Source organism: Streptococcus sp. HMSC065C01 (assembly GCF_001813525.1).
Taxonomy (GTDB): Bacteria; Bacillota; Bacilli; order Lactobacillales; family Streptococcaceae; genus Streptococcus; species Streptococcus parasanguinis_V.
The window spans coordinates 441-58,111 of sequence record NZ_KV812856.1 but is presented as its reverse complement, the minus strand read 5'-3'; the positions used below and the strand labels follow the sequence as shown (position 1 = coordinate 58,111).

The 57,671-nt window shown below is 43.5% G+C and carries 49 protein-coding genes, 1 tRNA gene and 1 pseudogene; 5 read left to right on the top strand and 46 right to left on the bottom strand.

Features of this window, described 5'->3' with window-relative positions; genetic code table 11:
* Positions 1–72: 72 nt before the first annotated feature.
* A complete protein-coding gene (gene pepA, locus HMPREF2918_RS04825) occupies positions 73–1,137 on the top strand; it encodes a glutamyl aminopeptidase (RefSeq protein WP_070594730.1) in 1,065 nt (354 codons plus the stop codon).
* Between the two features lie 244 nt (positions 1,138–1,381).
* Positions 1,382–2,866, top strand: coding sequence for a DUF1846 domain-containing protein (locus HMPREF2918_RS04820; protein WP_070448905.1), 1,485 nt, complete (start codon positions 1,382–1,384; stop codon positions 2,864–2,866).
* Between the two features lie 335 nt (positions 2,867–3,201).
* Here the strand turns inward: HMPREF2918_RS04820 and folK are convergent, their stop codons facing one another.
* From folK to pbp1b, 23 genes are all read right to left on the bottom strand, one after another.
* Positions 3,202–4,011, bottom strand: coding sequence for a 2-amino-4-hydroxy-6-hydroxymethyldihydropteridine diphosphokinase (folK, locus tag HMPREF2918_RS04815; RefSeq protein ID WP_049475011.1), 810 nt, complete (start codon positions 4,009–4,011; stop codon positions 3,202–3,204).
* Between the two features lie 25 nt (positions 4,012–4,036).
* Entirely contained in the window at positions 4,037–4,591 is a 555-nt protein-coding gene (folE, locus tag HMPREF2918_RS04810; RefSeq protein WP_003019101.1) for a GTP cyclohydrolase I FolE, read from the bottom strand.
* A gap of 8 nt (positions 4,592–4,599) precedes the next feature.
* A complete protein-coding gene (locus tag HMPREF2918_RS04805) occupies positions 4,600–5,910 on the bottom strand; it encodes a bifunctional folylpolyglutamate synthase/dihydrofolate synthase (RefSeq protein WP_070594729.1) in 1,311 nt (436 codons plus the stop codon).
* Positions 5,911–6,867 (bottom strand): dihydropteroate synthase, encoded by a 957-nt coding sequence (gene folP / locus HMPREF2918_RS04800; RefSeq protein WP_070594728.1) that lies wholly within the window; start codon positions 6,865–6,867, stop codon positions 5,911–5,913. It abuts the gene before it with no gap.
* Positions 6,868–7,028: 161 nt separating this feature from the next.
* Positions 7,029–7,760, bottom strand: coding sequence for a CPBP family intramembrane glutamic endopeptidase (locus HMPREF2918_RS04795; RefSeq protein ID WP_070594727.1), 732 nt, complete (start codon positions 7,758–7,760; stop codon positions 7,029–7,031).
* 72 nt (positions 7,761–7,832) lie between these two features.
* Positions 7,833–9,026 (bottom strand): acetate kinase, encoded by a 1,194-nt coding sequence (locus HMPREF2918_RS04790; protein ID WP_070594726.1) that lies wholly within the window; start codon positions 9,024–9,026, stop codon positions 7,833–7,835.
* 51 nt (positions 9,027–9,077) lie between these two features.
* The gene (locus tag HMPREF2918_RS04785; RefSeq protein WP_003019156.1) at positions 9,078–10,031 is read right to left on the bottom strand and encodes a class I SAM-dependent methyltransferase; all 954 of its coding nucleotides are present in this window, start codon (positions 10,029–10,031) and stop codon (positions 9,078–9,080) included.
* A gap of 30 nt (positions 10,032–10,061) precedes the next feature.
* Positions 10,062–10,529, bottom strand: a complete 468-nt coding sequence (gene comGG / locus HMPREF2918_RS04780) for a competence type IV pilus minor pilin ComGG (RefSeq protein WP_256263193.1) — start codon at positions 10,527–10,529, stop codon at positions 10,062–10,064.
* Positions 10,486–10,938 carry a competence type IV pilus minor pilin ComGF gene (comGF, locus tag HMPREF2918_RS04775; protein WP_070594724.1) on the bottom strand — a complete coding sequence of 151 codons (453 nt, stop codon included), beginning with the start codon at positions 10,936–10,938 and terminating at the stop codon, positions 10,486–10,488. Before comGF ends, comGG begins: the two co-directional genes overlap by 44 nt.
* Positions 10,928–11,215: a competence type IV pilus minor pilin ComGE gene (gene comGE / locus HMPREF2918_RS04770; protein ID WP_070594723.1), complete on the bottom strand. Its 288-nt coding sequence runs from the start codon at positions 11,213–11,215 to the stop codon at positions 10,928–10,930. Before comGE ends, comGF begins: the two co-directional genes overlap by 11 nt.
* Positions 11,181–11,585 carry a competence type IV pilus minor pilin ComGD gene (comGD, locus tag HMPREF2918_RS04765; protein ID WP_070594722.1) on the bottom strand — a complete coding sequence of 135 codons (405 nt, stop codon included), beginning with the start codon at positions 11,583–11,585 and terminating at the stop codon, positions 11,181–11,183. Before comGD ends, comGE begins: the two co-directional genes overlap by 35 nt.
* Entirely contained in the window at positions 11,575–11,892 is a 318-nt protein-coding gene (gene comGC / locus HMPREF2918_RS04760) for a competence type IV pilus major pilin ComGC (protein WP_070594721.1), read from the bottom strand. Before comGC ends, comGD begins: the two co-directional genes overlap by 11 nt.
* A complete protein-coding gene (comGB, locus tag HMPREF2918_RS04755) occupies positions 11,889–12,920 on the bottom strand; it encodes a competence type IV pilus assembly protein ComGB (protein ID WP_083307796.1) in 1,032 nt (343 codons plus the stop codon). Before comGB ends, comGC begins: the two co-directional genes overlap by 4 nt.
* Positions 12,853–13,794 (bottom strand): competence type IV pilus ATPase ComGA, encoded by a 942-nt coding sequence (gene comGA / locus HMPREF2918_RS04750; protein ID WP_070594720.1) that lies wholly within the window; start codon positions 13,792–13,794, stop codon positions 12,853–12,855. Before comGA ends, comGB begins: the two co-directional genes overlap by 68 nt.
* An 85-nt stretch (positions 13,795–13,879) precedes the next feature.
* Entirely contained in the window at positions 13,880–14,269 is a 390-nt protein-coding gene (locus HMPREF2918_RS04745; RefSeq protein ID WP_031572596.1) for a DUF1033 family protein, read from the bottom strand.
* A 223-nt stretch (positions 14,270–14,492) separates the two neighbouring features.
* Entirely contained in the window at positions 14,493–15,596 is a 1,104-nt protein-coding gene (locus HMPREF2918_RS04740; protein WP_045758997.1) for a family 8 glycosyl hydrolase, read from the bottom strand.
* Positions 15,597–15,604: 8 nt separating this feature from the next.
* Positions 15,605–16,915 (bottom strand): glycosyltransferase family 2 protein, encoded by a 1,311-nt coding sequence (locus tag HMPREF2918_RS04735; protein WP_045758996.1) that lies wholly within the window; start codon positions 16,913–16,915, stop codon positions 15,605–15,607.
* A complete protein-coding gene (locus HMPREF2918_RS11340; protein ID WP_003009749.1) occupies positions 16,908–17,048 on the bottom strand; it encodes a hypothetical protein in 141 nt (46 codons plus the stop codon). The genes HMPREF2918_RS04735 and HMPREF2918_RS11340 overlap by 8 nt, the downstream gene beginning before the upstream one ends.
* 9 nt (positions 17,049–17,057) lie before the next feature.
* Positions 17,058–17,846, bottom strand: a complete 789-nt coding sequence (locus HMPREF2918_RS04730) for a hypothetical protein (protein WP_045758995.1) — start codon at positions 17,844–17,846, stop codon at positions 17,058–17,060.
* Complete coding sequence (gene wecB, locus HMPREF2918_RS04725) at positions 17,847–19,001, bottom strand: non-hydrolyzing UDP-N-acetylglucosamine 2-epimerase (RefSeq protein WP_070594719.1); 1,155 nt, start codon at positions 18,999–19,001, stop codon at positions 17,847–17,849.
* A gap of 322 nt (positions 19,002–19,323) precedes the next feature.
* The gene (gene rpoC, locus HMPREF2918_RS04720) at positions 19,324–22,977 is read right to left on the bottom strand and encodes a DNA-directed RNA polymerase subunit beta' (protein ID WP_070594718.1); all 3,654 of its coding nucleotides are present in this window, start codon (positions 22,975–22,977) and stop codon (positions 19,324–19,326) included.
* A 163-nt stretch (positions 22,978–23,140) separates the two neighbouring features.
* Positions 23,141–26,710 carry a DNA-directed RNA polymerase subunit beta gene (gene rpoB, locus HMPREF2918_RS04715; protein ID WP_070594717.1) on the bottom strand — a complete coding sequence of 1,190 codons (3,570 nt, stop codon included), beginning with the start codon at positions 26,708–26,710 and terminating at the stop codon, positions 23,141–23,143.
* A gap of 351 nt (positions 26,711–27,061) precedes the next feature.
* A complete protein-coding gene (gene pbp1b, locus HMPREF2918_RS04710) occupies positions 27,062–29,518 on the bottom strand; it encodes a penicillin-binding protein PBP1B (protein WP_070594716.1) in 2,457 nt (818 codons plus the stop codon).
* Between the two features lie 182 nt (positions 29,519–29,700).
* Here pbp1b and tyrS point away from each other — a divergent pair, with 182 nt between their 5' ends.
* On the top strand, positions 29,701–30,957 hold the full coding sequence (gene tyrS / locus HMPREF2918_RS04705) for a tyrosine--tRNA ligase (RefSeq protein ID WP_003004779.1): 1,257 nt from the start codon (positions 29,701–29,703) through the stop codon (positions 30,955–30,957).
* Positions 30,958–31,019: 62 nt separating this feature from the next.
* Here the strand turns inward: tyrS and HMPREF2918_RS04700 are convergent, their stop codons facing one another.
* The 5 genes and pseudogenes from HMPREF2918_RS04700 to HMPREF2918_RS10780 form a co-directional block, all read right to left on the bottom strand.
* Positions 31,020–31,433 carry a DUF3021 domain-containing protein gene (locus tag HMPREF2918_RS04700; RefSeq protein ID WP_070448823.1) on the bottom strand — a complete coding sequence of 138 codons (414 nt, stop codon included), beginning with the start codon at positions 31,431–31,433 and terminating at the stop codon, positions 31,020–31,022.
* A gap of 9 nt (positions 31,434–31,442) precedes the next feature.
* On the bottom strand, positions 31,443–31,898 hold the full coding sequence (locus tag HMPREF2918_RS04695; protein ID WP_003013710.1) for a LytTR family DNA-binding domain-containing protein: 456 nt from the start codon (positions 31,896–31,898) through the stop codon (positions 31,443–31,445).
* Between the two features lie 18 nt (positions 31,899–31,916).
* On the bottom strand, positions 31,917–32,759 hold the full coding sequence (locus HMPREF2918_RS04690; protein ID WP_070594715.1) for an ABC transporter permease: 843 nt from the start codon (positions 32,757–32,759) through the stop codon (positions 31,917–31,919).
* A complete protein-coding gene (locus HMPREF2918_RS04685; protein ID WP_049492108.1) occupies positions 32,759–33,625 on the bottom strand; it encodes an ABC transporter ATP-binding protein in 867 nt (288 codons plus the stop codon). The genes HMPREF2918_RS04690 and HMPREF2918_RS04685 overlap by 1 nt, the downstream gene beginning before the upstream one ends.
* A gap of 124 nt (positions 33,626–33,749) precedes the next feature.
* A pseudogene (locus tag HMPREF2918_RS10780) lies at positions 33,750–33,836 on the bottom strand (winged helix-turn-helix transcriptional regulator); the annotation flags it as partial.
* Positions 33,837–33,894: 58 nt separating this feature from the next.
* Here HMPREF2918_RS10780 and HMPREF2918_RS04680 point away from each other — a divergent pair.
* Positions 33,895–34,749, top strand: a complete 855-nt coding sequence (locus HMPREF2918_RS04680) for a putative RNA methyltransferase (RefSeq protein ID WP_070594714.1) — start codon at positions 33,895–33,897, stop codon at positions 34,747–34,749.
* Between the two features lie 77 nt (positions 34,750–34,826).
* Here the strand turns inward: HMPREF2918_RS04680 and HMPREF2918_RS04675 are convergent, their stop codons facing one another.
* The 12 genes from HMPREF2918_RS04675 to HMPREF2918_RS04620 form a co-directional block, all read right to left on the bottom strand.
* Positions 34,827–35,390, bottom strand: a complete 564-nt coding sequence (locus HMPREF2918_RS04675; RefSeq protein ID WP_070594713.1) for an NAD(P)H-dependent oxidoreductase — start codon at positions 35,388–35,390, stop codon at positions 34,827–34,829.
* Positions 35,390–35,983, bottom strand: a complete 594-nt coding sequence (locus HMPREF2918_RS04670; protein WP_070594712.1) for a TetR/AcrR family transcriptional regulator — start codon at positions 35,981–35,983, stop codon at positions 35,390–35,392. Before HMPREF2918_RS04670 ends, HMPREF2918_RS04675 begins: the two co-directional genes overlap by 1 nt.
* Positions 35,984–36,179: 196 nt before the next feature.
* A complete protein-coding gene (locus HMPREF2918_RS04665; protein ID WP_070594711.1) occupies positions 36,180–37,484 on the bottom strand; it encodes a response regulator transcription factor in 1,305 nt (434 codons plus the stop codon).
* A 10-nt stretch (positions 37,485–37,494) separates the two neighbouring features.
* Complete coding sequence (locus tag HMPREF2918_RS04660) at positions 37,495–39,141, bottom strand: sensor histidine kinase (RefSeq protein ID WP_070594710.1); 1,647 nt, start codon at positions 39,139–39,141, stop codon at positions 37,495–37,497.
* Positions 39,142–39,143: 2 nt separating this feature from the next.
* Positions 39,144–39,755 (bottom strand): YesL family protein, encoded by a 612-nt coding sequence (locus tag HMPREF2918_RS04655; protein WP_023919676.1) that lies wholly within the window; start codon positions 39,753–39,755, stop codon positions 39,144–39,146.
* 404 nt (positions 39,756–40,159) lie between these two features.
* Positions 40,160–41,641 carry an ABC transporter substrate-binding protein gene (locus tag HMPREF2918_RS04650; RefSeq protein ID WP_070594709.1) on the bottom strand — a complete coding sequence of 494 codons (1,482 nt, stop codon included), beginning with the start codon at positions 41,639–41,641 and terminating at the stop codon, positions 40,160–40,162.
* A 79-nt stretch (positions 41,642–41,720) separates the two neighbouring features.
* Entirely contained in the window at positions 41,721–42,653 is a 933-nt protein-coding gene (locus HMPREF2918_RS04645) for a carbohydrate ABC transporter permease (protein WP_003004100.1), read from the bottom strand.
* A gap of 13 nt (positions 42,654–42,666) precedes the next feature.
* Entirely contained in the window at positions 42,667–43,596 is a 930-nt protein-coding gene (locus tag HMPREF2918_RS04640) for an ABC transporter permease (RefSeq protein WP_049492090.1), read from the bottom strand.
* A 225-nt stretch (positions 43,597–43,821) separates the two neighbouring features.
* Positions 43,822–45,702 (bottom strand): beta-N-acetylhexosaminidase, encoded by a 1,881-nt coding sequence (locus HMPREF2918_RS04635; RefSeq protein ID WP_070594708.1) that lies wholly within the window; start codon positions 45,700–45,702, stop codon positions 43,822–43,824.
* Complete coding sequence (locus HMPREF2918_RS04630) at positions 45,696–46,565, bottom strand: ROK family protein (RefSeq protein ID WP_070594707.1); 870 nt, start codon at positions 46,563–46,565, stop codon at positions 45,696–45,698. The genes HMPREF2918_RS04635 and HMPREF2918_RS04630 overlap by 7 nt, the downstream gene beginning before the upstream one ends.
* A gap of 90 nt (positions 46,566–46,655) precedes the next feature.
* Positions 46,656–49,301 carry an alpha-mannosidase gene (locus HMPREF2918_RS04625; RefSeq protein WP_070594706.1) on the bottom strand — a complete coding sequence of 882 codons (2,646 nt, stop codon included), beginning with the start codon at positions 49,299–49,301 and terminating at the stop codon, positions 46,656–46,658.
* Between the two features lie 241 nt (positions 49,302–49,542).
* Complete coding sequence (locus tag HMPREF2918_RS04620) at positions 49,543–50,823, bottom strand: glycoside hydrolase family 125 protein (RefSeq protein WP_070594705.1); 1,281 nt, start codon at positions 50,821–50,823, stop codon at positions 49,543–49,545.
* 215 nt (positions 50,824–51,038) lie between these two features.
* Between HMPREF2918_RS04620 and HMPREF2918_RS04615 the strand changes: the two genes are divergently transcribed.
* The gene (locus tag HMPREF2918_RS04615) at positions 51,039–53,114 is read left to right on the top strand and encodes a GH92 family glycosyl hydrolase (protein ID WP_070594808.1); all 2,076 of its coding nucleotides are present in this window, start codon (positions 51,039–51,041) and stop codon (positions 53,112–53,114) included.
* 186 nt (positions 53,115–53,300) lie between these two features.
* Here HMPREF2918_RS04615 and HMPREF2918_RS04610 read toward each other — a convergent pair whose 3' ends face one another.
* From HMPREF2918_RS04610 to HMPREF2918_RS04585, 6 genes are all read right to left on the bottom strand, one after another.
* Positions 53,301–53,858: a DUF6287 domain-containing protein gene (locus tag HMPREF2918_RS04610; protein WP_070594704.1), complete on the bottom strand. Its 558-nt coding sequence runs from the start codon at positions 53,856–53,858 to the stop codon at positions 53,301–53,303.
* A 138-nt stretch (positions 53,859–53,996) separates the two neighbouring features.
* Positions 53,997–55,502 carry a zinc ABC transporter substrate-binding protein AdcA gene (locus HMPREF2918_RS04605; protein ID WP_070594703.1) on the bottom strand — a complete coding sequence of 502 codons (1,506 nt, stop codon included), beginning with the start codon at positions 55,500–55,502 and terminating at the stop codon, positions 53,997–53,999.
* Positions 55,503–55,504: 2 nt separating this feature from the next.
* Positions 55,505–56,308, bottom strand: a complete 804-nt coding sequence (locus tag HMPREF2918_RS04600; RefSeq protein ID WP_003009676.1) for a metal ABC transporter permease — start codon at positions 56,306–56,308, stop codon at positions 55,505–55,507.
* The gene (locus HMPREF2918_RS04595) at positions 56,301–57,005 is read right to left on the bottom strand and encodes a metal ABC transporter ATP-binding protein (protein WP_049503809.1); all 705 of its coding nucleotides are present in this window, start codon (positions 57,003–57,005) and stop codon (positions 56,301–56,303) included. Before HMPREF2918_RS04595 ends, HMPREF2918_RS04600 begins: the two co-directional genes overlap by 8 nt.
* Before the next feature lies 1 nt (position 57,006).
* On the bottom strand, positions 57,007–57,444 hold the full coding sequence (locus HMPREF2918_RS04590) for a zinc-dependent MarR family transcriptional regulator (protein ID WP_003004547.1): 438 nt from the start codon (positions 57,442–57,444) through the stop codon (positions 57,007–57,009).
* 103 nt (positions 57,445–57,547) lie between these two features.
* Positions 57,548–57,631: transfer RNA gene (locus HMPREF2918_RS04585), tRNA-Leu, on the bottom strand.
* Positions 57,632–57,671: the final 40 nt, after the last annotated feature.

Sequence of the window (57,671 nt, the reverse complement as noted above, 5' to 3'; positions counted from 1 at the left end):
GATTGATTTCCATAATAACGCTACCATCCTTGTAGAAAAAGTGTTAAAATAGCATCAGAAAGAAGGTAACCTATGACTGATTTATTTTCTAAAATCAAAGAAGTAACTGAAATCCCTGCTATCTCAGGTCATGAAGCTCCTGTACGGGATTATTTGCGCCAACAATTGACCCCTCATGTGGACGAAATCGTGACAGATGGTCTCGGTGGGATCTTTGGGGTCAAACATTCAACAGCTGCCGATGCTCCTCGTATCTTAGTAGCTGCCCACATGGACGAAGTTGGTTTTATGATCAGCGAAATCAAAGCTGACGGAACTTTCCGTGTTGTCCCAATCGGAGGTTGGAATCCGATGGTCGTCAGCAGCCAACGCTTCAAACTCTTTACACGTGACGGACGTGAATACCCTGCTATTTCAGGATCTGTTCCTCCTCATTTGACACGTGGAACGGGTGGACCAACCGTACCAGCCATTAGCGACATCATCTTTGATGCAGGCTTTAGCTCTAAAGCCGAAGCTGAAAGTTATGGGGTTCGTCCTGGAGATACTTTGGTCCCAGATAGCTCTGCGATTCTCACTGCTAATGGTAAAAACGTCATCTCAAAAGCATGGGATAACCGCTACGGCGTCTTGATGGTCAGCGAATTGGCCAAGAGCCTTTCTGGACAAGCCTTAAACAACGAACTCTATGTAGGGGCCAACGTTCAAGAAGAAGTGGGACTGCGTGGAGCCCACACTTCAACCACTAAATTTGATCCTGAAATCTTCCTTGCTGTAGACTGTTCACCAGCGGCCGATGTCTTTGGAGACCAAGGAGCGATTGGGGAAGGAACACTGCTTCGCTTCTATGATCCAGGTCACATCATGCTACCAAATATGAAAGATTTCTTGCTCACTACTGCTGAAGAAGCAGGTATCAAATTCCAATACTATTGTGCCAAAGGTGGTACCGATGCAGGTGCAGCACACTTGAAGAACGGTGGAGTCCCATCAACCACTATTGGTGTCTGTGCACGTTACATCCACTCCCACCAAACCCTCTATGCCATGGATGATTTCTTGCAAGCACAAGCCTTCTTACAAGCATTGGTTAAGAAATTGGATCGCTCTACAGTTGATTTGATCAAATACTATTAAGCAACATCGATCACGAAGCCCCGTAAGGGGCTTTTTTAGGGGGAAAACAAGGTTCTCTTTGAAACTTTCCAGCGTGAGTCACCATTGAGCCCCTCGGCATCCACACTCCCTTAGGAAAGTATCTTAGAATATTTTATCTTCCATCTGTTTTCTGATATAATATGAAAGAATGAAATGGTAGGGAACGGAGCACTCATCCTTGGATTTGTGTGGCAGACCTTTCCCTTATATACAGGAGTTTTACATGAAAAAACAAGCTTTTAGTTCTGAAAAGTATTTGAACTTGCAACGTGACCACATTATTGAGCGGATCAATCAATTCGATGGCAAGCTCTACCTTGAATTTGGTGGTAAGATGTTAGAGGACTTCCACGCTGCTCGTGTCCTCCCTGGATACGAACCAGACAATAAGATCAAGTTGCTCCAAGAATTGCGCGACCAGGTGGAAATTGTCATTGCCATCAACGCCAACAACATTGAGCACTCAAAAGCCCGTGGGGACCTAGGAATTTCTTATGACCAAGAAGTACTGCGTTTGATCGACAAATTCAATGAATTGGGGATTTTTGTAGGCTCTGTCGTCATCACCCAATATGCTGGACAAGCTGCAGCAGATGCCTTTCGCAAACAACTGGACAAGAGCGGGATCGCCTCTTATCTCCACTATCCGATCAAGGGCTATCCGACCGATATGGACCACATCATCTCTCCTGAAGGGATGGGGAAAAATGACTACATCAAGACTAGCCGCAATTTGGTCGTTGTGACAGCTCCTGGACCTGGTTCTGGTAAGCTGGCAACTTGTATGTCCAATATGTACCATGACCAATTAAGTGGGATCAAATCAGGTTATGCTAAGTTTGAAACCTTCCCAGTATGGAATCTTCCTTTGCACCACCCAGTCAACTTGGCTTATGAAGCAGCAACTGCAGATCTGGACGATGTCAATATGATCGATCCCTTCCACCTCCAAACCTACGGAGAAACAACGGTCAATTACAACCGCGATATCGAAATCTTCCCTGTTTTGAAGCGCATGTTGGAACGCATCTTAGGAACCTCTCCATACGCTTCCCCAACAGATATGGGCGTCAACATGGTTGGCTTTGCCATTGTGGACAATGACGCTGCGATTGAAGCTTCCCAACAAGAAATCATCCGTCGCTATTACCAAACTATCTTGGATGTCAAAGCTGAACGCGTCGGTGAAGGAGCTGTCAAGAAGATTGAGCTCTTGATGAATGATTTGAGCATTACTCCAAATAATCGGAAAGTGACCGTTCTTGCTCGTCAGAAAGAAGAAGAAACAGGAGAGCCAGCCTTGGCACTTGAATTGCCAAACGGCGAGATGGTAACCGGAAAAACCTCCGATCTCTTTGGCCCAACCGCAGCCCTCTTGATCAATGCGATCAAGAAATTGGCGCATATTGATAAAGAAACCAAATTAATCGAGCCAGAATACGTCCAACCTATCCAAGGCTTGAAGATCAATCATTTGGGTAGCCGCAACCCTCGTCTTCACTCAAACGAGATCCTCATTGCCCTTGCTATTACAGCCATGACCAATGAAGACGCTAAGCTTGCTATGCAAGAATTAGGCAAGTTGAAAGGCAGTGAAGCCCACTCAACCGTGATGCTAACAGACGAAGACAAGAATGTCCTTCGCAAGCTCGGTATCAACGTCACCATGGACCCTGTCTACCAGTACGATCGTTTGTATCGTAAATAAACTAAGACAAACAAAAACAATCCCTGTTTTAGGAATTGTTCAGATTGAAGACAAAGTCTTCTTAAAAAACTTTCCTTAGGTGAGTACGGACGTCAGCGAACTTCTACGAAGTTCCATGACTAATTATTGAGCCTAAGGTCTCAATAATTCCGAGTGCCTGAAACGGTATTGTTTCAGGCACTTTTCTCACGGCGGAAAGTTTCATTAGATGACTGAATAACTATAACGAGTATAATTTTTAAAGAATTGATTAGATTCTATTAAAGATTCGTTTATCTACGCTCTCAACAATCCCTGCTCGAGGGATTGTTTTTTTATAATGCAAAGAAGAGAAACTATTTGACAGCCTCCCATAATTGGCGAATGGGCTTTCTTTGAACAGGGTCCACAAAATGAGGAGCAATTTCATTCAAAGATTCTAGGACAAAGGCACGTTCTGCCACATAAGGATGCGGCAAGATCAAGCTCGGACTGTAACAAATGGTGTCATCCATATAGAGCAGATCTAGATCGATCACACGTGGCCCCCACTTGATCTCACGGACACGCCCCATTTCCTGCTCAATAGCAAGTAAGGTCTCTAGTAAATCCTCTGGGGTCATCCAGGTTTCAACCTCTGCCACCTGATTCAAAAAGGTGTCCTGCTCCACTCCTCCCCAGGGTTCTGTTTCAATCCTTGTGGATGTCTGAAGAAGGCGAATGCCTCGATCCTTGAGTTTTTCTAGCGCCGTCTCTAGTTGCAGTTGTTTATCTCCCATATTGGTGCCAAGCCCAATAAAGGCCCGTTTTTTCTCCCGTTCGATTGTCACCGAACAAGTCTCGAGTGGCAAGGGAACAGGAGCCCAAGGTTTTTTCAACTCCAGACGAACTTTTTCTACGAAGGCATAGCTTTCGAAAATCTTTTGAACCAATTGAAAGGCCACCGTTTCAATCAGATCAATCTTTTCTGCCTGCATCCACTCGGTCAACTGTTCCGCCAAGATCCCGTAATGGATCGAAGCTTCCAAATCACCTGTGCGGGCAGCACGAGTCATCTCATAATCTACCCATAGGTCTAGGACAAAGCGTTGTCCTAATTCTTTTTCTGCTGGGAAAACACCGTGATAGGCGTATACCTCTAAGTCCTTGATCCGTAATTGATCCACTCTGTTCACCTCTTATAGCCAGCCATTAGTGGCCCATGAGTTTATAGGCTTCATTTTTTAAGTCTTTATCTGTCGCAAGCAGTCCACGCGCAGCAGTTGTCACTGTAGCGGTCCCAGGTTTACGGACACCACGCATGTTCATACACATATGCTCTGCTTCTACCCAGACAAGTGCTCCTTGTGCTCCAAGATATTCCATCAAGGCATCTGCGATTTCTACCGTCAAACGTTCCTGAATCTGTGGTTTTTTAGCGTAAACTTCGACCGTACGAGCCAGTTTGGAAAGCCCAGCCACACGGCCATTTGGAATGTAGGCAATGTGCACTTTTCCATAAAATGGTAAAAAGTGATGCTCACACATGGAATGGAAGAAGATATCCTTCTCGACCACCATATTGTTATCAATGATTTCAAATGATTTAGACAGGTGCTCTTCTGCTGTCTGCCCTAGTCCTGCAAATATTTCTTGGTACATCTTGGCAATGCGGGTCGGCGTTTCCTGAAGTCCCTCACGGTTCTCATCTTCACCGACTGCCTCGATGATCATTTTCACTGCTTCTTCAATTTTCTTTGTATCCATATCATCTCCTAGTTGGATTTTTCTGTTTTTAATAAATAAGGTCGTACCTGGCTAAGGAAGTAGAGCGACCCTGTTACAATGAGGAGCTCATCGCCTTCAGCTTGCCAGTTTTGTAGAAACTCTTGCCAGTTGACTTCCTCAAGCTGATGGTTTTTCGCAGCAGCTCTTATCTCTTCTTGAGAATAGGCTCTTGGATCTTCAAAGGTCGTGAGGATCAAGCGACTATTTTCTAGTTCCTGCCACTGAATGAGCATCTCTTCTAAGGCTTTGGTCCGGATGCAGGTAAAAAGAATGGTCTTTTTTTGACTTGGAAAAAGTTCCCGAAGACTTGCGATCAAAGGCGCAACGGCGTGGGGGTTATGGGCCCCATCTAGCAAGATCATGGGATTTTGTGAGACCACTTCCATTCGGCCAGGCCAGATGACCTGATGCAAGGCATCATCCACTAACTCTCTTGACAAGAGTTCACGCCCTTCTCTTTCAAAAAGTACATCACAGATACTGATCGCAAGAGCTGCATTTCTGGCCTGGTGATGACCCAAGAGCGCTACTTGATAGGAGGCTGTTTCTCTTTTGGAACTGTGATAAGAAAAGGATTGGCCCGATAGACAAGAGGCCGCTAGCTCAACTTGGTAATCTCTGTCATAGGCTGTTATCGGTACCTGCTTCTGAATCGCAATGCCTTCAATGACTTGGCTGGCTTCTGCTTCTAATTTCCCTAGAACCAGAGGAATTCCTGGCTTAATGATACCAGCCTTTTCACGGGCGATGGAAGCCAGATCTGGCCCAAGAAGGGCAACATGATCCAAGCCAATCGAAGTGATCGCGGTCAGAACAGGCTGACAGACATTGGTACTGTCTAGTCGTCCCCCCATACCGACTTCCATGATCACATAATCCAGCTCCTCGTGAGCAAAATAATCATAGGCAATCGCCGTCATCACTTCAAATTCCGTCAAACCTTGAAAGATGACCCTTGATTGTTCATCTTCCAGGAGCTGCTGGTAACTATCCAGGTAGGCCTGCAGGTCTTGATCCGCAATAGCTTCGCCATTAATGGTGATTTGGTCATTGTAATGGATCAGATAAGGAGAGGTAAAGACTCCAACCCGTAAACCTGCCAGCCTCAAGAGTTGGGATAAGGTAGCAATGGTAGAGCCTTTGCCATTGGTCCCCGCAACATGAATGACCCGACAGTCTAAGTGAGGATTTCCTCTCAAAGCCAAGAGAGCTTCCATGCGCTCCAAACCGAAATGTGGATCTTGGGAACGATAGGCTTCTAGCCAACGAAGATCCAACTGATGTTCTTTTGTCTTCATTTACTTGTATTGTTTTAAATTGGTATCTGCTGCCTCTTGGGCTTGGAAAATAGCTTGGCCCAGACTGGCTGCCATCTTGTGAAGGGGAATATCATGCACCCGCACTACTTCGACTCCTTGACTGGCTGCAATACTGGTCAAATGGCTCGAAGCCAGGTCCCGATTCCAAAAACCAGTCTCCGTTGCAGGATCTGTCTCAAATCCAGCTTCCTCAATAATATTGACCACAAAACGTTTGCGGGAGACCCCTAGAAAGATCGGATACCCCTTTTGGTGAATCGTCCCAAGTTCTTGTAATAAGAGTAAGTTCTCTCGCTTGGTCAAACCAAATCCGATCCCAGGATCCAGCATAATACGATCCGTCTGGACACCAGCTGCTTTCGCTACCGCAAGCGAGCGGTTAAAGAAGGTCCACATCAAGTCTTGAATCGGTTCTTGAGCCATCTGTTGAAGCTCTTGCTCTGAAAAGACTGGTTCAAAACCAAAACGTGGAAAGATAGTGGAACTTGGATGATGCGGTCTTGCCATCACTGGATTAAACATGAGAACCGCGCTCGCTTCATGCTCCGCAACCACAGCAGCCATCTTAGGATCTCCAAGAAAACCCGTAATATCGTTGACAATATCAGCTCCAGCTTCAAGCGCTGCGGCTGCCACCTGTGACTTCCAGGTATCTACTGAGATCAAGACATCACTTTCTTTCCGAATGGCTTTAATCACCGGAACCACGCGGTCAATCTCTTCTTGAATCTCCACATAATGACTACCAGGTCTGGGTCTGGTTGATTCTCCTCCTATATCCAGGAGTTGAGCTCCTTCTTGGATCAGTTTTCTCGCCTGCTGCAAGGCTGCATCCACACTCGTATACTTACCGCCATCAGAAAATGAATCCGGAGTGACATTTAAGATCCCACAAAGAAGGGTCCCTTGGCCACTCAGCCATTTATTATCAATCATTTTCGTCCTCCTTTGATTCCCTTCCTACAGCATGATTGCGAACAAAAGAGGCTAGAACAAATGTTCTAAACCTCTGAGTTCATTCTCCATACGAATTGCTTATTTTTCTGACCTTCTGTACGAAGGTTCTGCATCAAAACTCATTGGTACCTACCATTTTATCATAATTTATCATGGAAGAAAACTCTCGATACTGGCAATAAACAAAGGAGTATGACCACCGGATAATAATAAGCCAGCGCATTCAAGGTCATATGAAGGCAAATGCTATACTCGATCCGCTTATAGCGATAAGCCACCCAAGTTAAGATCAAGGACATGCCTCCGTAAGCTACCCACTCCCCTAGGGTACTCGGTCCATGCAAGTAAGTAAAAAAAAGAGCACCGGCTAGGTAACCGATCGGTTCTGCCCCTCGAAAGATCAAACGAGAGATAATGGCCCGACAGAGCAGCTCTTCTAGAATCGGAGCGACAAGGATCACGACCATCCCCATGGCAAGAAAAGGAGCATGAGATTGTAGTTCATTCAGAGCCGCTTGGTTTGCCGTCGTACCACCTGCCTCTTGTTTCAACAAGGGATAGGCGAGCAGGTTATTAGCCATCAACAAGAGAAGAAAAAGAAAATTTCTCCCCAGAGCTGGCCAGGTTATGACCCAAACATCTAAGTTCTCCAGAGGGCTCATCTTGATGACCCTATAAAAAACAAAGAGTACTGCCACTGTCGCCAAAAGAGTGAGGATAGTGACCCACCTTGCATCCATTCCTTCTTGAAGGGAATAAACCATAGTGATGAGGGGAAATTGTGAGAGAAAGAATAAGGGCACAAAAAGAAGGAGCCAGAGGGCATTCTTACATAATGGGTGCTTTCGAACAAAAGACTGTATATTTTTCAATGGACAACCTCTTTCTTGTATAAAATAAGAAGACTGGGGCTTTCGCCTCCAGCCTTCTCACTTTATTTCAGTTTACTGATTTTTGAAACGTTCAACGTCACGCGCAATCACCAACTCTTCATCAGTTGGAATCACCAATACCTTCACACGGGAATCATCTGTGGAAATATCTCCGACAACTCCAAAGACGTTCTTTTCAGGGTCGACCTTGCAGCCAAACCAGCTGATTCCATTGATAATAGAAGAACGAACGTTTACTGCATTTTCACCGATTCCTGCTGTAAAGATGATGGCATCTGCACCATTCAAGACTGCTAAGTATTGACCGATGTATTTTTGCAAACGATCGATAAAGATATCGTAAGCCAATTTGGCTTTTTCGTCTCCATTGTGCATCGCTGTATGAATATCCCGCATGTCGCTAGAAGATTCAGAAACACCCAGAAGACCTGATTCACGATTGAGGATGCGGCTGATATCTTCAGGCTTATTGAAATCCTCTGTATGCTCCATCAAGTAAGGAATAATCGCTGGATCGAGATCCCCTGTACGGGTTCCCATCATGACACCACCTAGAGGGGTGAAGCCCATTGAGGTATCGACAGAGATTCCCTTGTCAACCGCTGTAACAGATACACCATTTCCAACGTGGCAGGTGATCAATTTCAATTCTTCTAATGGTTTTCCAAGAAGTTTAGCAGCTTCACCAGCTACATACTGGTGACTGGTTCCATGAGCGCCGTATTTACGGACCTTATTTTCTGTGTAATATTTGGTTGGAAGAGGATAACGATAAGCTTTTTCCGGCATAGTTGTATGGAAAGAAGTATCAAATACCACAACACTGGTAATATTTGGACAAATCTCTCTAAAGGCACGAATTCCAGCTGCATTTGCAGGATTATGAAGAGGTGCTAACAAAGACAATTCTTCTACTTTTCGAAGGACTTCGTCATCTACCAAGGCAGAATCCTTGAAGTATTCTCCACCAGCAACGACGCGGTGGCCCACACCTGTAATCTCATCGTAGGATTTGATAATATCAAAGCGAATCAAATCATCCAACAAAATTTTTACAGCTTGTGTATGGTCCTGGATATCTAATACTTGTTTTTCAGAGCGTCCATCAAATTTAACAGTTGAAATAGAATCTTTCAAACCGATCCGTTCAATCAACCCTTTTGCAAGAACAGTTTCCTCTGGCATTTGGTACAATTGCCATTTCAAACTAGAGCTTCCTGCATTAATAGAAATTGTTTTCGACATATATTCACCTCATTAAGCGTTTTCACTTCCTCTATTATATCAGATCTTTGATCAAATTTCACTATCCTTTAACCAGTTTTGGAAACTTTCCATAAAGTGAACCACCTGGTCTTGATCCTGGAGATCGGTAAAAGGATAGACAAAGGGCTGAACAGACTCTTCTTCTTGTTTCCGTAGGACGAAAATCGTCTTCGCATAGGCTGGATTTGAAAAAAGAGATTCTGGCAAGGTCAGCATGGCAAGGAGTTGGGCCTTGTCTGTTAGCCAAGCTTTTAACAGATCACTCTGAGGACTCGTCAAGAGGTTGTTTGGAGCTAAAAAGATGGCTACTCCTTGAGGTTTCAGGTATTTCAGAGCCTGTTCCATCATGAGGTGATGGGCATAGGTATGGCCTTCGGAGCTCGCTACCTGATAGCGCTGTGCAATCGCATCATCTGGATAATAACCAATAGGAAGATCACTAACGATCAAGTCACTTTCTTTCAACACTTGTGGGCGAACCGCATCGCCTTGTGCAAAGACAACACTGGATTCCATCACATCTGCGATACTAGCAGATAGGTCAATCAAAAGATCATCTACTTCCAATCCTAAGTAATCAATCGTGAGACGGCTATTGTTGACAATGGTCTCAGCGAGATTTCCGGTTCCACTTCCCACTTCTAAGACATCCAGTTGGTCGCTTTTAGCCAACTGATCGATCAAAAATGTAATGATAAAACCAATCGCATCTGGTGTGAACTGGTGATTCGCTTGTAAAGGTTCTGTCTGAGCAGCTTTCATAAAAAGGAATTGGTAGGCTCTGCGCCATTCTTCCTTACTTAAACCTAGTTCTTTTAATTTTTTGCTATTGTTTTTAACAATGTCTAAATCCGTCTTGCCATCCAAATACATGGCATTTTGTTCAATCAAGGCGTCATAAAAGTTGGTCGACAATTCATTTTGAATACTTTGAGTGTTTTCTAATAGATAGGTATAAGCTTGTTCAATTTTTTCGAAATTCATGATTTCCTCCGCACCCTATCATACCAAAAATTAGTCTTTTTCGCTATTTTCTGATGGTTCCTTGATCTCGTTTGGCGTCTCTTCAGAAGGTGTTTCGCTCCCTGCCTTCGCCTTATCTTTCTGTGTCTTCTTCTTTTCTTTTTGGCTCTTCTTACTTTCTTTTTCTTCCCTTACTGGAAGGACAAACTCATAGCTTTCGCCATCCATCTCAGCTTGGGCATGAAGAAAACCAGTATCCTTCTTTAGCTGAACTGTTCCAGACTTTAAATGAATCTCCGATGTCTTCTCATCACTCTTTCTCTTTTCAAGAGCCATTTGCACCAAAGCATAAGCCCGAAGGCGCTCTTGACTCGTCTTTAAGATCCGTCTCTCCGCAACCTGACGGTGCAGGTAAAACTGAAGCAAGAGACTAAAAATCGCTGCCATCAAGAGAGCGTAAAGCAAGACACCAGCCTTAACTTTTTTCATTTTGTATCGCTGGTACCACATGGTAGACATACTCCCTTTCTAGACCTTCTTCAAAATCCAACCGCAGATGAAGCAAATCTCCCTCCTGCCAAATTTGGCTAGAGCGAACACCTGAAATCATAGGCTGATAGCCCCTGCCCTTATCATCTGTTTTTCGGATATCATCTCCTTTAGATTGGCCAATAGCAATTGGTTTTTGATCCTGAACCAAGTAGATATGATTGTCCGCTACTTTTTCAAAATGACTCCGGTCCAATTCCACCTGCAATTGTTGCTGAAAAAGTATCCATTCTTCCTGCTTTTGATGCGCCTGGTAGTCCAATTCAGCATGCAGAAGCTTGGTCAAGCCTTGAAAGACCAGCACTCCCCCACTAAGCACTAAGAGAGCGACCAAGGCTTCGAGCAGGGTAAAGGCCTTGACCTTTCCTTTATTCCACATGCAGCACCACCTTTCCTTGATGATAGACCGTGAGTTGATCGGCATCTTTTTCGACTTGAACCTGAATACCATTGGCCTCAAGATGATTTTGCCCTGTCTGAAGCGCCATTTGAGCGACAGATAAGACCTCTACCTCTTTGAAATCCACTAGTCGCTCCTTGCGCGAACGCCGGATCTCCCCTAACAATAAGGTCGTAATCATGGCAAATAAACCCAAGGCTACCAAAGATTCTATGAGAATACTAGCGGGAACGGATGCTTTTTTTAATTTTCCCATTTCCAAGCGACAGTTGATAAGTCACCACTCCTCTCTGTGTCTGAAAGTGAACATTGGCCAGGGATGAATTGCCACCTGCACGGTCTAAACGAATAGTTTTAGGATCTTGCAAAATAACAGAATCAGGAATCTCCACCGTCTGATAAGGCGTTCGAATCTTCCTTGCAGTCATTTCAACATCCAATTCCGTTTGCCTTGCCAGTGCTATCTTCTGGCTTTCTTGATAGAGGTGTTCAAACTCTGCAAAAAATACTTTTTCTTCCACCTGCTGAAAGCTCGTCTTGATCGATCCCGATAAGCCCAGATAGATAAAACTGACAATCATCAAGGTCAGAAGGGTCTCCACCAAAGTGAAGGCCTTAATCTGCAACCGCACGAATTTCTCCACTATTTTTCGCATAATAGGCACGGTAGGATTCTGCTTGTTTGTTGGTAATATTTCCATCAGCAATCAGTTTTGCTAGGGTGGCCTGGTCATTGGTATGATTGAGCTCGTACAATTCAGCCTGACTTTCGACCACCTTCACAACCGCTGCATTTCCTGTCTCTTTCACGGAGTCTTTTTGCTTGGTCAAATTCGGCACAAAGAGCAATAAGAGCACACTGATGATCAATAAGACCACCAACATTTCAATAAGTGTAAAGGCTTTAACCTTATAGGTTTTTAATTTTTTCATAAATGAACCTCCATATTTTGATAAATCGGCAGCAACATGGCTGCATAGAGTAACACAATCACAAGAGCCACAAAGACAAACACCAAGGGTTGTATCACATTCATGGCCTGGTGAACCCGACGAAAGAAATCTTCCCATGTTTTTTCAGCGTAGATCTCTAGTTCACTTCCGAGCTTTGATTTGACTTCACCATATTCAATCATAAGGGACAATTCTTTTTTGAAAAAAGGATACCCCCTGACCGTCTTTGAGAAGGACTGGCCACGATCTAAAGAAAGAGCTAAGTCCCTTCCAATTTCTTGAAAAAGCTGGGATTTTTGCTCCTGCATCATGGAAAAAATCTGAGATAACTCCAATCCTTGCCCAATCAGATTGCCCCATTCCCTGGCATAATAAGCTGTCAAATAAGCTTGAATCATGCCTTTCCCGAAAGGCAGATGAGACAAGTTTCTAAAAATTTTGATCTTGCCTGACTTTCGATAATGGAGAAAGCCGAGTAAGAAGAAGGCCACCAGTCCCGATCCTAAGGCCAAAAAGAGTTTGGGGAAGGAACTGATCAATTGCGTCCCAATATTTTGAGCATCCATTTGAGGGAGCAAATAATTGCGCAAGCCTAGCATAATCAGAACCAAAAATCCAAGCAAGATAAGAGGATAAGTGCTCACCTCGATCAGCTTTTTCTTGACCTTGCACATGTTTTCTAAGTAAGCACTGATTTTCTCCAAGCTCAATGCAAGATTGCCATGGAGCTCAGCAAGAGACAGCTGTGTCGTCACTGCATCTGAAAAACCGATCCCTGCCATCATCTCTGAAAAACTCCGGCCCCGCGAGAGATCCTCTCGCATCTTGGAAACCAAACGACTCTCCACTAGGTGAGAGCGATCTAGAAAATCGACAATCTCAGACAGATGAAAACCACTCGAATAAAGATTCAAAAACAATTCGATGATTTGCTTTTGTTTAGCGGTAGATAATTTTTTCGGCTTGCGCCTGAGCCAGCTGGATAGATCCTGATTGAGCCAAGAGATCCATTTGTTGGTTCCAGCGGCTGGCTGAGTGCTCTTGATAATTTTCCGTCGCAAAATCGACCACACCTCCTCCTGCAATTAATCGTTGGTAACAAATACCTTGTAAAACAATCTTGAGCTCTTCCTCACTCACTCCAAGTTCTAAGAGCCTCTCATAAACACCTCGAACGCTCTTGGCATGAATCGTAGAGAAGACGGTGACTCCTGTCAAACTAGCTCGTACAACTGCACGGGCCGTTTCCTTATCTCGGATCTCCCCAATAATGAGAAGATCCGGTCGATGACGTAAGGAGAGTTTGATCAGGTTGTCATAGGTCATGCCGATCTGGTCATTCAGCTGAAGCTGAAGCATATTCTCTTGCTTGATCTCGACAGGATCTTCAATAGACATAACTTGTTGGTCTGCAAAGCGCTCTTGCGCCAAAGCATGCATGAGAGTGGTCTTTCCCGAGCCAACGGGACCTGCAAAGAGATAGAGGCCACGACCAGCCAATTTCTTCTTCAAGTCTGGCAATTGATCAAACCAAAACCGCAATTCGCGTTCCTCATCATGCAAAAGCCGAATGACCAAGCTTTCATAGCCACGATAATCCCCCACCGTCGACAAGCGAATCGATACCACTCCATTCTCCAAAGGGTAATCACACGATCCTAGCTGGCTGCGCCTTTTTTCTCCCACATTCATCCCTGCTACAAATTTAAAATGGCTGATAATAGCCGTCATCTCCTCAAAAGGAAAGGATTGCACAAAACGCCTCTCATCTCCGACCCTCATAAAAACCTGATACTCCTCCTTCCGAGGAACGAAATAGAGATCCTGAGCTTCTTCCTTCTTCCCCATACGGATCAATTTTTTTGCAATTTCTTGAACCATAGCTCCTCCTCTCACTTATACTATTCGAAAAAGAAAACAAAAAAGAAGACTTTCTAGATCGCTCTAAAAAATCTTCTGATTTTTCTTATGACAGGGTCGTCCCCTTTTTTGAATCGAGTGTATATTGACAAGAACGGTGTTTGCGACTGCCTCTTTCCTTTTCGTAGCCTGGGCGGAGCTTGCTTTTAGGGATCTTATGCTCGTCTTCTAGGAGGACAATCGAATGGAAAAACTGCACATCTTCACTGCAGTCCTCACACCACTCTTGCTCCTTGGTATCCCAAAAGATCGTCATGAGGTCACTCCGACTCTTATAACTTGGAAAGTGCTCATTTAACTCCAACCACTTCTGCTTGTAGTATTTCAAAGCCTGGTAATAGTCTTCAAACTTCCGACTACTCACGATATCTTCTTCCCAACCTTCTAAAAACCACCAGGGTTCACAGTCCCCGTACATTTCAATCACTCGATACATAAACTCTTCCATCCTTTGTATCCTCTATTATATAGAAAATCCTTTGAGAATAAAAGTTTTCTGCTCAGAGCATGATTTTTCAGGTAGTTTTCAGGTGATTTTCACAATTATTTTTCAAAAATAGACTGCCTAATTGCTATTGGTTCCTTTTTTCGAGAATCAAAAGAAGAGAGTCCCAACAAAATGGACAGACCATCCTGGGGAACTCTCTTTTCTCAAGTATTTAGAACAATTCTAGTGCAATCATAGTTGTCATGGTTGCATCGTAATAGTTATTCAGAGGTAGATCTTGTGTAAAGATATACTTGTTCTGTTGAACCAACTTCAAATAGCCTTTTTCATGTTCAGAGGCATAGACAATCGGTGCCAAAAAGCTTGCTGCCTGATGATTGTTCAAGGCCTTCCCTTTCAAGTCATAACCTGCATACAGGTTTCGTTGACTCTTGAAAAAGTTAAGCATCTTTTTCACCAATTGTTGACTGGTTTTGTCCTTACTTTGAACAAGGTTGTATGGAAGGCGACAAGCGTTATACGAGTAGGCACCATCATACTTGGATTCAATCGTCTTGGGATCCGCTACACGCGTTCCTTGCTCATCTACCCAGATGAAATCAGGTAGTAAACCTGTTTTGGTTTGGGAGCTGATCGTTTGGAGTTGCTGCAACATCTTTTCTTTGATATCCAACCACTTCGAATCTTTTGTCACTTCATAAAAGATCTGGAATTGCGCTGGCAGTGTATCAGACGTCCGCATCAAATGATAAAACTCCGAGTCCTGATTGGCCCAATTCCCCACCGTTAACACACCAGTTTCTTCATTGTAGTTGTGTGCGAGAATATCTTCTAAAATCGCTTTGGCTTGAACCTGGTAGTCTTTGGCTTGCTTTGGCCATTGCTGAGCAGCTTTTAGAAGAGCATAGGCGATGTAGAGATCCCCATCTGTGGCGTTATGATCCTCATCTTTTGCTTTTCCATTGCTGATGGTTTGTTTCCAAGACATCAATTGGGTACCTTCTAAGCGATGATTTAGATAATAGTGATAGAGTCGGTCAAAGTCTGCTTGTTGGGCTTGTCCTTTTTCAGCAGCTGCAACAGTAATGAGCATTCCATAACTTTGCGCCTCGGATAACACTACTGTTTGATTGCTATCATTGGTGGTTCGAACATAGGATTCTTTCCCTTTTGAAACAACAAAATGCTCATTCCACTGACGATAAATTCGATTTCGCATCTCCACTTTACTTCTCGTTCTCGCTAAAAACAAGGTCAAACAGAAAATGCAAAGGATGACTAGAAACCATACATATCTCATCTTTTTCGTATTCATAATCTCTCCTATCCTGCGAATCGTTTTGTTTTAACCCATTTGGTTTCTTTCCGGTGCAATAGTTTATCCATCACAATCGAAGAGATGGCATCAATCGACACAATGATAAACAGTTGAGAATAGGTGAAATAGGCAGCCAAGGCCAACCAAATTTGCTTGGTAGTAGCTTGACCAAATTGTGAGGCAAGAGCCACATTAATCTGAAGCAGATAAAGCCCAATCATCAAGATCCAATTGAAGAGCATCAATTGCGCAATGTAGATATTTTCAGAATCAAAGGCAAATGGAATTTGCACACCTGGCACCACTGTATGGATACACATGGCCAGAATATTGGCAAAAAAGATCAAGTCCGATAAGACGATGGCTGCGTTAAACCAGAAGAAGACACAGGAATAGTTGGTCACTTCCAACTTCACGCGCCAATTTCCCTTACCAAATAAATGCTTGAAGTTGGAAAGAACCACTTCATAATTCCCTTTGGCCCAACGTTTCCGTTGCATATAGTAACTCTTCAGAGTCTCTGGCTCTTGTTGGAAGGCTTCTGAATTATAGGCTAGCGCAATCAACTTCCCACTTTGCATAATCTTGAAGGAAATATCTGTATCCTCAGTCAAGGCACCGTTTTTCCATCCTCCAATACTCTTGACAAATTCGGTTTGAATAATGAAGTTAGTTCCTGGAATCCGTCCAATCTTAAAGAGATGCCACATGCCCACATGATGAACCCGTTGGGTAACGACAATTTCTTGGTTGATACAGCGAGTCAAGAAGTTTTGATTGGCATTCCGCGTTTTATTGCGGCCGAAAGAAGCCACATGACGTTCTGGATCTTTGAGGACTTCTTTCACAAGGAAATAAAGAGCATTCTTTTCAGGCATGGCATCTGCATCATAGACGCAGATATAGTCTCCGGTTGCCATCGCCAAAGCGTCATTTAGCACACCGGCTTTCCCACCTGTCCCGCTTCGATTGATAATGGTCAAATCACGTCCTGCATACTCTGGCAATGCTTTAACCGCCAAACACTCTTCATAGGTTCGATCAGAACAATTATCCGCAAAGAGCAGTAATTCAACACGATCATGTGGGTAGTTCATATCAAGGATCGCTTTAGCTGTTTGTGCAATGACCACATCCTCATTATGGGCGGGCACGACGATCGTCACTTTTGGATAATAAGGAAGCGGATCCGTATTAACACGAAAATCACTGTGTTTAAACCAAAAATGAACGGCTGAAAAGAGGATTACTAAGCCCCAGGCTAAGGACAACCAAATCGAAATCAAGGCAATAATCATCACAATCTGACTAATCATGGTCCACCGCCTTAAAATTTTTATTGACACGGTGGTAAATCACCGTATAAGCTACAAATAATACAATAAAGCACAAGGCAAAAAATACACTGATGCCTACAGCTATATTAAAAAATATATTTGTAAGAGACATGTTTTCCTCCTAATATTCCACAATAATATCTGTTTCAAGTTGACGTTTTAAGTAACGAATCATTTCTTTATAGCGATGGTATTTGGTTCGATTGGATTGATCCACTACAAGAAATCCTGACTGAAATTGGATGCCCTGAACCCCATCTTCTCCTTGGAAAACCAGTCCTTCCAACTGTGGTTTTAAGACCGTCATATAATCGCTCTTCAGATCCCGCTCGCTATCAGAAGATAAGATCAAGAAATTACCGTCTGATACATAATACAAGCTTTCATTTGGCTTCAGATGATGCGTTAACAAATAGTTGATTTGGTTCAAGGTCCGATTGTACTCTCTCGGTTGCAATTGGAAGAACAATTCCTCGTGCGACCAGTGAATGAGTAAGGCCTGAATTGTATCATTGGTTTGTCCGCCATAAGAAGCGATGCGGTTGCGGTAATCTGCGTAAGCTTCTGGCTCTTGATCCTTCACTTTTGCAATCTCTTTAAAGAGGTGGTAGCGAATTTGGGTCAAAATTCCAATCAAGATTGGAAAACTAAAGAGCAGAAGCAAGGCTTGATGAAATGGGATATAGACAACACCCGCCACCAAAAAGACAATCCCTAGGGCAAATGACAACAGGATGGTCCATGTCAACAACAAATCTGATAAAACAATAGCAGAAAATAATCCTAAAACAAAGAATAATCCTTCTTCAATCAGAATCTCTCTTGCAAAAAACAAGCAGTAAAGTAAAAGAAGTACTTCGAAAACAATCAAAATTAGCAACCATCTACTTAACTTTTCCGTTTTTTTCATTTATTCTTTCTCTCCCTCATGAAATTCTTCAGCAGCATCTCCCTGGCCAAAGTAATGTTTAATAGCTTGCACGATTCGCTCAGAAGCTCTTCCATCTCCATAAGGATTTCGGGCATTTGCCATTTCTAGATAAAGATGTTCGTTGGTTAAGAGCTCCGTTATCGTGGATTTGACGACGGCAGGATCCGTACCAACTAATTTCAAAGTCCCTGCTTTGACCCCTTCTGGGCGTTCTGTTGTATCACGCAATACCAATACCGGTTTCCCCAATGATGGCGCTTCTTCTTGTACCCCACCTGAATCCGACATGATGAAGTAACTTCTCGAAGCCAAGTTGTGGAAGTCAAGCACATCTAAAGGTGCAATGAGATGGATCCGATCATGATCTCCTAATAGATCGTTTGCCGCCTCTTGTACCGCTGGACTAAGGTGCACTGGGTAAACCACTTCAATAGTCGGTTCTTGATCCACCATTTCTCTCAGAGCTCCAAAGACCGCTCTCATGGGAGCTCCTTGATTTTCTCTTCGATGCATAGTGACAAGGATGATTTTTTTAGCTGGATCTAATTGATCCAATACTTCGTGATGATAGTTCTCTTGAACCGTGAGTTTCAGCGCATCAATAGCAGTATTTCCTGTCACCACAATAGAGGATTCCGGATGATTTTCTTTTAAGAGATTGGCCTTACTTTCGCCAGTCGGCGCAAAATACAGATCCGCTAGATCATCCGTCATTTGACGGTTCATCTCTTCTGGATACGGAGAATATTTATCAAAGGTTCTCAAACCAGCTTCGACGTGGCCAATGCGGACTTGATTGTAAAAGGCAACCAAACTCGCCGCAAAGGTAGTGGTCGTATCTCCATGAACGAGCACCATATCTGGCTTTTCTTTTTTGATAACTGGATCTAATTGATTCAGAATTTTAGAGGTAATGTCTAATAAGGTCTGGCTTTTCCCCATAATATCCAAATCGTAATCAGGTACGATGTTAAAGGTTTCTAAAACCTGGTCCAGCATTTGACGGTGCTGGGCAGTGACCACCGTAATGGTCTCAACGGTCTCCCTCTGCTTTTGCAACTCCAACACTAAAGGGGCCATTTTAATGGCCTCCGGTCGCGTCCCAAACACAACCATAATTTTCAATTTTCCCATAAACTTCCCCCGTCGACATACATGTAATTCGACATTTTTTTAATTTGTGTACATCTTTTTTCATTCTACCGCCAATGACTTTAAATGTCAAACCGATTTTTGGGTTTTATAAAGAAATTACTAATAGTTAGTCATTTTATTATTTTGGTGTTTAGAATACATATCCATATAATCACTAATTGTAAGTATTTACAGCACGACTTTTACCGGGCTAATATTTTTGGTAAAAAAATAATTCAATAATTATACAATTATTTTTCAAATAATAAATTTTTATAATTTTTTCAAAAAAAGCCGGAACTTGTAGTTCCGACTTATTTTCTTATTTTTCTACGACTTCAGCTGTTTGAACTTCATCGACTGTTCCATCTGTTAATGGCACTTCTTCGATGATTTCAACTTCATTGACTGCTTGTGGTTCCAAGTTACGGTAACGAGCCATACCTGTACCTGCAGGAATAATCTTACCAATGATAACATTTTCCTTAAGTCCAAGGAGATGGTCTTTCTTACCACGGATCGCTGCGTCAGTAAGAACACGAGTGGTTTCTTGGAAGGAAGCCGCTGACAAGAAACTGTTGGTTTCAAGAGAGGCTTTGGTAATTCCCATAAGGACTGGACGAGCAGTTGCAGGAACTCCACCAGAGATAAGGACATCCTTATTGGCATCTGTAAAGTCTGTAATGTCCATCAGAGTACCCATGAGAAGGTCTGTATCTCCTGGATCCATGACACGTACTTTACGGATCATTTGACGCACCATTACCTCGATGTGTTTGTCGCCGATTTCTACCCCTTGGCTACGGTATACTTTTTGTACTTCCGCAAGGAGGTATGTTTCAACTGACAAGACATCACGAACGGCAAGGAGACGTTTTGGTTGAATAGATCCTTCTGTCAGAGCATCACCACGAGAAACTTGATCTCCCACTTCGACTTTCATGCGGGCAGTGTAAGGGACAACGTATTCGCCCTCACCAGTTGCTCCGCTAACAAAGACTTTCTTGGTCCGTGTAGAAGCATCTTCTTCGATGGCTGTGACTTCCCCTTTGACCTCAGTGATGACCGCTTCCCCTTTTGGATTGCGGGCTTCAAAAATTTCTTGGACACGAGGAAGACCCTGAGTGATATCGGTATTTGAGGCAACCCCACCCGTGTGGAAGGTACGCATGGTCAACTGTGTACCAGGTTCCCCGATAGATTGGGCAGCGATAGTTCCGACTGCTTCACCCACTTCAACCGCATCACCAGTCGCCAAGTTGATACCATAACAGTGACGGCAGACACCATGGCGGGTGTTACATGTAAAGACAGAGCGGATAGTGACTTCTTCCACACCAGCATGAACAATTTCACGTGCTAGGTCTTCTGAGATCAAGGTATCTGGACCAACGATGACTTCACCTGTTTCAGGATGTTTAACAGATTTCTTGGTATAACGACCAGTCAAGCGTTCTTCGAGTGGCTCGATCATTTCCTTACCATCAGTAATGGCACGGATCACAAGTCCACGGTCTGTTCCACAGTCATCTTCACGAATAATGACGTCTTGGGCAACGTCAACCAAACGACGAGTCAAGTAACCTGAGTCGGCTGTCTTAAGGGCCGTATCGGTCATCCCTTTACGGGCACCGTGAGTTGAGAAGAACATTTCGAGTACTGACAAACCTTCGCGGAAGTTTGACAGGATTGGCAATTCCATGATCCGTCCGTTTGGAGCGGCCATCAAACCACGCATACCGGCAAGTTGCGAGAAGTTTGAGATGTTACCACGGGCTCCAGAGTCCATCATCATAACGATTGGGTTCTTCGGATCTTGGTTATCCACCAAGCGTTTTTCCAATTTCTCACGGGCTGCACGCCATTCAGCTGTAACAGCATTGTAGCGTTCGTCATCCGTGATCAAACCACGACGGAATTGTTTCGTGATCTGTTCCACACGTTTGTGAGATTCTTCAATGATTTCTGCCTTATCTTCAACGACCGGAATATCGGCAATCCCCACTGTCAAACCAGCAAGGGTTGAATGATGGTAACCTAAGTCTTTCAAGCGGTCCAAGAAAGCAGACGTTTCAGTTGTACGGAAACGTTTGAAGATTTCGGCGATGATATTTCCAAGATTTTTCTTCTTGAAAGGAACGTTTAATTCCAATTTCTCAATCGCTGATTTGACATCTTGACCAGGCTCCAAGAAGTACTCAGCTGGAACACCTTCTGTCAAGTTGGCATTATTAGGCTCTTGAAGGTATGGAAGCTCTGCAGGCATGATATCGTTAAAGAGAATCTTACCAACAGTTGTCAAGAGAATCTTGTGTTGTTGTGCTTCTGTCCATGGTTTGTTCAAGCTATCCGTCGCAATTCCGACACGGGTATGCAAGTGAACATAGCCATTGCGAAGAGCCATCACGGCTTCATCACGGTCTTTAAAGACCATTCCTTCACCTTCACGACCAGCTTCTTCCATAGTGAGGTAGTAGTTCCCCAATACCATATCCTGAGATGGCGTAACGACTGGTTTACCATCTTTAGGGTTCAAGATATGCTCAGCAGCCAACATCAAGATACGAGCTTCTGCTTGAGCTTCTTCTGAAAGCGGTACGTGGATGGCCATTTGGTCTCCATCGAAGTCGGCATTGTAGGCTTCACAGACAAGGGGGTGCAAGCGAAGGGCTTTCCCGTCAATCAAGACAGGTTCAAAGGCTTGGATCCCCAAACGGTGAAGGGTCGGTGCGCGGTTCAAGAGAACTGGGTGTTCTTTGATGACTTCTTCCAAGATATCCCAGATACGTTCATCTCCACGTTCGACCAAGCGTTTTGCAGCTTTAACGTTTTGTACGATATCACGTGCAACGATTTCACGCATAACAAATGGTTTGAAGAGCTCGATAGCCATTTCACGTGGCACACCACATTGGTACATCTTCAGAGTTGGACCAACGGCGATAACGGAACGTCCTGAGAAGTCCACCCGTTTACCAAGCAAGTTTTGACGGAAGCGTCCTTGTTTCCCTTTGAGCATGTGGCTCAATGATTTGAGTGGACGACTACCTGGTCCTGTGATTGGACGACCACGACGACCGTTGTCGATCAAAGCATCGACAGCTTCTTGGAGCATCCGTTTTTCGTTTTGCACGATGATACCAGGGGCATTCAATTCTAACAAACGTGCCAAACGGTTGTTCCGGTTAATTACCCGGCGATAAAGGTCATTCAAGTCAGAGGCGGCAAAACGGCCACCATCCAATTGGACCATCGGACGAAGATCTGGTGGAATAACGGGAAGGATGTTGAGGACCATCCATTCTGGCTTGTTGCCAGATTTGTAGAAGGCGTCCAAGACATCCAAACGGCGCACAGCCTTCACACGTTTTTGACCAGTTGCAGTCTTCAATTCTTCTTTCAAGAGAGCAATTTCAGCTTCCAAATCCACTTGTTTCAAGAGGTCTTGGATGGCTTCTGCACCCATCTTAGCTACAAAGGAACCTGGTCCGTATTCACGCAAGCGTTCACGGTATTCACGTTCTGTCATGATGGATTTGTGCTCAAGTGGTGTATCTTTTGGATCGATCACCACGTAAGCTGCGAAGTAAATGACTTCTTCAAGGGCACGAGGGCTCATATCCAAGGTCAATCCCATACGAGAAGGGATTCCTTTGAAGTACCAGATGTGTGATACAGGCGCTTTCAACTCGATGTGTCCCATACGTTCACGACGAACCTTGGCACGTGTTACTTCAACCCCACAGCGGTCACAAACGATCCCTTTGTAACGGATCCGTTTGTATTTCCCACACGCACATTCCCAGTCTTTTGTAGGTCCAAAGATGACTTCATCAAAGAGACCTTCACGTTCTGGTTTCAATGTACGGTAGTTGATTGTTTCAGGTTTCTTGACCTCTCCATAAGACCATGAACGGACCTTGCTTGGAGAAGCTAGGGTGATTTGCATACTTTTAAAACGATTTACATCAACCACTATTTCTTACCTTTCCTTGTTTTCATACTTGTTTCATTTGGATACAGCTTAGGTGGGGAAAGAAAGAAAACTTTCTTGCCACCTCCCTCCTTGTGTCTGTATCTTGTTATCGAATCATCCTGTCAGAAGCATTGGTTTCTTACAAGACAATCATTTTTACTGATTATTTTTCTGATTCTTCAGCATCAAAGGCTGCTTTTGCTTCCTTAGCTGCTTTTTCACGTGCTTTTTCAAGGTCATCCACATGAATCACATCATCGTCTTCCCCTTCATCGAGGTCACGAAGTTCCACTTCTTGATCATCTTCGTCCAAGACACGCATGTCAAGACCAAGAGATTGCAATTCTTTGACAAGAACGCGGAAGGATTCTGGTACACCTGGTTTTGGAATCGGTTTACCTTTGGTAATCGCTTCATAAGCTTTCAAACGTCCGTTGACATCATCTGACTTGTAGGTCAAGATTTCTTGAAGGACATTTGATGCACCATAAGCCTCAAGGGCCCACACTTCCATTTCCCCGAAACGTTGTCCACCAAACTGAGCTTTCCCTCCGAGTGGTTGTTGAGTAACCATTGAGTATGGTCCGACTGAACGGGCATGGAGTTTATCATCAACCATGTGGTGAAGCTTGATCATGTACATAACACCGACAGAGACACGGTTGTCAAATGGCTCACCTGTACGTCCATCGTAAAGAATCGTCTTGGCATCACTATCCATACCAGCTTCTTTCACAGTATCCCAGAGGTCTTCTGAGCTTGCTCCGTCAAAGACTGGTGTTGCGATGTGAATACCCAAGTTACGAGCGGCCATACCAAGGTGAAGTTCCATAACCTGACCGATATTCATACGTGATGGTACCCCAAGAGGGTTCAACATGATATCAACCGGTGTACCGTCTGGAAGGTAAGGCATGTCTTCAACTGGAACAATACGAGACACAACCCCTTTGTTTCCGTGACGACCGGCCATCTTATCTCCGACGCGGATCTTGCGTTTTTGTGCGATGTAAACACGAACCAACATGTTGACACCAGATTGCAATTCATCTCCGTTTGCACGTGTAAAGATCTTAACGTCGCGAACGACTCCATCTCCACCGTGAGGTACACGAAGAGAAGTATCCCGCACTTCACGAGATTTATCTCCAAAGATCGCGTGAAGGAGACGTTCTTCAGCAGAAAGGTCTTTCTCACCCTTCGGTGTTACCTTACCGACAAGGATATCGCCTTCTTTTACTTCCGCACCAATACGGATAATACCTGTTTCATCCAAGTCACGAAGAGCATCTTCCCCAACGTTTGGAATTTCACGGGTAATTTCTTCAGGGCCTAACTTGGTATCGCGTGTTTCTGATTCGAATTCTTCCAAGTGAACAGATGTGTAGACATCTTCTTTCACCAAGCGTTCGCTCATGATAACGGCATCCTCGAAGTTATACCCTTCCCATGTCATGTAAGCGACGATTGGGTTTTGACCAAGGGCCATTTCCCCTTTTTCCATAGATGGACCGTCAGCGATAAAGTCGCCTTTTTCAACGACATCGCCAACTTTTACAAGGGTACGTTGGTTGTAAGCAGTACCTGAGTTTGAACGACGGAATTTTTGGACGTGATAGACATCAAGAGATCCATCTTCCCGACGAACTTCTACCTTGTCCGCATCCGCATAAGTAACTTTACCATCGTGTTGAGCAATGACTGCAGCTCCTGAGTCATGGGCTGCTTGGTATTCCATACCAGTACCCACATAAGGGGCTTTTGGATCGATCAATGGCACAGCCTGACGTTGCATGTTGGCACCCATGAGGGCACGGTTGGAGTCATCGTTTTCCAAGAAAGGAATACATGCTGTCGCAACGGCAACTACTTGTTTTGGAGATACGTCCATGTAGTCGACTTGATCAGATGGGAATTCTTGGTTGTTACCACGGTGACGTCCCATAACGATTGGCTCAGCAAAGCCACCTTTTTCGTTCAACTTAGAGTTAGCCTGAGCGACGATGTACTCATCTTCTTCATCGGCTGTCAACCAAACGATTTCGTTGGTGACTACACCTTTTTCCCGGTCCACTTTACGGTATGGCGTTTGGATGAAGCCATATTTGTTCAAGTGTCCGTAAGATGACAAGTTGTTGATCAAACCGATGTTTGGTCCTTCAGGTGTTTCGATTGGACACATACGACCATAGTGGGTATAGTGCACGTCACGCACTTCATATCCGGCACGGTCACGTGTCAAACCACCAGGCCCTAAGGCAGACAAACGACGTTTGTGAGACAACTCAGAAAGTGGGTTGTGTTGGTCCATGAACTGTGACAACTGTGAAGATCCAAAGAATTCTTTAATTGCTGCAGTTACTGGGCGGATGTTGATGATTTGTTGTGGTGTCAAGACGTCGTTATCTTGTACAGACATCCGTTCGCGAACGTTTCGTTCCATCCGTGAAAGTCCAAGACGCACTTGGTTGGCAAGCAATTCACCAACGGCACGAATCCGACGATTTCCAAGGTGGTCGATATCATCTACACGGCCAATACCTTCTGCAAGGTTCAAGAAATAGCTCATTTCTGCCAAGATATCAGCTGGAGTCACAATCCGTACTTTGTCAGATGGGTTAGCATTTCCGATGATGGTGACAACGCGGTCTGGATCTGTTGGAGCGACAACTTTGAATTTTTGCAATTCAACTGGTTCTGTCAAAACAGCAGCATCATTTGGAATGTAGGTGATTTTGTTCAAACCGTTATCCAATTGTTCTGAGATGCTGTCGATCACATCGCGCGTCATGACAGTACCAGCTTCTACAAGGATTTCCCCTGTTTCAGCATCTACCAATGGTTCTGCGATTGTTTGGTTCAACAAGCGGTTCTTGATATTGAGTTTCTTGTTGATCTTGTAGCGACCAACAGGAGCCAAGTCATAACGACGTGGATCAAAGAAACGAGCTACCAACAAGCTACGTGAGCTTTCCGCTGTTTTTGGTTCACCTGGACGAAGACGCTCGTAGATTTCTTTGAGGGCTTCATCTGTCCGTGAATCCATTGGATTTTTGTGGATATCTTTTTCGATGGTATTGCGAACCAATTCGCTGTCCCCAAAGATATCGATGATTTCATCATCTCCAGAGAATCCAAGAGCACGCACAAGCGTTGTAAATGGAATCTTACGTGTGCGGTCGATACGTGTGTAAGCAATGTCTTTTGAGTCGGTTTCAAGCTCTAACCAAGCCCCACGGTTAGGGATAACAGTTGATCCATAACCAACCTTACCATTCTTGTCCACCTTATCATTGAAGTAGACACCTGGTGAGCGGACCAACTGAGATACGATAATCCGTTCTCCACCATTGATGATAAAGGTTCCCATTTCAGTCATGATTGGGAAATCACCAAAGAAAACTTCTTGGGTCTTGATTTCACCTGTTTCTTTGTTGACCAAACGGAAGGTCACAAAGATTGGTGCTGAGTAGCTGGCATCGTGGATGCGCGCTTCTTCAAGCGAATACTTAGGTTCGCGGATTTCATAACCCACAAATTCCAATTCCATTGTATCCGTGAAGTTTGAGATGGGAAGCACATCTTCAAATACTTCCTTCAAGCCATGATCCAAGAAATCTTTGAATGAGTCTGTCTGGATTTCAATCAAGTTTGGTAAATCAAGAACCTCTTTGATTCTTGAAAAACTACGACGGGTCCGATGTTTCCCGTATTGAACGTCATGTCCTGCCAAAGTTTTTAGCTCCTTTTTCCATACTAGGATAGCTTGGTAACATCACTCCTACCACCTATCCGGTTTTAACTACAATTGTGTGATTTGCATCACGTGAAGAGCTGTCTCTTCACCTTATTCGTCGCTTTTTGTAATTTTTAGAAAAATTAAATTTGTGTAACAAACTAGGTTTTTTCTGAAAAATAGGCACAAAAAGAGCAGCTAAATCGACTTATTCAAGTAAGATTTAACTGCTGTAAGCTCTTATTTGGACAATATTTCAAATAAAGCACACGACAAATTAGTTATCACTATTATACCGTTTTTTGCTCCAAAAATCAAGGCTTTCTCTAGGTTTTCTACTGGATCAGACTAGCGTCGATTGCCACGATTTGAGCTGTTTCGATTTGAACTATTGCTTGATGAACTATTGGTTGTCGAATTGTTCTTATTATTCGACTGATTTCCACTGCTATTACCGAGAATTGCTGCCCAAGCACTTTGATAATCGCTATCCGATCCCCCGATGGCAAAGTGGTATTGAGTGGTTGGCGCTCCGTTTTTGGCCCAAAGGCTCGTCACCGTTTGACCGCTCACATCGATATCTCGGCCATTGACATTGACGCGGCCTGGTCTTTCACCAGTCGATTTGAGCACTTCAGAACGGATCACACTCTTATCGAGAGTGAATTTATCCTGAATTCCAAAGAGACTTGGATCTGCTTGGTAGATTGCATTCGCCAACTGCGCCATGTATTGGGCATTGTTGTTGTATCCGGTCAAGGTCTGCATGGAAGCATTGTTGTCATGACCGATCCAGCCACCTAAAGAAACATTTGGGGTGGACAGCATGAGCCACATATCCCCATTTGAGTTAGTGGTACCGGTTTTTCCAATCCAGTCAGCACCTGCCAGTGTTGGGTTGATTTGGCTAATCCGTGACTTAAAGGTCGTTGTAGCACCAGACGTAATAACCCCGCGCAAGAGATCCTGCATAATCGTTGCCGTTGCTGGAGAGTAAACACGAACAGGATCTGCCTCGTGCTTGTATACTACATCCCCATCTCGATCAATGATTTGCTCTACCATGTAGCGTTTGAGGTAGTTCCCATTGTTAGCAATGGTTTGGAAACCATTGGTATGTTGGGCAACAGTGACCTCAATTCCTCCCCCCATCGGCAGACTCTCAATGCCATATTCAGGGATATCATAGCCCATTTTCTTCATGTAGGATGGGACATCCACACCTTTTTCACGAAGAGTCCGGTAAGTCCAGTAAGCTGGAATATTCCATGAGGTATTGAGGGCCTCACGGAGATCCATCATGGCTGTTCCTCGGCTATCCACGTGCATGATTGGCTCACCACTTGAGAAATTAGTCGGATAGTTAGAAAGGATGCTATTGCTTCCCATCAAGCCTTGGTCGATGGCAATCCCATAGGCCAACAGCGGTTTGATAGTAGACCCTGGGGAACGCTCTGTATCAAAGGCATGGTTGTTTTGGTTGCCGTCAAAATTCCGTCCACCGATAAATCCTAAAACGGCACCCGTTCGGTTGTCCATAAGGACATTCCCAACTTCTACAAGACCCGTCCCATCATCCAAGACGCTTCCAAAATTCGCTACTGCCGCCTGCATCGCATTGTGAACCGGTTTGTTAATCGTGGTTTGAATGGTGTAGCCACCTTCGCGCAACTCGCTCTCAGCTAATTCTTGGTAAGCCTTGACGGTTTCATTATTTTTCAAGTCTTGCTTGGTGACATTGTCTCGCTTGATCAAGTAATCATACATGGCCTCTTTTGCTTCTTCCATGGCTTGGAAGTAGAGGTAGTCATGCGGTGTTTTCTCGATGCCATCTGGAGCCATGAAGTCTTTGGTCAAGTCGTATTGAGCATAGGTCTCATAGTCTTTTTTCGACAAGACTCCCGTCCGGTACATATTGAACAAAACGTCTTTGGCACGCGCCAGACCTAACTCGAGATTCTCCTTGCTCTTTAGGCTACCGTCTGCAGCATAAGGAGAGTAGACAATCGGACTTTGTGGCAAGCCAGCGATAAAGGCTGCCTGTGGAACAGACAAGTCTTTTGCAGAGACGCCAAAGATCCCTTGAGCTGCAGCTTCCACACCTGCAATATTTTGTCCTCGATTATTTCGTCCAAAAGGCGAAACATTTAAGTAGGTGGTTAGGATTTCGTTTTTATCCATTCCCCGCTCTAAAGCTAGGGCATCAACAATCTCTGTCGCCTTACGAGTAAAGGTTGGAGCGTCTCCTACGACTTGCTGTTTGATCAACTGCTGGGTCAGAGTTGATCCCCCACTAGAGGAACCCACACCGGCTACGGATCCAAGTGTTGCCCGAAGAACGGCTTTAGGTACAACCCCCTTGTGGCTTTCAAAATTCTCATCCTCAGTAGCGATCACAGCCTTCTTGACATTATCTGAAATGGCGTCTCCTGCGACTGGCGTGCGGATCAAATCACTGTCCACTTCTGCAATCAGGCTCTTATCGGAATAGGTCAGTTTTGAAACACTGCTGACGTTGCGGACCTGCTGGACCAATTCTTCTGTCTTTGGAACCTTGACATTGCTAAAGAGGCTCGCCGCATAACCAATCCCAATCCCTGCACCAAATAAAAAGAGGCACACGAACAGGGCGATCATGACATCCCACAAGAGTTTGAGGGTGCGCAAAAAGGTCGCAAAAATATCGCCGACAGACCAGCTACTTTCCTCATTTTTTTCCTTATTCGGAGTTTCTGTATACATCTTTGCAAAGAATTTTTGGACTTTCTTCCAAAACTCTTGCAGTTTCTCTTTTAATTGATTCACTGATTCTTTCTCCTTGTTCCCTATATTATAGCAGATTAGACCCTTTGTTTTCAATCACAAGAGCGTAGAAATCGTCACTCATTCTTCCTGGGTAAGGACAAGAAAATGATGGAAAGCATTGCCATTTCCGTGGTTTATGGTAGAATAGAGAAATGAATAAACTTATAAAGGAGAAAAGACACATGCACATTTTTGATGAGCTAAAAGAGCGTGGTTTGGTATTTCAAACGACGGATGAAGAAGCCTTGCGCAAAGCACTGGAAGAAGGTCAGGTTTCTTATTATACTGGTTATGATCCAACTGCTGACAGCCTTCACCTTGGTCACTTGGTTGCCATCTTGACGAGCCGTCGTCTTCAACTAGCAGGCCACAAACCTTATGCGCTCGTTGGCGGTGCGACTGGTCTCATTGGAGATCCGTCCTTCAAAGATGCTGAACGTAGTCTCCAAACAAAAGAAACTGTACAAGAATGGGTTCGCTCCATTCAAGGGCAATTGTCTCGTTTCCTCGATTTTGAAAATGGTGACAATAAAGCCGAAATGGTCAACAACTACGATTGGTTCGGAAGCATTAGTTTTATTGACTTCCTTCGTGATGTCGGAAAATACTTTACAGTCAATGCTATGATGAGTAAAGAATCTGTTAAAAAACGGATTGAGACAGGGATTTCTTACACAGAATTTGCCTACCAAATTATGCAAGGCTATGACTTCTACGTCCTCAACCAAGAACACAATGTCACCCTTCAAATCGGTGGGTCTGACCAATGGGGAAACATGACAGCTGGTACTGAGTTGATGCGTCGTAAAGCAGATAAAACTGGTCATGTTATGACTGTTCCTTTGATCACAGATGCAACTGGTAAGAAATTCGGTAAATCAGAAGGCAATGCGGTCTGGCTCAATGCAGACAAAACATCTCCATACGAAATGTACCAATTCTGGATGAATGTGATGGATGCAGATGCTGTGCGCTTCTTGAAGATCTTCACTTTCTTGTCACTTGATGAGATTGAAGAGATCCGTAAACAGTTTGAGGCTGCTCCTCATGAACGCTTGGCTCAAAAGATCTTGGCGCGTGAAGTGGTTACCCTTGTCCACGGCGAAGAAGCCTACAAGGAAGCCCTCAACATCACAGAACAACTCTTTGCAGGAAACATCAAAAACCTTTCTGTCAAAGAACTCAAACAAGGCCTTCGTGGTGTGCCAAACTACCAGGTACAAGCAGAAGACAACCTCAACATTGTTGAACTCTTGGTCACAGCTGGTGTGGTCAATTCTAAACGCCAAGCCCGCGAAGATGTTCAAAATGGAGCTATCTACGTCAACGGCGAACGCATCCAAGACCTTGACTATGTCTTGAGCGATAGCGATAAATTAGAAAATGAATTGACCGTTATCCGTCGCGGTAAGAAAAAATACTTTGTTTTGACTTATTAAGAAAGTAAAACCACGAAGTTTGGTATGAACTTCGTGGTTTTCTTATACACTTTTTTCTGGGACTATTTCCCTTTTCTGCGATGCAACAAAGCTTGGTTGATTCGTTGAGTTTTTTTATGGAGTTGCCAAATCTGGTAAAGCCAGATCAGACCGTAAATGGCTAGAAAGATCAACCAAGGAATCGGGCTCCGTAAGGCTGCTCCCCAGCCAAAAAATAAGTAGGTCAATGCTAAGATGGTAGCTGTCACAACTAAATGCAAGGCCACACGCAAACTATAGGTCAAAAACTCTTCTTCCTCAAGAATGAATGTCAAGACCCCCATTGTCCCACTCATCAAAAAGATCGCCAGGATATTGCGGACATTCACAGCGGGATAGACGATGTTGGGATAGACATGGGATAATAACACCAAACACAAATAAAAGAAGGATCCTGTCCTCATACCAGATACAAAATAAGCTATAACTCGTTTCATCACTTTCTCCTATACCCCTAAATAATCCATCAAGGATTTGACATATTTCCGACTGACACTTGATTTTACTCCGCGTGTCAGTTTAGCCATCATATTGCCTGAAAAACTATCCGATAGCGATTCCAAATGGTCGATATTCATCACCGCGTGGCGGGATATCTGTAAAAAATTACGACGATTAATCCGATGTTGAAAATTTGTCAAAGTATCTCTGACGATGAACGTTTTGTCTGTCGTATAAATGGTTAGCTGATTCTTATCAATCTCGGCTAGAATAATGTCATCAATTTTCACCATGATCAAATGATCATCTGTTTTGATAGGGATCACTACTTGATTCACTGTCGAAAATTGTTCGAGATAGTCCATCACCTCTCGTGCTTGATCGGATAATTGCTTGGCTTGAATGACCACACAGGGGTCGTTTTCTGGGATATCCTGTTTTTCCTCAAAACGAATCTTCATTCCTACTCCAATTCTCACTTACTTTCTTTTATTCGATCTTTTTGCTAAGGAAACCCAAATCCCCAAAGCTAAAAGAATACCACCTAACACTATAAGGTATGTTTGTTCCTTTGTCAATAAGGCTTGCCATTTGAGCTGAACACCCATTTTTTCTTGAAACTCTTGAAGAAGCTTATCTTGACCTTTAAAGGTCTCATTTAATGCTTCTTTCATGAGTACTTGCCGATAAAGTGCAGCAATATAAGTTGCTGGAGTACATTTCATTAGTAGTTGTGCAAAATCAGGTAGAACACCTAAAGGTACATAAGTCCCTACCAAAAAACCAGAAGCTGTACCCACTATGGTCGAAAACTTCCCAAGACTGTCTACGGAATGGAAAAAATAAACAAAAATGGCATTCACCAAACTAGAAAGCAGGCTACTAAGCAGCATGATGTGGAGTACTTCAGGTAATAAAGACAGTGCTGGAACTTCTCTAAAATAGCCACACATCAGCACATACATAAGGGCCTGCATGAAAAAAGAGATGATGATTGCGCTCGTTAGATACGAAAATGGTAACCGCCACTTTCCTTGATCCGATAAATAAAGATCCTGATCTACTTGACGTTCACGATCCTTTACTAACTGAGTCAGGGCAGCCAGACTTGTCGTAATCCCTGTTACAGCCAGCGTCCCACTCATTAACCAATTATTTAACACAGGACCTCTATTGGGGAGCTGAGCCCAAGCATCTGTTAGATTTTTTTGAAGAAAAATAATATAGAGAACAAAGGAAATCAAGGCTCCCAACAGGGAGAAGAAAACTCCTGAACGATTTCTGAAGTACAATAAAAAATTTCGCTTTAGTAAGGCTAGCATTAGCGGACCTCCCTTCCTGTAAGTGCAATAAAGGCATCATCCATGGTCCCTGGACGAAACTCAAAATGGGCTATTCTATCTCTAACTTGTGCCAGGTAATCAATGGCTTCCCTTTCACTCTTGGGTTGAAAAATATACTCCAATTGACTTTGTTGCTCTACTGACATTCCCAAAGATTTGAGACTTTCTATCTGCTGTCTCTCCTTGAAACGAATCTTCAAGATGTTTTTTGCATATTGACTCTTAATATCTAGCGCCGATCCTTGAGCAATCACTTCCCCATGGTCCACAATATAAATTTGATCAGCTTCATCTGCTTCGTCAAGATAATGCGTGGTCAATACAACAGTCATTCCCTCTTCTCTCTGCAATTGATAGAGCAAATCCCAGATAGACTTCCGAGTTTGGATATCCAAACCTGTCGTTGGTTCGTCTAAGAACAGAATATCTGGTTGTGAGAGCAGGGCACGCGCAATGTCAACCCGACGCTTTTGGCCACCTGAAAGCGTCCCGTATTTCTGCTTTTGGAAAGCTGATAGACCTAGCCGATCAATAAGATCAGACACACGATTTGGTTTTAGGTCTTTGTACTGTCTGGCACGAATGGTCAGATTTTCCCTAACCGTTAGCATCTCATCTAAAACACTGGTTTGGAAGACCACACCAATTTTAGTACCTGGTTCATAGATGATTTCACCTTGCGTTGGTTGTTTCAAACCAATCAACATGGAAATCGTCGTTGATTTCCCCGCCCCATTTGGTCCTAGAATCGCATTAAAGGTTCCCTTTTCAAACTGTAAATGAATATTGTTTACGGCTAAATGATTTCCATATCGTTTACTGATGTTTTTAGCTTGTAATATCATGTTCTCTCTCCTTTTGATAGAACCAGTCTAACAAAAAAGCCGCTTAAAAAATGGCTTTTGGGGATAAGTGGTCAAAATGAAGAGATGAGTGGCGAGATAGAAGAGATTAAAATGAGGAAAAAATTTATTGCAGCCATTCTTTTCCCCATTGATTCAAGTCCTTTAAAATTGGCATCAGTGAATTTCCTTTTTCTATCAGCTCATATTCTGTTTGGTACTCTATTAGAGCATCGGTTGCTATCTAGAGGCTCTTTTGTTACACTACTAATATGAATACACCGATTAAACCAAAATTACAACGATTTCAAACAGCCACTGCTTTTGCCTGTCCCATCTGTCAACTGGACCTAGAACTTGTGGGGACCAGTTTTAAATGTCCCAAGGGCCATTCTTTTGATTTGGCGAAATTTGGCTATGTCAACCTAGCTCCTCAGATCAAACAATCGAAGGACTATGACAAAGAAAATTTCCAGAATCGCCAGCTAATCTTGGAAGCAGGTTTTTACGAGCCGATTCTAACAGCGATCGGACAAAAAATTCCGACCAGTGATGCCAGAATTCTAGATATCGGTTGCGGAGAAGGCTATTACTCCCGAAAACTACAAGAAGCCTATCCCAAGGCCACTTTCTATGCCTTTGATCTTTCCAAGGAATCTGTGCAACTAGCTGCCAAGAGTGACGCTAGCTGGAAGGTCAATTGGTTTGTAGGAGACTTGGCTCATCTACCCATTCAATCCAAGAGTATGGAGGTCATTTTGGACATCTTCTCCCCGGCTAATTACGCTGAATTTGAGCGTGTCTTAAAGGCTGAAGGGGTCATCATTAAGGTCGTTCCAACCTCTTCTCATCTAAAAGAAATTCGTCAGTTGGCCCAAGATCAATTGACCAAGCAATCCTACTCCAACCAGGAAATTTTGGAGCACTTTGAAGACCACTGCCAAATCCTCTCATCCGAAACGGTCAGCCTCACCAAGAGTTTAACTCCTGAAGAACGCCAGGCGCTCCTCGCCATGACCCCCCTTCTATTTCACGTTGACCAAGAAAAAATCGACTGGAATCAACTCACAGAAATCACCGTTGAAGCGGAGCTGCTAGTTGGGAAAATCAAGATACAAAGGACTTAAAGTAAAAAGGCTGAGACAAATCGTCTCAGCCTTTTACTCATCTTCTGCATGCTCTGTCATGACTTGTAAAGCACTTTTTAAATCCTTTTGGCTATTTGTGCGATTTTTTCGAGTTCTTCTTTCCGTTGACGCCCACTCATATACTCCACTCGTGTAACTTGTGTCACTTTAACCGGTTTAATACCACAGGGTTTCAAGATTTGGGCTTTTAGAACCTTTGCGTAGTCTTGAGAAAAAGGAAGAAAAATTTTTGGCGTATTATGCGTCGTAATGATCCACGCTTTTCCATCTAGTTGCCCCACCGGACCTCGAGGTCCATTCTGATAAGCAAAACCTGCAACAAAAACACGATCAATAAAACCTTTTAGAATAGCTGGCATTCCACTCCACCAAGTAGGGAAAATAAAAATCAACTGATCCGCCCAACTCAATAAATCTCGATACGGTTTCATGTCTTCATTATGCTGTAAATCTCTCCTTTTATACCTTTCATCAAAACGTAAAACCGGATCAAAGTTTTCTTTATATAAGTCTACTATTTTAACCTTATGCTCTGGTGCTAAATGCTTTTGCACAGTTTGAAGGATTGATGCATTATAACTTGTTTCATTCGGATGTGAATAAATTATTAAAACATTCATCAGCTATCTCCTTTTATATAAATATCAAGCATCGTTCTGACGGTCTTTTGAACATCATTTTCTTTAAAGCTTTCTCCAACGGGACTCCTTACCAATAGAGCCAAACCAGCAATAAAACTCCAAAAATGGATCAAAATTTCTGCGTCACTACTAGAAAGATTTTCCTCATCTTTAAGTCTTAACGCTACCGACTTAAAATGTTCAAATCCTGGTAAAGAGGAGTTGACTGAAATAGTTTCATGGGATAACTCCATATAGTTATATGGAAATTTGATAAATAATGCTTCAAATAGATAGGTTTCCTCTTGGGCAAACCTTACAAAGTTACAGCCCATCAGAGTTAGTTGAGTTCTTGCATCTATGGAAGTATCAATCCCTTGTATCATATTTTTCAAAAAGAACATTGATAAGTGTTCCATAACCACTTGAATATATCTATCTTTACTTCCAAAATGCTTATAGGGAGCTCCATGAGTCACCCCACATTTTTGAGCTATTGTACGCATAGACATCCGGTCAATCCCGTTAGTTCTGATTTCTTCAATGCCGACCAAAATTAACTTTTCTTTCAGTTCTTCCGTATTCCGTTTCATTTGACCACCTTTCCTTATCAAAGTATACGCCGTCTACTTTTTGTAAAGTATACACTGTCTACTTATATTTGTCAAATAAAAAATACTCAAAACTTAGCTTCAGGGTCTCTGACCTTCTGTCACGTACTCACCTAAGGAAAGTTTCTAAGAAGACTTTATCTTCAATCAAAAGGCTGAGACAAATCGTCTCAGCCTTTTACTCATCTTCTGCATGCTCTGTCATGACTTGTAAGCGATAGGTTTTAGGCGATTTTCCACAGAGTTTACGGAAAACCTTATAAAAATAGCCTACATTACTGTAACCGACCTTATAGCAGATATCTTCAATACTGTCATTGGTCGATAAGAGGAGCTGCTGGGCGGCCTTAATCCGCTGTTTGTTGAGGAGTTCTGCGAACGTTGCGTTGGTTTCTCGTTTAATCAATTGGCCTAAATAGACTGGATTGATAAAGAGAGCCTGACTAATGTCCTTGAGTGACAGCTCTTTTTGGTAATCACGGCTAATCACTTGGAGGACACTCGCTACATTTTCGTTCATCCGATAGTGGGATAAGAAACGGGACAACTCTTCCTGGATGAAGCTAATCATCTCGCTAAAGGTAGCAGCTTCTTGGACTTTCTTGACCACATCGGCCAAATCATCTCCCTGCAGGTATTCAAACAAATGAAAGACATCCATCAAAAATTGGATAAAGAGTTGCTTGGTCAACGAAACCTTGGGTGTCTTCTCAAGGATCATTTTTTCCAACCAGTCCAGTTCTTCTAAGATCTGTTGGATATTTCCTTGCATGATCACCCGGTAGGCCGGCTCGTAGTAGTTAAAGACTTCCTCATCTTCATTGAGAGGGGTCGCTCCATAAAAGAGGCTCCGCTCCACTAGGTCCTTAAATTGACGAAAGTGCTCCTTATAAAGGGGCTCAAAGGCCTTCTCAATCATGGCTTCTTCTTCTTGATCTGAGATAAAGAGTTGAAGATTTTGCCCGAGAACTTGGTAAGACGAGCTGATAAAGCCTTTTTTCTCCTTAGCAACCCCAATCCACAGTGAATTTCGTCCTGCGATATACCGACAAAACTCTTCCTCAGAGATATCATCGTGAATCAAACGGTTGGCTAACTCTTGGCTTGGTTGCTGGATTTGGTGCTGAATTTTTTCTAAGATATTGCCCATTTCCACCTTATTGACCGGTTTGAGCAGGTAGTCTGCCACGCGCAAATTGAGGGCTGTCTTGACATATTCAAAATCCTGATAGCCTGACATAATGATAAAAGCAGCATCTGGAATCAAATCCTTCATCTCTGCAATCATCTGAAGTCCGGTCTTTCCAGGCATATTGACATCCGTGATCACCACATCCACTGGACGTTCTCGCACATAATCAAGGGCCTGGTCGGCATCTTCAGCAGTTGCGACCACTTCCATATTCCAGTGGTCAAAGGGGATTAATTTTTTTAACCCTTCTGTAATCATATACTCATCGTCTACTAATAAGACTTTGTACATTCTGTCTCCTTTATTCATCTTGAATGGTTATCGTATAGGTCACTCCATGGTGAGGTTGGGAGAAGACTTGGATATGGTAGCGATCTCCAAAATAGAGTAGCATGCGTTCATGGACATTGACAATTCCGATAGACTGCCGACCACTCTTTTCTTCGATTTCTGAGCGTGGATTGCGATTGGCCAGTATCTCTTGAATTTTTTCTAGCTGTTCTTCTTCCATCCCACGCCCATTATCAGTAACTAGAATCATGACTTGCCCTTCTCCTTGCAAGACTTTGACACTAATCACATTGTCCTTGCGTTTGTGGTCCACCCCATGCGCAAAATAGTTCTCGACCAAAGGCTGGATGGTAAATTTTGGAATCTTCATCTTTTCCAAACCTGGATCGATCTTAAAGCCATAGGCGATCGATTTTGGATAACGCACCATACAGAGGTAGCTGTATTTACGACAAAATTCGAGTTCATTTTCAACCGTCGTTACTCGCTCATCTGAGATGTTATTGCGTAAGAGACTACTAAACTCATAGATAATATCACCCAATTCATCCTGCTCTTGCATGACGGCATACATCCGGATAAATTCCAGCGTATTGTACATAAAATGGGGATTGATCTGGGCTTGTAGCGCCCGCATATTGGCATCTTTTTGGCTGAGCTGTAGCTGGTAGATATCCCGAATATTCTTATCCATATTGTCTAACATGGTATTGATCATATTACCAATAACCAGCAGTTCTTGGTCCTTGGTCGAGGTATCAATCCGTCGTTCACTCTCGCCTTGACTGATCAAATTCATGGTATCGACCAAATCGAGGACTTGACGCCGATAATTTTTGAAAATCTGACCTAATAACAAGTAAAGGATCAAGAAAATTAGGAAAGCAATGGAGAGAAAAGTGGCCAGGTTAGCTAGACCCTTTTTGACCAGATAACTTTCAGAAACAGCTACATCCACCTTGTAGCCATAGATCGTGCTGCGGGTTTGCCATTTAACATCCTTTGATTGCCCCTTATCCCCTTCATGGTACATCTCTTTCCCAAAGGGAGTGAAGATCCGCACAGCGACCGGAAGATCGCCTCTGGCATTGTCAATGGCCAAAGTCAGGATTTCTTGATCCAAGGTCATATAAGCAATCCCAATTCCTGCACCCGTGGTCGGATCTGTCAAAGGAACAGGGATGGCGGTCGCAGGAGCCTGGTAATGATCTGCCGAGACCTGTTTGCCACCTTTGGATTGCCGCGTAGAGACAAAAACTGTCTTGTAGTCTGACAAGGTGACATCGATCCCCTCGATGTTTTTATTGCTCAAATAGAGGCTATCAATATTCTTATGTAGAGACAATTGGATATAAGAAGGGAATTGGGCATTCAACCGCCAGGTCTCATACTCCGATGGTGACAAGGTGAAATAGCGGTAGACCCCTTCTAATTTTGCAGGATTTTCAACAAGACTACGCCCTTCTTGGGTAACCCGCTGATAAGAGGTCTCAAGATCCGTCACCACTTCGGTTAAGACCCGTTGGGCGATCCGGTCGGCTTCAGCTTGCTGGTTTTTCCAAGAGATCCCCGCGACGACCAGGCCCATAATGGTCAAAATGACCACCATGACATAGGCGTAGAATTTTAAAAGCGTACTTAACCAGATTTTTTTCATCGTTAGGATACCAATTTTTCGTGGATGTTTTGATAAACAGGGTCAAAGATATCATTGACAAAGAAATGCCATACACCGATCAAGACGAAAAAGAGAAGGGCTGGCATATAGTAGCTAATGACGCCAAGCAGCGCGGTTCCAAGGATGAGCTTTAGAACCGGACGAATGTCCAGCAACATTCCAATCAAACTGAGCTTGATACTATTGGCATAAGAAAGATCGAAATGAACTTGCAATTTCAAATAAACAGCGTAAGCTAGAGGCGCAACCAAGAGGAAAACCAGATTAAACAAAAGAACCAAAATTTGGAAGAAATTCAAGTGAGGAATCTGGATCATGAGGTACATGCCATAGAGGAGTACCCCTTCAATGGCAAAGAAAGTATAAAAGACTTGATTAGCCGGGCGTAGATTTTCTTTGAAGAGTTCCCAAGCGCGTGACCAATGATAGTCCTTGTAGGTCATGCCATTTTCCGCATAGAGGCTCATAATAGTGGCACTAGCCGGTCCTACTCCTAGCAGAACACCCCCACAGATCGTCAAGACCCAAAAAATCCCTGTTACCAGCATAGCAACATAGACTCTCGTAAAAATGAACTCGATGATTTTTCCCATCATTCAGCCTCTTTTCCAATTAGTGATTCTATTATACCATAAAAATAAAACGCTTTCCCCCTATTTGCATTGGTAAATTGAAATGTTGATTTTCATTTACAGTTCTATTTTCATAAAAAACTGTTCTTTGATACAGATCTATAAAATTATATAAAAATAAAAACATTTTATGAGTTAAAGTTATTCAATCATCTACCGAAACTTTCCGCCGTGAGAAAAGTGCTAGAAACACTAGTGTTTCTAGCACTCGGGAGTTTTGAAACTTTAGGTTCAAAACTAAGTCATGGAACTTCGTAGAAGTTCGCTGACGTCCGTACTCACATAAGGAAAGCTTCTAAGAGGACTTTCTCTTCAATATAAAAGGCTCTGGAGATCCCTCCAAAGCCTTTTCGAACTACCTGTTCTTATTTTTTAGAAGCAAGGAATTCGTCGTATTGTTTTTGCATTTCGTCAAGCACTTTTTGGTAAGCACCTTCTGATTTCAATTTTTCAAGCATCTTAGGAACTTCTACTTCAGGATCCACAGTACCAGTATTGATCGCACCTGCGAATTGGTTCAAAGTATTTGTAAGAGCAGTGATTTCTGATTTCACTTTGTCTGTGTTAAAGATGAAGCCAAGTGCTGGAGATTCTTTTGCAGTTTCCAAATCTTTCTTAGATTGTGCAATTTGTTCATCTGTTACGTTTTCGTTGATGTAAAGAATCCAGTTGTTACCAGTGTTCCATCCAGACATGTGAGTGTTTCCGTTGTAGCCATCCAAGACTTTGACACGGTTTTCTTTGCCAGCAACTTTTTCCCAGTTCTTGCCTTCTGGTCCATAAACAAGGCCGTTCAAGAGTTCTGGATCAGTGTTCAAGAGGTTCAACACTTCCATTGCTTTTTCTTTGTTCTTAGAGTTGTTTGAGATAACAAAGTTAGCTACTTGAGTAGTATTGTTCTTCTTGTAAAGTTCAGTAAATGGTTTGATTTCGATCTTACGGTTTGCTACACGAGAAAGCAAGCTGTTACCGTAGTCAGCTGGTCCTACTGTTTCTTCACGAACCAACCATGTATCTTGAGAAAGATCATAACCAGTGTCGCTTGTAGCTACGTCTTTTGGAATGTATCCTGCTTCGTAGTATTTGTGAAGAGTCTTCAAGTTTTCTACATAACGAGGAATGGTGTAACGGTCAACAATCTTAGTAGTGTCACCTTTCAAGTCAACAACGAATGGAAGTCCATCAACAGCCACGTAGTCGAAGTCATCTGAAGGTCCACCGTAGCTCTTGTTCATTGCAAATGGAACAACGTTTGGATCTTTTTCTTTGATAGCTTTCAAGACTGGTTCAAGAGAAGCATAGTCTTTCACGTTTGAGACATCGATACCATATTTTTCAAGAAGTGGTCCGTTGAAGGCAAAGTTTTGAGAAGATGCAACGTTAGCTGCTACTGGAACAGCATAGATCTTGCCGTTTACAGTGTTCCCTTTGATGTAAGCTGGGTCAAGTGCTTTGTAAAGGTCTTTTCCTTCTTTCTTGTACAATTCTGTCAAGTCAGCATAAGCACCTTTTTGAGCGTTGATAACGTAGTTATTAGCAAAGGCAATATCATAGTTTTCACCAGATGAGATGATAACGTTCATTTTTTGTGCGTAGTCACCCCAACCAAGATATTGGATATCCAATTTTGCGCCAACTTTCTTTTCAATGATCTTGTTGGCATTTTTAAGAAGAACATCCAAGTTATCTGGTTTATCACCGATTTGGTACATCTTGATGATTGGTTTACCGTCTTCAGTTGTTGCTGACTTCTTGTTGTTCCCTGTAAGGTTTCCACAAGCAGCAAGAGTAGCTCCAAGAGCGATGACACTAGCAGATGCTAACGCGTATTTTTTCCAATTTTTCATAAGAAAAATCTCCTTTATGTTATTTTCTTTTTAGACTAAGTTATGAGTTGAAAATCCTGCTGATTTTCAATGAACGATGTTATTCTTTCACACCACCGATGGTCAAGCCTTTTACAAAGTAGCGTTGGAAGAATGGATAGAGAATGGCGATTGGCACTGTTGCCACAACCACCATGGCCATACGTCCTGTTTCCCGTGGGATGGATTGTACAGCTCCTGCCAATTGGCCGGATACCCCGACGTTTTTAGCGATGTAATCCATATTGTTTTGGATTTGCATCAAGAGGTATTGCAATGGGTAAAGGTTGTCACTCTTAATATAGAGGAGGGCATTGAACCAGTCGTTCCAGAACCCTAAAGCAGTGAAGAGACTAATAGTCGCAATCCCTGGTAGAGAGAGTGGCAAGCAAATTTGGAAGAAAATCCGTGTTTCACTTGCCCCATCGATCCGAGCGGATTCAAGGATAGCTTCTGGAATGGTCCGTTTAAAGAAGGTCCGCATCAAGATGATGTTAAATGGACTGAGCAACATTGGGATAATCAAAGCCCCGATGGTATCACCTAACTGCAAGAGTTGAGTGGTCACAATGTAGCTTGGAACCAACCCTGCACTAAAGAGCATACTAAGGAGTGAAAATACGGTAAAGAACTTGCGGTATTTAAAGGTACTCCGTGAGATTGCGTAAGCATAGGTTGTGGTGATAAAGACATTACATGCTGTTCCCACAATGGTCACAAACAAGGTAATGAAGAGGGCTTGCAAGATTTTGTCTTTGAACTGTACCAAGAAGAGGTAACCATCAAATCCAAATTTTGCTGGCCAGAATTGGAAGCCATGGACTGCCAAACTTTGTTCGTCTGTCAAAGAGATCATGACAACGAAGATGAAGGGAAGCACACAGGTCAAGCCGACCAAGGTCAACAACAAGGTAAAGAAGAAGTTGCTCTTCTTACTGAAAGAATGGATCCCGACATTATCAATTTTTTCTTTTTGAATGGTTGATTTTTTCATACGATCCTCCTTTCTAGAAGAGAGCGGCATTCTTATCAATGCGACGGGCAATGATATTTGAGATCAAAACAAGAACCAAACCGACTACCGATTGATAAAGACCGGCTGCTGCTGTCATCCCGATATCCCCTGACTTGGTCAAACCGTTGTAGACATAGACATCTATAACGTTGGTCACACTATAAAGCGCTCCAGCATTATGCGGGATTTGGTAGAAAAGACCGAAGTCTGCGCGGAAGATATTTCCAACTGCAAGAATGGTCAAGACTGTGATCAAGGAAGACAACTGAGGAATGGTGATGTTGCGAATGCGTTGCCACTTAGACGCACCATCCACGGTCGCTGCTTCATAGTAAGTTGGGTCAATTCCCATGATGGTTGCATAGTACATGACACTGCTATAACCAAAGCCTTTCCAAATTCCTAAGAAGAGAAGAAGCGCTGGCCAGATCCACAATTCTGAATAGAAATTGATGGCCTTCATGCCAAGTGAAGTTAAGATGTGGTTGACCAATCCTTTGTCCACGTTCAGGAAGGCATCGGTGAAGAAGCTGATGATAACCCATGATAGGAAGTATGGGAAGAGCATGGAGGTTTGAAGCACCTTGACCACTCTTTTTGATCTCAACTCACTAAAGATGATGGCGATCCCAACGGAAACAATCAATCCTAAGAAGATAAATCCTAAGTTGTACAAGACCGTATTTCTTGTAATAATGTAGGCATCTTTGGAACTAAAGAGGAACTTGAAGTTGTCAAAGCCAACCCATTTACTCTTCATGACACTGTCGATGAAGCCTTCTCCTGTAATATGATAGTCCTTAAATGCTACGATATTCCCAAAAACCGGAATATAGAAGAATAAGATTAACCACGCTGCACCAGGTAAGACCATTAAAAGAAAAATGAAATTTTCTCTCAGAGTCCTTACAAACTTTTTCATTTAACTCCCCCCTTTGAGCCTTGAGCGTGTTTTCGCTTTGGTAGCGTTTACAATACTTATTATAAGATAGCCATTTTCTCTTTTCAAACTCCTAATTATAGAAAAAATTCTACAAATTTATGACATAGCTTTAAAAAAGGAGTAGAAAAGGGCGATGGTAAACACAGCTCCTCTTCTACTCCTATCCACCGTGGATAAGACATCTGTCATCCAACTTGGCATTTTTTACGTTGTATAAATGGTTGAAGCCGTCGCAATAGTATGCCACTGGTTAGCCGTTGTGGCTGCGAAGTCCTGATCCCCGTAGAAATCGTTGAATGGCAAGATCTCTACTTCTAGTTCATCGATACGAGAGATTTCGCCTGCTAGGTAGTTTTCAATCCGACTTTCAGCTCGCTTGATCCGTTGCAAGAGTCCACCCATACGGATATCTACGGTATCCAAGCCAAAGACCTTGTTTTCTTTCAACCATTGGTGGCTAAAGAGAGCATGGAAGTTTTCAATCTGGCTTCTTAATTTTGGCAATTCTTCTCTAGCAATTTGTCGCAAACTCTCTTTATCACCTGCGTGATAGGCCTCACGGATGCGTCGACCTACATCCACTTTACTACTTAAAATAGCATTCAACTGAGCCTGGGTCTCAAAGAGATAGGCGTAGACGCCCGCTTTTTCTTTGATAGCAGTAAGAGTCTCAGCTGCCTGGGCAAAGTGTGGTTTGTCTTGTTCAGGAGTCATGTGCTTGTCAAGGATTGGACAGAGGACATCCTGATAAAAGACATAGCGGTTGGGGTTGATACCATGTATATTACCTGGTAGGTCTGGCAAGAGGTTGGCTAGATCCAGCTGCATGAAGTCCTCAACTGATAGACCTGTATTGGTCTTGAAGTGGGCAGATAGACGCTCTAAATCATTGCGGTAGCTGAGTTCCGCCCAGATTTGCAGACTTGGTAGAATAGAGAACTGGGCTGTTTCCCCACCATTATCTGCCCATCCCGTCACGATGACTTCCTTGATCTGGTTGGCACGGCAGGCTTTATTGGCTTCAATAGCTACTAAGCGACTAAATTGGTTGTGGGGCGTAAAACCAATCCACTTCCAGGCACCACCAGCAAAGGCAATATCCTGACTAATCTTATGGTGATTACGGAAGTTTCGGTTGTATTTTTCCTCGCTATCTTGATAATAATCCCAGTAAACCAAGGTGACACGGTCTTTGAGACGGTCAAGGTAAACACGCGTTTCTTCTGGAATTTCCACCTCACGGTCGTACTGGCCATCTGCTGACATGAGCTTAAAGAACATATCGCTCCACATCTGGCAGTGGAAACCATACTTATCGGCAATATCCAGCACGCGCTCCAAGTGTTGGCACATAAGGAGACTCCGATCCACCATACCGTTTAAGATGAGGTAGCGTCCCAAACCAACCAAGTGAGCTTCGTCCATGCCGATATTGACCTTGCGTGTTTGTAGCTTAGACAAAGTCGCAAACATGCCGTCAATCAGGTCGTAAACTTTTTCTTCGCCAATGAGGAGGATATCTTCTACATCGCGGAGTTGCTGCACTTCTTTAACCCCCCATTTGACAAAGGCTGATAAGTGGGCCAAGGTCTGGATACATGGGACAAAGGTCATGTCAAACTGTTGGGCGTAGCTTTCGATTTCCTGTAACTCTTCAGCTGAGTATGCTCCACGGAAATAACCAAAGTAAGGTTGCCCCTCGATTTGATAAGTGTCTTCCATGTAGAGCTCAAAAGTTGAGTAACCCATGAGAGCCAAGACTTCAATCATCTGCTTGGCAGATGCGACATTGAGCACGGCATTGCGCGAACAGTCCGCCATATAGGCTAAATCTTCATAGGCCGCCTGCTCTTCAATCTCTACCTTGTCCCCTTCTGCTAAAGCTGTTGCTAGCACAGATAAAGCACGGTAGAGTTGATGAGGTTTACGGTAGGTCAGTTGATACTGCCCCTTCTCCCCCTTGATAGAGATGGAAGCATGGTCAGACTGAGCGACCGCCACCTCTACATCTGGTAGAGAAATGTGATTGTTTAATACTTCAACAGCTTGGGCTTGTTTGGGACTAAGTCCTGTAAAACTTACCATTGGTTTTCCTCCTGTAACCAGTTGACAAGGGCACCGTAGAGATTGGCATCTGCCTGATAGGTGCAGGCTTGAATCACTGGAGCGATGGTATATTCTTCATATCTTTCCACAAAGGTATCTACTGCTTCTTGCACTCCTTTGATAAAATCTGGGTTTTGACTGATAGAGCCACCTAGGCTAATCACATCTGGATCAATCAGGTACTGGATATTGAGCAGTCCTTGAGCAAGATTACGATTCATCCGATCAATGGCTTCCTGGCAAAGGACATTGCCTGCTGCAGCCTCTTGGTACACCTTGCGGCCGTCCCAGTCAGCCTGACCTGATTTTTCAATGACGTAGCGAACCATATTTCCTGTAGAAGCGAGTTGTGACCAGTTGTTGAGCTTTTCTGCGGGTTCAATGGTGGTCATATAGCCAAACTCTCCTCCCAAGCCATGACGTCCACGGTGAAGCTTACCATTGACAATCATGGCTCCACCGATTCCGGTACCAATCACGACACAGGCTGCATTTTCAATCTCAGGATGCGCCAGCAATTCACTCAGTCCAACACAGTTGGCATCATTTTCTAGATGGACAGGTAGCTTGTGATGAGAAAGGGCCTCATACCATGAAAAACCATGGATGTAAGGAATGGCACTGATCCCTTCAATTACCCCAGTTTCTTGGTTAACAGCCCCTGGGACACTCATGGCAATCCCACGGTAGTCACGTTCTGACAAGCGTTGGTCCAACCAAGCCAACAACTCTTCTAGAGTTTCTGGAGTTGGGGTGCTGGCCTTATCTAAAATCTTTCCATCAGGAGTGAGACTAGCAAACTTAATCCCAGTCCCTCCGATATCAATCGTTGCAATGGTCATTGCTTTTACCTGTAAAAAGGAGCGAGTCAGCAGTCGGTTCTTACTTTTTCGCTCCTCCTTTCCTTTTATTGTTTCTTCAGCTGCAACCAGCTATACTTCTTCTTTTTTAATCCATTCTGTCCGGATTTCTTGCGGTGCCAATAAACCTGTATGGACCGGATACGGTTGTTCCAGAAGATCGACAACCGTTTGTTGTCCTTCTGACACGCGCACATTTTCTTGGCTCATATTGTAATAGCGAAGGATGTAACCTTCTTCATTTTCTGCTACCTTAAAGGCTGTTGGACAAACCTGAGGATGTGTCAAGGCTGTATGCTTGAGTAAGCTACCAGACGCTGCTACACTTCCTTCTTGTTTTTCAACTTGAAGGCTGGTCATCGGTGTCTGCAAAGCTTTCGCTCGGCGATAAGCAGAGAAGCGCCCCTGAGCTTGATGGCATTCTACTGCATATTCAACCTCAAAGTCCCGTAAGCATTGTGCTTCTGGTGTTGGGAAATAGCCCCAGTCACCAAGTTCACCGGAAGCCCGGAGAAGGGTTACAGCTATCGTATCGTCTCCAAGGATTTCATATTCATGCAATCCTTTGTTGGCTACGGTCACTCCTTTAACGTCGTCATACAAGCTGACGAAGGCTTGCTGGTGTTGGGGATTTTCAGGATTTTCCCAAGAAGCAGCTGGTTTATTTGGCCGTGTGACCACCTCATAGATACTTTCAGAATCATTGCTTGGACGTGTATTGTGAGTCTTGACCAAGAGACGGATTCGATGATCCTTGGCTGTGTTGATGAAGCGCGTCTTGAAGCGAATTTGCGGATCATCTACAAAGATGGTCATCTCCGTTTCAAGAGGGATGGTTGTCAGCTCTTCTGAGCGACTTGCCTTGCGGTTCATAAACTCGATAATGCCTCTTTGCTCCGCATCCAATTGTTCATCCGCGCTGACCGGGATCGTCAAGTCATGCTTGAGCAAGATTTTGGCATAGCGAGCATTGTTTTCCAAGACCTCATAAGCTGTTAACTCCGCATAGATCGGCTCGGTTCCTTTTGGTTGGAAGTAGATATATTCATTACCGATATCCCCACGATCTTCAAAGCGAAGGAAATCCTCATAAGCCTCATTGGTCGTTTTATCATAGAGGGTCAAGCCATCATCGATACTAAGGGTTACAAATGGCGTATCGATCACCCCATTTTGGAACAGACCATCATGATGAGGTGCTTTGCCTTCCAAGAGCTGGAAGGTCGTCCAAGACAAGGCTGCCAAATGAACAGGAACCGTCACGCGCACTTGACGTGCAATATAAGGTTGACGGAATTTATCCTTAGGCAGGGTATAGCCAAAGCTTGCTCCCAAGTCCTCAATCTCTGCTTCTACAAGATGTCCATCTAAATCCTCTACATGGTAGTCTGGCAAGCTCAAAGCAGCCATTTTCTTGAAGCCTTCTGTCGGATGCAATTCCTTAAATGGACAAACCGCAACATCGACAATCGTGCTGACGGTGTCCACCTTATTATGCAAGCCAGTGTTGATGACCGTAAAGAGGTGCTCACTCTGGGCTTTTTGAGTCGCTAGTTTACCCTTCCATTCGTTCAGAAGGTTAGTCTTGACAAAGTTTCCAACTTGGTTGACCTTGGCAAAACGAACTTCCATTTCACGGTGAACATCATCTACGCTACATCCACAAATACTATCGTGTGGCGCATTTTGTAAGAGTGTCTTCCAGGCATAGGTCAATTGATCCTTATGGTTATGCCCACCAGTAATGATGGTCAAAGGTTCCACCACTTGCTCGAGCAAGTTGCTATTCTCTTGGAAGGCTTGCTTGAGATAAATCCGAGAGGAAGACGTATTTGCCAGTGTGTACCAACCATCGGTTTCCTGACTGGTCAATTCTCCCGTAACCGTAGATAATTGTTCAGGAAGCGCACTTTCCACTGCTTGCACATATTCATCAAAGGAGCTGTGAACAAAGGTCACGTCAGGGAAAAGTTCGTTTGCCACACGAATGGCTTCACTCAAATTTCGTTGAACTGGTTGGTGATCACATCCGTTCATCATCAACCATTGATTAGTCGATGCATAGTCACGAACATCTGACAATTTTTGTTTCCAGAAAGCCAAAGCTTCATCTTTATCCACTGGAATTTCGTTCCCGTTACTGTACCAGTTAGCAAAAAGAATACCCAGCACACGGCTACCATCCGCCCCTTGCCAGTACATTTCAGAAAATTGAGAGGTAAATTGCTCATCTTCGAGGACTTGGTTGTCAAATCCGATTGGCTTCACCCCACGCCCAAAGGCTGCTACGTGAATGCCTGATTTTTGAAGGATTTGAGGAGCTTGTCCCATATTTCCAAAAGTATCCGGGAAGTAACCAATCTGAGTAGATTTGCCCCATTTGGCGCATTCAGCCTGTCCAATCAAGGTATTGCGGACGTTGGCTTCGCTGGAGATCAGGTAATCATCCTGCAAAATGTAGAAGGGACCAATCTTGAGCTTGCCCTCGTCGATATAACGTTGCACCTTGTCGCGGTTTTCAGGGCGAATTTCCAAATAGTCATCTAGAACAATGGTTTGGCCATCCAAGTGGAAACTTTTGAACTCCGGATCATTTTCAAAAAGATCAAACAGATTGTCAAACAGTTCCACCAATTGCATCCGGTGGCTTTCAAAAGGTAGATACCACTCACGATCCCAGTGGCTGTGAGAGATGATATGTACAACAACATTTTCCATGAGTAAAACCTCATTCTAACTTAAATTTTTAATGTTTTAAATATAAACTTGTGATTCTAACAAGAATCAGTGAAGCTAAAGCGTGCTCCTTATACTCAATGAAAATCAAAGAGCGAACTAGGAAGCTAGCCGCAGGTTGCTCAAAGCACTGCTTTGAGGTTGTAGATAGAACTGACGAAGTCAGTAACATATATACGGTAAGGCGACGCTGACGTGGTTTGAATTTGATTTTCGAAGAGTATTAGCGAATATCCAAGTAATCCAAGACCAACTCGCAGAACATCATGTTGGCCCACGAGAACCATTCACGCGAGTATTTGGTTGGATCATCTACATGGAAACTTTCGTGCATGACGCCTGTGCCTCCATCGCAGGCAACCAACTGGTCTAACAGATCTTTTTTCTCAGCTTTATCTGTCGTTGTCAACCCTTGAATCGATAGAGCAATCGGCCAGATATAGCGGTAGAAGGTATGAGAACTTCCAAGCCCACTTGCGTACTTCCCTTCATAGAAGTATGGATTTTCAGGGCTCAAAATCGTCCGACGAGTAGCTTGGTAGACTTCATCGTCAATGGCGCAGTAGCCCAGATAGGGAGCCGCCAACAAGCTTGGTACGTTAGGGTCGTCCATGATACTAGCATTTCCCAAACCGTCTACCTCAAAGGCATAGATTTTCTCGCCCTTGCTGTTAGTGGTGTAGGCGTAGTTTTCGATCCCTTCTTGAATCTCCGCCTGCAGGCGTTTGGCATCTGCAATGATGCTCTCGCTATCGGCTAGATTCAATGTTGCGAAGATTTCTTGCACATAACCCAAGACAACCACTGCAAACATATTGGACGGAATCAAGTAACTATACTGACAGCAGTCATCACTTGGACGAAAGGCTGACCAGGTCATCCCTGTCACAGCAAAGTCAGGACCAAATCCGTCATTTACCAGCGTGTCTTCCTTACGATCTGTATCCCGAACAAAGCGATAAGGGGAGTTCTTGTGGTCTTGTTCCACTGCCCAGAGATGAAGGATTTCCTTGGTCGCTGTAACAAAAGTCTCATCAAATTGGCTAGTCTCACCAGTTTCCTTCCACAGGAGGTAAGCCAATTGCAAGGGATAGCAAAGCGAGTCCACTTCATACTTACGTTCCCAAATCCAGCCATTCAAATCGGTGTGATCAGTCTCGTGATGGCCTTTCCAGTTCTCCTCAATATTAAAAGAGTTGGCATAGGGATCCTTGAGGATCAAGGTCATCTGGCGTTTGACCAAACCAGCAATGGTCTGACGCAATTGGGGATCTCGTTTAGCCACATGAAGATAGGGTCTCAATTGAGCCGTCGAGTCACGCAACCACATAGCTGGGATGTCCCCTGTTAACACAAAGGTTGAACCATCTTCTAAAATTTCAACTGTATTGTCCAAAGTGTCTGTATAACAACGTTCAAAGACATCCACCCACTCAGGGTACTCCTTAGCTCGCTCAGCCACTTGATCCAACCATTCTCGCACAATTTCTTTTGAATAGGTCATTTATTTTCCTCACACGTATCGATTCTTTCCTATTCAGTATAAAAGATTTCAAAAGGGAAATACATACGCAAACTATAGCCCTTTTTCTACAAAATTTTCCATTTGATAAAAACGCTATCATATTTGACAACACTTTGATACAATGAAGGAAATACCACCGCGTGTTCCAAGAAAAATACAGATCATTTAAGGTTGATGAAGAAAAAGGAGACAAGATGCGCACACATTGCCAGACCATCGATACCCGTTGGGGAAGCGATAATCATCCTCACTATTCCCACGGAAACACCCTCCCTTATACAGGAGTCCCTTTTGGGATGAACTACTTCCTTCCTCAGACGACACACGAACAAGGGGCTTGGTTTTTCAACCCCAATCTCCCTATTTTTCAGGGATTTCGTCTCACTCACCAGCCTAGTCCTTGGATAGGAGACTACGCTTGGTGCCTCATCACGCCCATCACAGGAGAAGTTACAAGTTCCGACCTCTTCCGTCGCCAAAGCAGTTATTCGCTGAAAGAAGCTCTTTTCCAGCCCCACTACCTTCGGATTTTTTCGGAACGTTATCAGATTCAAAGCGAGCTGGTTCCAAGCCGCTACGGGGCTGTCATGCACTTTCGAGCACCAGAAAAGCTAACACTCTGCTTTCATGCAGCAAAGGAACTAGTGGACTTGACCCTTACAGACCAAACCTGCCACTTCCACATTCTGGATCAAGCTCATACCGCAGATACTTCCTACTCTTTTTATCTTCAGTGGCAATTTAGCCAGCCGATCGAGAATGTCACTCACATCAATCAAGATCTTTTTCTGACCTTTTCTAGCAAGGAAGTGACCGTCCAATTAGGAACTTCTTATCTGTCTCAAGACATGGCTCACAGCCATCTTCCCAACCTTTCTCTAGAGGGAGCTAAAAAAGAAGCAGCCGATCAATGGAATCAGCTACTAAAGCGAATTGAAGTAAAAGATGCCGGAGGGCGTTATCAAGCCTTTTTCGACCATTGCCTTTACCGACTCCTCCTTTTCCCTCAAACCTTTTATGAAACAGATAGTAAGGGAAATGACTGGCACCTGGATGTCACTCATAATGAAATCAAACCAGGAAAAGCTTATACCAATATCGGATTCTGGGATCTCTTCCGAACATCTTTTCCGCTCTTTAGTCTTGTCTACCCCGATTATTACCGTCACTTTCTCGAAGGATTTTTAAATACTTACAAGGATACTGGTTTTCTACCAAAATGGTTGGCCCCAGATGAACGAGGAATGATGCCAGGTACCCTCATCGATGGAGTCTTTGCGGATGCTGTCACAAAAGGGATCGCACCAGACCTACATAAAAACATGCTGACAGCTATGCTCCAGACGGCTCAAAAAACAGACCCTACTCAACATTTTGGTCGCCATGGCAATGAAAGCTACAAGGCCCTCGGCTACCTACCCGATGATTTTCACGAAAGTGTGAGCCATAGCCTAGATTATGCCTATAGTGATTTTTGCATTGCTACCGTTGCCAAGCAATTGGGGCATACCGAAACAGCCGCTCGGTATGCTGCTTCCAGCCTCTCCTACCGAACATTGTACGATGCCCAAACAGGCTTTATGAGAGCACGATCCACCAATGGAAACTTTAAAGAACCCTTCTCTCCTACCAGCTGGGGAGGAGATTATGCAGAATGCTCTGCAACTCAGGCTACTTTTGGAGCCTTACACGACCTCTCCGGCCTGATAGAGCTGATGGGAGGTAAAAAAGCCTTCACCCAACGATTGCTGGATCTGGCCAATCAAAGACCTCAATTTGATGTAAGAGGATATGGCTATGAAATCCACGAAATGAGTGAAATGGCCCAAGCCGCATTTGGGCAGATCGCCATCTCCAATCAACCCAGCTTTCACCTTCCCTACCTCTTCCGTCACAGCCTTCATCCCGAATACACCAATCTCCTGATCCACCAGATCCGTTCCCAAGCTTTCCATCCAAATTTCCAAGCCTATCCAGGTGATGAGGACAATGGTAGTCTATCTGCTTGGTACATCTGGTCATCCCTTGGACTCTATCCAACCTGCCCAGGAAAACTAATCTATGATCTGGGCCTCCCTCTCTTTAAAGAAGTCCTTCTCCATCTTCCCAAGCAAGAGCTCAAGATTTGCACCAACTCACACACTGCAGGCGCCTATTTCATCCAAAAAGCCCTATTAGACGGCAAAGAGAAACAAGAAGTTTCCCATCAAGATCTCCTTGAAGCCCAATTGCTCCAATTTGAGCTTTCTTGGCTCCCACCACACGCATAAGATAGAGAGTGGGACAGAAATTGGTCATTCGTTAGAATTCGATTTCGTCGTCACACCTCCGCACAGTTGAGTAGGGCTGTAAAAGCTGATGAAACCAGTGTAGTAGAGCTCGCTCAACCACTGCGTCTTGCTCGACAAACCAAAAATAATTGAGAGGCTAGGACTTTTGTCCCAGCCTCTTTTCCATTATTCATCTCCTACATGATAGTAGATCGAGCCTTGTTCCCCAAAACTAGCGATACCAACACCAGACCACAAGCGGTTTTTAGAGGCATCTGATGTGTCCTTAAAGACGACTTGTCCTTGATCATCAACCTGATCACCAATGGTTACTCCCGCAGGAATATACTCCAACAAGAAGCCTCCATCACGACCACCATAAATGCCTTCTGAGGCGGTTCCGTAATCCGTCAAAGAAGCTCCATAGCCCTCTAACTCTTGCGAGACCAACCCTTTGTCGTTAAAGACCAGCTTGTTTCCTTTATCATCTTGCCAGACACCAGCAATACTGCTGTAATCTCCGTTGGCAATAGCCTCAAGATCCATTTTCTTCACTTCTTTTTTCTCTTCTTTTTTTTCTTTCTCCTTCACTTCCGAACTAGAAGCATCCGTCTTTTTGACTTCAGAAGAGGTCGTCGTTTGACTAGAGGAAGGGGTTGATTTTTTGCTTGCTCCCTGTTGCGAACAAGCTACCAACAGGACCACACTGAGAAGACTCACAAGAATTGCACCAACTTTTTTCATTTAAAATTCCCCATACATTTTTTAATTTAAAGCCCTTTCATTGTAACGTATTTTCAAGCATTTGACAAGTTTCACTCCCCATTTTTAATCAAAAAGAGACCGGGATAATCAGTCCTAGTCTCTCTTTTGATACAGCTCTTAATGAGCCAGCATTTCCTGTGCCACTTCTAAACCAGATAAGTTGGAAGGATAATACGTTGGCCAATTTTCCAACTCATCATAAAGCGCTTCTTGACTCTTTCCTCCATGGAAAATGTGGAAGTGAGCTGCCTTTACCGGAGTAATTTCATGGTCACTAAATTGAACATATTTGAAGTCTCCCGCATCACTCTCTTTCGCTTCAAAGAGATAACGAACACCACGATTCCCCTTCTTATAAGTCAAAATGTGCTTACCTACGTATTTATAAGTATATTTCTTAGAAGATCCTTTTTGATAAAACTCCATTGAATCCTTATCAATCTTAATCCGATCAATATCTGTTTGGTAACCCTTGGTATAATATTCCTTATACTCAGCAGCCGTCATAGTTGGATTTAATTTTGCCTTATAATCAAAGACCTGATCCAAAGTTCCATCTTGCAAGTATGGATAAACTGATTTCCAATCACCCGCATAATTTTCCAAGCTACGATCCTTCACTTGACTATCCTCGAAATAGCCCTTTTGAACTGTCTTAGCATCTTCCTCATGTTCCGGTTGAATATCCTTACCAGCTTGTGACGTTGTTTTCTCTAGCGCCTTCAGATTCTCCTTCATAACAGACACGTAGTCTTCGCCATCTTTCATTTCTTGATCCGTCAGGCTTTCCAAAGGATTTAAGACAGCCAACTTAACACCAGCTTCAGAAGACAAGGTTTTCGCCAAGGACTTAGAAGCATTTTCCTCAAAGTAAATGACCTTGATCTCATTTTTCTTGATATACTCTGTCAATTCACGCAATCGTGCAGCAGAAGGCTCGCTATCAGGTGAAATCCCTGAAATGGCCACCTGGTTTAAGCCATAATCCAAGGCCAAGTAACGGAAAGCCGCGTGTTGGGTTACAAAATTCTTTTGTTTCGCATCTTTCAAGCCATCCTGATAAGCTTGATCCAAGGCCTGTAATTTCTTTAGATAGGCTTGGGCATTTTTCTCAAACGTCTTTTTCTTATCTGGATAAGCTGCCACCAATTGATCACGAATCGACTCTACCATCTTCATGGCACGATGTGGAGAGAGCCAAAGGTGAGGATCATATTCATGATGGTGTTCTTCGCCCCCTTCGTGTTCATGTTCCTCTTCCAATCCAGGAAGCAAGACCATGCCCTTGGTAGCATCGATCACTTTGGTTTTCTTATCCTTCATTGATTTCAAAAGATTTGGAACCCACGTTTCCATATTTTCATTTTCATAGACGAAAACATCCGAATCTTGAATCATAGCCCGCCCCTTAGCAGACAATTCATATTCATGAGGCTCTGATCCCGCTCCAATGAGCAGGTCTACCGTTCCTTCATCTCCGACAATATTTTTTGTAAAATCATAAACAGGATAAAAAGTGGTCATCACTTTTAATTTCCCATTTTGACTCTGACTTTTGCCACAAGCTGTCAAAACAAGTGTTAAAGCCACTAACAATAACCAACCAAATTTTTTAAAGTTCATATCTATTTCCTCAAACGTGATCCAAGATTCACAAGCAAGAACAGTGCCACAAATAAAAGCGTGATGCTGGCACTCGCTGGTGTATCTGCAATATAAGACAAAATCAACCCACTAAACATCCCGATAAAACCAATGATGACCGCAATCAGCATGACCCCACGGAAGTTCTTCCCTAATTTCAGCGCAATACTAGCCGGTAAGACCATGATGGTTGAAACCAATAACGATCCTGCTGCAGGAATCATTAAGGCGATAGCAACCCCCGTTACCACATTAAATAAAATGGACATGGTCCGGACCGGAAGGCCATCTACAAAGGCCGTATCTTCATCAAAGGTCAAAATATACATAGGACGCAAGAATAAGGCCGTCAACACTAATACAACAAAAGCAATCACAAACAAGGCGATCACCTGTTCATCCGTAATGGTTAGGGTAGAACCAAACAAATACTGATCCAAGCTCATCGAGCTTTTTCCACCACCACGCATCAGCACTAAAGCTAGGGCAAGACCAGTGGACATTAAAATTGCCGTCCCGATCTCCATAAAGTCCTTAAATAAGGTCCGCAAATACTCAAGAAAGACCGCAGCTATAATGACAATGATCATAGTCGAGAGCGTCGGAGAGATCCCAAGGAAAAGCCCAAAAGCGACACCCGCAAGAGAAACGTGACTCAGCGTATCACTCATCAGACTCTGCCGTCTTAAAATTAAGAAAATCCCTAATACAGGAGAAAAAAGACTCATCGCAACCATAGCCAACAAGGCCCGCTGCATAAAATCATACTGGAATAAATCAAGCATGGTCACCCTCCCCTTCAGTATCATGGACATTAAAACATCTCCAAGGAGAGCTTTGGTCACGAACCAAATGAATATTCCGATCCGCAAACTGGTTAACCTCTTCAGGATCATGTGTAATCATCAAGACAGATTTTTGATGGTGATGCGCACTATGATGCATTAACTCATAAAAATCACTCTTTGTCGTCGCATCCATCCCTGTTGTCGGTTCATCTAAAACAAAGATATCCGGATCTGAAGCAAACATCCGAGCAATGACGGCCCGCTGTTTCTGACCACCAGACAAAGAACCAATCGCCCGATCCTTGAACTCCAGCATCCCAACAGATTCTAAACTCTTTAGAATATGCTTTTCATCGTGCTCATTCAACTTTCGAAACCAGCCTTTACGGGGATACCGACCTGACTTCACAAATTCATAGACCGTACTGGGAAATCCTGCATTAAAACTAGCAATCTGTTGTGGCAAATAAGCAATCCTTAACTTCTTTCCCTTAACATTCGTCTTTGAAATCTCAACATTCCCAACCTTGGGCTGTAAGATGCCAAGGCTAGCCTTAATCAAGGTAGACTTAGCAGCCCCATTCTCACCAGTCAGCGTAACAAACTCTCCACTATCTAAGTAGTAATTGATCCCTTCCAGAACCGGTTCTCGATCATAATAGAACGATAAATTTGAAACCGTAATATACCTCAAACTATAACTCCTCTTCCAATAAATCTAAAAACCGCGAAATAACCCCTTGCTCATTCTTGGTAAACTTCGACAAAACATCCTCATAAGTGTGAAGGGTATGCTGATGGTGGTGCTGATGCTCTAATGCAATCGGCTTACCAATCTCAGTTAAACGGTAATAGAGAACCCGAGCATCATTTTCATCGCGATAAGTCTCCAGCATCCCCTGACTTAATAAGGGCTTCACGGCCTTCGTGATAGCAGCCTGACTGACATTCAATTTCTTAGCTAAGACAGAATTGGTTAGAGCTTCATCAGCAACCAGCATCAAAATATGTTCCTGAGTGTTGGTTAATGAAACACCACTTGTACAAGAACCAACTAAAATCTCATGCTGATTTTCTGATAACAATAAAATAGAATTTAAAAATCGATCGATTTTATTTGCAACTTCAGACAAAATTAACTCCTTCTAATTCACTAAAAGAAACTTTACCGGTTAATTATATCACAAAAAAGAAAAAAATAAAACAAAAAAAGGAGTAAAACTCCTTTATAATCTATACCGGCGGCCGGGGTCGAACCGGCACGTCCTTGCGGACACTGGATTTTGAGTCCAGCGCGTCTGCCAATTCCGCCACGCCGGCATAAATTTAACTGGGGTAGCTGGATTCGAACCAACGCATG

Bases quoted from the DNA above. Each gene is read 5' to 3' on its own strand.
- pepA (WP_070594730.1), top strand. From the start codon at position 73: ATGACTGATTTATTTTCTAAAATCAAAGAAGTAACTGAAATCCCTGCT.
- HMPREF2918_RS04820 (WP_070448905.1), top strand. From the start codon at position 1,382: ATGAAAAAACAAGCTTTTAGTTCTGAAAAGTATTTGAACTTGCAACGT.
- folE (WP_003019101.1), bottom strand. From the start codon at position 4,591: ATGGATACAAAGAAAATTGAAGAAGCAGTGAAAATGATCATCGAGGCA.
- HMPREF2918_RS04805 (WP_070594729.1), bottom strand. From the start codon at position 5,910: ATGAAGACAAAAGAACATCAGTTGGATCTTCGTTGGCTAGAAGCCTAT.
- folP (WP_070594728.1), bottom strand. From the start codon at position 6,867: ATGATTGATAATAAATGGCTGAGTGGCCAAGGGACCCTTCTTTGTGGG.
- HMPREF2918_RS04790 (WP_070594726.1), bottom strand. From the start codon at position 9,026: ATGTCGAAAACAATTTCTATTAATGCAGGAAGCTCTAGTTTGAAATGG.
- HMPREF2918_RS04785 (WP_003019156.1), bottom strand. From the start codon at position 10,031: ATGAATTTCGAAAAAATTGAACAAGCTTATACCTATCTATTAGAAAAC.
- comGG (WP_256263193.1), bottom strand. From the start codon at position 10,529: ATGTCTACCATGTGGTACCAGCGATACAAAATGAAAAAAGTTAAGGCT.
- comGF (WP_070594724.1), bottom strand. From the start codon at position 10,938: ATGTGGAATAAAGGAAAGGTCAAGGCCTTTACCCTGCTCGAAGCCTTG.
- comGE (WP_070594723.1), bottom strand. From the start codon at position 11,215: ATGGGAAAATTAAAAAAAGCATCCGTTCCCGCTAGTATTCTCATAGAA.
- comGC (WP_070594721.1), bottom strand. From the start codon at position 11,892: ATGAAAAAATTAAAAACCTATAAGGTTAAAGCCTTTACACTTATTGAA.
- comGA (WP_070594720.1), bottom strand. From the start codon at position 13,794: ATGGTTCAAGAAATTGCAAAAAAATTGATCCGTATGGGGAAGAAGGAA.
- HMPREF2918_RS04745 (WP_031572596.1), bottom strand. From the start codon at position 14,269: ATGTATCGAGTGATTGAAATGTACGGGGACTGTGAACCCTGGTGGTTT.
- HMPREF2918_RS04740 (WP_045758997.1), bottom strand. From the start codon at position 15,596: ATGAATACGAAAAAGATGAGATATGTATGGTTTCTAGTCATCCTTTGC.
- HMPREF2918_RS04735 (WP_045758996.1), bottom strand. From the start codon at position 16,915: ATGATTAGTCAGATTGTGATGATTATTGCCTTGATTTCGATTTGGTTG.
- HMPREF2918_RS11340 (WP_003009749.1), bottom strand. From the start codon at position 17,048: ATGTCTCTTACAAATATATTTTTTAATATAGCTGTAGGCATCAGTGTA.
- HMPREF2918_RS04730 (WP_045758995.1), bottom strand. From the start codon at position 17,846: ATGAAAAAAACGGAAAAGTTAAGTAGATGGTTGCTAATTTTGATTGTT.
- wecB (WP_070594719.1), bottom strand. From the start codon at position 19,001: ATGGGAAAATTGAAAATTATGGTTGTGTTTGGGACGCGACCGGAGGCC.
- tyrS (WP_003004779.1), top strand. From the start codon at position 29,701: ATGCACATTTTTGATGAGCTAAAAGAGCGTGGTTTGGTATTTCAAACG.
- HMPREF2918_RS04700 (WP_070448823.1), bottom strand. From the start codon at position 31,433: ATGAAACGAGTTATAGCTTATTTTGTATCTGGTATGAGGACAGGATCC.
- HMPREF2918_RS04695 (WP_003013710.1), bottom strand. From the start codon at position 31,898: ATGAAGATTCGTTTTGAGGAAAAACAGGATATCCCAGAAAACGACCCC.
- HMPREF2918_RS04690 (WP_070594715.1), bottom strand. From the start codon at position 32,759: ATGCTAGCCTTACTAAAGCGAAATTTTTTATTGTACTTCAGAAATCGT.
- HMPREF2918_RS04685 (WP_049492108.1), bottom strand. From the start codon at position 33,625: ATGATATTACAAGCTAAAAACATCAGTAAACGATATGGAAATCATTTA.
- HMPREF2918_RS04680 (WP_070594714.1), top strand. From the start codon at position 33,895: ATGAATACACCGATTAAACCAAAATTACAACGATTTCAAACAGCCACT.
- HMPREF2918_RS04675 (WP_070594713.1), bottom strand. From the start codon at position 35,390: ATGAATGTTTTAATAATTTATTCACATCCGAATGAAACAAGTTATAAT.
- HMPREF2918_RS04670 (WP_070594712.1), bottom strand. From the start codon at position 35,983: ATGAAACGGAATACGGAAGAACTGAAAGAAAAGTTAATTTTGGTCGGC.
- HMPREF2918_RS04665 (WP_070594711.1), bottom strand. From the start codon at position 37,484: ATGTACAAAGTCTTATTAGTAGACGATGAGTATATGATTACAGAAGGG.
- HMPREF2918_RS04660 (WP_070594710.1), bottom strand. From the start codon at position 39,141: ATGAAAAAAATCTGGTTAAGTACGCTTTTAAAATTCTACGCCTATGTC.
- HMPREF2918_RS04655 (WP_023919676.1), bottom strand. From the start codon at position 39,755: ATGGGAAAAATCATCGAGTTCATTTTTACGAGAGTCTATGTTGCTATG.
- HMPREF2918_RS04650 (WP_070594709.1), bottom strand. From the start codon at position 41,641: ATGAAAAATTGGAAAAAATACGCGTTAGCATCTGCTAGTGTCATCGCT.
- HMPREF2918_RS04645 (WP_003004100.1), bottom strand. From the start codon at position 42,653: ATGAAAAAATCAACCATTCAAAAAGAAAAAATTGATAATGTCGGGATC.
- HMPREF2918_RS04640 (WP_049492090.1), bottom strand. From the start codon at position 43,596: ATGAAAAAGTTTGTAAGGACTCTGAGAGAAAATTTCATTTTTCTTTTA.
- HMPREF2918_RS04635 (WP_070594708.1), bottom strand. From the start codon at position 45,702: ATGGTAAGTTTTACAGGACTTAGTCCCAAACAAGCCCAAGCTGTTGAA.
- HMPREF2918_RS04630 (WP_070594707.1), bottom strand. From the start codon at position 46,565: ATGACCATTGCAACGATTGATATCGGAGGGACTGGGATTAAGTTTGCT.
- HMPREF2918_RS04625 (WP_070594706.1), bottom strand. From the start codon at position 49,301: ATGGAAAATGTTGTTGTACATATCATCTCTCACAGCCACTGGGATCGT.
- HMPREF2918_RS04620 (WP_070594705.1), bottom strand. From the start codon at position 50,823: ATGACCTATTCAAAAGAAATTGTGCGAGAATGGTTGGATCAAGTGGCT.
- HMPREF2918_RS04615 (WP_070594808.1), top strand. From the start codon at position 51,039: ATGCGCACACATTGCCAGACCATCGATACCCGTTGGGGAAGCGATAAT.
- HMPREF2918_RS04610 (WP_070594704.1), bottom strand. From the start codon at position 53,858: ATGAAAAAAGTTGGTGCAATTCTTGTGAGTCTTCTCAGTGTGGTCCTG.
- HMPREF2918_RS04605 (WP_070594703.1), bottom strand. From the start codon at position 55,502: ATGAACTTTAAAAAATTTGGTTGGTTATTGTTAGTGGCTTTAACACTT.
- HMPREF2918_RS04600 (WP_003009676.1), bottom strand. From the start codon at position 56,308: ATGCTTGATTTATTCCAGTATGATTTTATGCAGCGGGCCTTGTTGGCT.